This is a genomic window from Enterobacter sp. BWH64, from assembly GCF_001037645.1.
Taxonomy (GTDB): Bacteria; Pseudomonadota; Gammaproteobacteria; order Enterobacterales; family Enterobacteriaceae; genus Enterobacter; species Enterobacter hormaechei_C.
Map to the genome: position 1 here is coordinate 1260680 of NZ_KQ089922.1, position 57671 is coordinate 1318350.

The 57671-nt window shown below is 55.2% G+C and carries 51 protein-coding genes (1 of these 51 cut by a window edge); 33 read left to right on the forward strand and 18 right to left on the reverse strand.

Translation table 11 applies throughout. The annotated features are described in order from the left end of the window. Positions 1-628: the beginning of an HTH-type transcriptional regulator SgrR gene (gene sgrR / locus SK50_RS05995; protein ID WP_017694522.1), read on the reverse strand. Its footprint begins 1028 nt before the window's first position; the window shows 628 of its 1656 coding nt (coding positions 1-628); its start codon is at positions 626-628; its stop codon lies beyond the left edge, outside the window. 88 nt (positions 629-716) lie between these two features. On the opposite strand from sgrR, the gene sgrT reads away from it, so the two are divergent. From sgrT to SK50_RS06010, 3 genes are all read left to right on the forward strand, one after another. Further along, positions 717-869, forward strand: a complete 153-nt coding sequence (gene sgrT, locus SK50_RS06000) for a glucose uptake inhibitor SgrT (RefSeq protein ID WP_003856388.1) — start codon at positions 717-719, stop codon at positions 867-869. A gap of 121 nt (positions 870-990) precedes the next feature. Beyond that, the gene (locus SK50_RS06005) at positions 991-2169 is read left to right on the forward strand and encodes a sugar efflux transporter (RefSeq protein WP_015572661.1); all 1179 of its coding nucleotides are present in this window, start codon (positions 991-993) and stop codon (positions 2167-2169) included. A 215-nt stretch (positions 2170-2384) separates the two neighbouring features. Further along, positions 2385-2537 carry a Hok/Gef family protein gene (locus tag SK50_RS06010; RefSeq protein ID WP_010427008.1) on the forward strand — a complete coding sequence of 51 codons (153 nt, stop codon included), beginning with the start codon at positions 2385-2387 and terminating at the stop codon, positions 2535-2537. Between the two features lie 91 nt (positions 2538-2628). On the opposite strand, the gene leuD is transcribed toward SK50_RS06010, so the two are convergent. From leuD to leuL, 5 genes are all read right to left on the reverse strand, one after another. Then, positions 2629-3234: a 3-isopropylmalate dehydratase small subunit gene (gene leuD / locus SK50_RS06015; protein ID WP_015572662.1), complete on the reverse strand. Its 606-nt coding sequence runs from the start codon at positions 3232-3234 to the stop codon at positions 2629-2631. A 10-nt stretch (positions 3235-3244) separates the two neighbouring features. After that, positions 3245-4645, reverse strand: coding sequence for a 3-isopropylmalate dehydratase large subunit (leuC, locus tag SK50_RS06020; protein WP_015572663.1), 1401 nt, complete (start codon positions 4643-4645; stop codon positions 3245-3247). A gap of 2 nt (positions 4646-4647) precedes the next feature. After that, a complete protein-coding gene (leuB, locus tag SK50_RS06025; RefSeq protein ID WP_017694521.1) occupies positions 4648-5739 on the reverse strand; it encodes a 3-isopropylmalate dehydrogenase in 1092 nt (363 codons plus the stop codon). Further along, positions 5739-7310, reverse strand: a complete 1572-nt coding sequence (gene leuA, locus SK50_RS06030; protein ID WP_017383789.1) for a 2-isopropylmalate synthase — start codon at positions 7308-7310, stop codon at positions 5739-5741. The genes leuB and leuA overlap by 1 nt, the downstream gene beginning before the upstream one ends. A 91-nt stretch (positions 7311-7401) precedes the next feature. Beyond that, positions 7402-7488 carry a leu operon leader peptide gene (gene leuL, locus SK50_RS24270; RefSeq protein ID WP_057979999.1) on the reverse strand — a complete coding sequence of 29 codons (87 nt, stop codon included), beginning with the start codon at positions 7486-7488 and terminating at the stop codon, positions 7402-7404. Positions 7489-8116: 628 nt separating this feature from the next. On the opposite strand from leuL, the gene leuO reads away from it, so the two are divergent. The 23 genes from leuO (at position 8117) to mutT (ending at position 35283) form a co-directional block, all read left to right on the forward strand. Continuing rightward, positions 8117-9061 (forward strand): transcriptional regulator LeuO, encoded by a 945-nt coding sequence (leuO, locus tag SK50_RS06035; protein WP_017383788.1) that lies wholly within the window; start codon positions 8117-8119, stop codon positions 9059-9061. A 376-nt stretch (positions 9062-9437) separates the two neighbouring features. After that, positions 9438-11162 (forward strand): acetolactate synthase 3 large subunit, encoded by a 1725-nt coding sequence (gene ilvI, locus SK50_RS06040; protein WP_017694520.1) that lies wholly within the window; start codon positions 9438-9440, stop codon positions 11160-11162. Position 11163: 1 nt separating this feature from the next. Then, positions 11164-11655, forward strand: coding sequence for an acetolactate synthase small subunit (gene ilvN / locus SK50_RS06045; protein WP_003856371.1), 492 nt, complete (start codon positions 11164-11166; stop codon positions 11653-11655). Positions 11656-11834: 179 nt separating this feature from the next. Then, positions 11835-12839: a catabolite repressor/activator gene (cra, locus tag SK50_RS06050; protein ID WP_003856369.1), complete on the forward strand. Its 1005-nt coding sequence runs from the start codon at positions 11835-11837 to the stop codon at positions 12837-12839. 591 nt (positions 12840-13430) lie between these two features. Continuing rightward, complete coding sequence (gene mraZ, locus SK50_RS06055; RefSeq protein WP_006810119.1) at positions 13431-13889, forward strand: division/cell wall cluster transcriptional repressor MraZ; 459 nt, start codon at positions 13431-13433, stop codon at positions 13887-13889. Positions 13890-13891: 2 nt separating this feature from the next. Beyond that, entirely contained in the window at positions 13892-14833 is a 942-nt protein-coding gene (rsmH, locus tag SK50_RS06060) for a 16S rRNA (cytosine(1402)-N(4))-methyltransferase RsmH (RefSeq protein ID WP_003856366.1), read from the forward strand. Beyond that, positions 14830-15195, forward strand: coding sequence for a cell division protein FtsL (gene ftsL / locus SK50_RS06065; RefSeq protein WP_003856363.1), 366 nt, complete (start codon positions 14830-14832; stop codon positions 15193-15195). Before rsmH ends, ftsL begins: the two co-directional genes overlap by 4 nt. A gap of 15 nt (positions 15196-15210) precedes the next feature. Continuing rightward, complete coding sequence (gene ftsI, locus SK50_RS06070; RefSeq protein ID WP_003856361.1) at positions 15211-16977, forward strand: peptidoglycan glycosyltransferase FtsI; 1767 nt, start codon at positions 15211-15213, stop codon at positions 16975-16977. Continuing rightward, positions 16964-18451, forward strand: coding sequence for a UDP-N-acetylmuramoyl-L-alanyl-D-glutamate--2,6-diaminopimelate ligase (gene murE / locus SK50_RS06075; protein ID WP_017694519.1), 1488 nt, complete (start codon positions 16964-16966; stop codon positions 18449-18451). The genes ftsI and murE overlap by 14 nt, the downstream gene beginning before the upstream one ends. Continuing rightward, positions 18448-19806 carry a UDP-N-acetylmuramoyl-tripeptide--D-alanyl-D-alanine ligase gene (gene murF, locus SK50_RS06080; protein WP_023303078.1) on the forward strand — a complete coding sequence of 453 codons (1359 nt, stop codon included), beginning with the start codon at positions 18448-18450 and terminating at the stop codon, positions 19804-19806. The genes murE and murF overlap by 4 nt, the downstream gene beginning before the upstream one ends. Then, positions 19800-20882: a phospho-N-acetylmuramoyl-pentapeptide-transferase gene (mraY, locus tag SK50_RS06085; protein WP_003856353.1), complete on the forward strand. Its 1083-nt coding sequence runs from the start codon at positions 19800-19802 to the stop codon at positions 20880-20882. Before murF ends, mraY begins: the two co-directional genes overlap by 7 nt. A gap of 2 nt (positions 20883-20884) precedes the next feature. Then, positions 20885-22201 carry a UDP-N-acetylmuramoyl-L-alanine--D-glutamate ligase gene (gene murD / locus SK50_RS06090; protein ID WP_017694517.1) on the forward strand — a complete coding sequence of 439 codons (1317 nt, stop codon included), beginning with the start codon at positions 20885-20887 and terminating at the stop codon, positions 22199-22201. Then, entirely contained in the window at positions 22201-23445 is a 1245-nt protein-coding gene (gene ftsW, locus SK50_RS06095) for a cell division protein FtsW (RefSeq protein ID WP_006810115.1), read from the forward strand. Before murD ends, ftsW begins: the two co-directional genes overlap by 1 nt. Further along, complete coding sequence (gene murG / locus SK50_RS06100) at positions 23442-24506, forward strand: undecaprenyldiphospho-muramoylpentapeptide beta-N-acetylglucosaminyltransferase (protein WP_017694516.1); 1065 nt, start codon at positions 23442-23444, stop codon at positions 24504-24506. The genes ftsW and murG overlap by 4 nt, the downstream gene beginning before the upstream one ends. A 59-nt stretch (positions 24507-24565) precedes the next feature. Continuing rightward, positions 24566-26041 carry a UDP-N-acetylmuramate--L-alanine ligase gene (gene murC / locus SK50_RS06105; RefSeq protein ID WP_048229197.1) on the forward strand — a complete coding sequence of 492 codons (1476 nt, stop codon included), beginning with the start codon at positions 24566-24568 and terminating at the stop codon, positions 26039-26041. Beyond that, entirely contained in the window at positions 26034-26954 is a 921-nt protein-coding gene (locus SK50_RS06110) for a D-alanine--D-alanine ligase (protein ID WP_048229198.1), read from the forward strand. The genes murC and SK50_RS06110 overlap by 8 nt, the downstream gene beginning before the upstream one ends. A gap of 1 nt (position 26955) precedes the next feature. Continuing rightward, positions 26956-27798, forward strand: a complete 843-nt coding sequence (gene ftsQ / locus SK50_RS06115; RefSeq protein ID WP_003856342.1) for a cell division protein FtsQ — start codon at positions 26956-26958, stop codon at positions 27796-27798. Then, positions 27795-29051, forward strand: coding sequence for a cell division protein FtsA (ftsA, locus tag SK50_RS06120; RefSeq protein WP_003856340.1), 1257 nt, complete (start codon positions 27795-27797; stop codon positions 29049-29051). Before ftsQ ends, ftsA begins: the two co-directional genes overlap by 4 nt. Positions 29052-29114: 63 nt before the next feature. Continuing rightward, positions 29115-30266, forward strand: coding sequence for a cell division protein FtsZ (gene ftsZ / locus SK50_RS06125; protein WP_003856338.1), 1152 nt, complete (start codon positions 29115-29117; stop codon positions 30264-30266). Between the two features lie 101 nt (positions 30267-30367). Continuing rightward, complete coding sequence (gene lpxC / locus SK50_RS06130) at positions 30368-31285, forward strand: UDP-3-O-acyl-N-acetylglucosamine deacetylase (RefSeq protein WP_003856337.1); 918 nt, start codon at positions 30368-30370, stop codon at positions 31283-31285. Positions 31286-31565: 280 nt separating this feature from the next. After that, the gene (secM, locus tag SK50_RS06135) at positions 31566-32069 is read left to right on the forward strand and encodes a secA translation cis-regulator SecM (protein WP_032667806.1); all 504 of its coding nucleotides are present in this window, start codon (positions 31566-31568) and stop codon (positions 32067-32069) included. Between the two features lie 58 nt (positions 32070-32127). Next, a complete protein-coding gene (gene secA / locus SK50_RS06140; protein ID WP_015572673.1) occupies positions 32128-34833 on the forward strand; it encodes a preprotein translocase subunit SecA in 2706 nt (901 codons plus the stop codon). Between the two features lie 57 nt (positions 34834-34890). Further along, positions 34891-35283, forward strand: a complete 393-nt coding sequence (mutT, locus tag SK50_RS06145) for an 8-oxo-dGTP diphosphatase MutT (RefSeq protein WP_026094401.1) — start codon at positions 34891-34893, stop codon at positions 35281-35283. 34 nt (positions 35284-35317) lie between these two features. Here mutT and yacG read toward each other — a convergent pair whose 3' ends face one another. Genes yacG through coaE form a run of 3 tightly spaced genes read right to left on the reverse strand, consistent with a single transcriptional unit; the run spans position 35318 to position 36885 of the window. After that, positions 35318-35512, reverse strand: coding sequence for a DNA gyrase inhibitor YacG (yacG, locus tag SK50_RS06150; protein WP_003856332.1), 195 nt, complete (start codon positions 35510-35512; stop codon positions 35318-35320). A 9-nt stretch (positions 35513-35521) separates the two neighbouring features. Next, on the reverse strand, positions 35522-36265 hold the full coding sequence (zapD, locus tag SK50_RS06155; RefSeq protein WP_015572676.1) for a cell division protein ZapD: 744 nt from the start codon (positions 36263-36265) through the stop codon (positions 35522-35524). After that, positions 36265-36885, reverse strand: a complete 621-nt coding sequence (gene coaE / locus SK50_RS06160; RefSeq protein ID WP_017694512.1) for a dephospho-CoA kinase — start codon at positions 36883-36885, stop codon at positions 36265-36267. The genes zapD and coaE overlap by 1 nt, the downstream gene beginning before the upstream one ends. A 228-nt stretch (positions 36886-37113) precedes the next feature. Here coaE and SK50_RS06165 point away from each other — a divergent pair, with 228 nt between their 5' ends. Continuing rightward, a complete protein-coding gene (locus SK50_RS06165) occupies positions 37114-38157 on the forward strand; it encodes a GMP reductase (RefSeq protein WP_017383777.1) in 1044 nt (347 codons plus the stop codon). Positions 38158-38190: 33 nt separating this feature from the next. Here SK50_RS06165 and hofC read toward each other — a convergent pair whose 3' ends face one another. From hofC to nadC, 4 genes are all read right to left on the reverse strand, one after another. Then, complete coding sequence (hofC, locus tag SK50_RS06170; protein WP_045339671.1) at positions 38191-39375, reverse strand: protein transport protein HofC; 1185 nt, start codon at positions 39373-39375, stop codon at positions 38191-38193. Next, positions 39365-40744: a type II secretion system protein GspE gene (gene gspE / locus SK50_RS06175; protein ID WP_045344463.1), complete on the reverse strand. Its 1380-nt coding sequence runs from the start codon at positions 40742-40744 to the stop codon at positions 39365-39367. Before gspE ends, hofC begins: the two co-directional genes overlap by 11 nt. Positions 40745-40756: 12 nt before the next feature. Continuing rightward, the gene (ppdD, locus tag SK50_RS06180; protein ID WP_015572680.1) at positions 40757-41194 is read right to left on the reverse strand and encodes a prepilin peptidase-dependent pilin; all 438 of its coding nucleotides are present in this window, start codon (positions 41192-41194) and stop codon (positions 40757-40759) included. A 174-nt stretch (positions 41195-41368) separates the two neighbouring features. Beyond that, a complete protein-coding gene (gene nadC, locus SK50_RS06185) occupies positions 41369-42262 on the reverse strand; it encodes a carboxylating nicotinate-nucleotide diphosphorylase (RefSeq protein WP_015572681.1) in 894 nt (297 codons plus the stop codon). 87 nt (positions 42263-42349) lie between these two features. Here nadC and ampD point away from each other — a divergent pair, with 87 nt between their 5' ends. Both ampD and ampE read left to right on the forward strand, forming a co-directional pair. After that, entirely contained in the window at positions 42350-42913 is a 564-nt protein-coding gene (ampD, locus tag SK50_RS06190) for a 1,6-anhydro-N-acetylmuramyl-L-alanine amidase AmpD (protein ID WP_017694507.1), read from the forward strand. After that, positions 42910-43764 (forward strand): beta-lactamase regulator AmpE, encoded by an 855-nt coding sequence (gene ampE, locus SK50_RS06195; protein WP_003856320.1) that lies wholly within the window; start codon positions 42910-42912, stop codon positions 43762-43764. Before ampD ends, ampE begins: the two co-directional genes overlap by 4 nt. Before the next feature lie 18 nt (positions 43765-43782). Here the strand turns inward: ampE and SK50_RS06200 are convergent, their stop codons facing one another. From SK50_RS06200 to aroP, 3 genes are all read right to left on the reverse strand, one after another. Beyond that, a complete protein-coding gene (locus SK50_RS06200; RefSeq protein WP_045344465.1) occupies positions 43783-44733 on the reverse strand; it encodes a glycoside hydrolase family 43 protein in 951 nt (316 codons plus the stop codon). A 10-nt stretch (positions 44734-44743) separates the two neighbouring features. Further along, positions 44744-46141, reverse strand: a complete 1398-nt coding sequence (locus SK50_RS06205) for a glycoside-pentoside-hexuronide (GPH):cation symporter (RefSeq protein ID WP_045344466.1) — start codon at positions 46139-46141, stop codon at positions 44744-44746. 164 nt (positions 46142-46305) lie between these two features. Then, positions 46306-47676: an aromatic amino acid transporter AroP gene (aroP, locus tag SK50_RS06210; protein WP_015572685.1), complete on the reverse strand. Its 1371-nt coding sequence runs from the start codon at positions 47674-47676 to the stop codon at positions 46306-46308. Between the two features lie 537 nt (positions 47677-48213). Between aroP and pdhR the strand changes: the two genes are divergently transcribed. The 4 genes from pdhR (at position 48214) to lpdA (ending at position 55275) form a co-directional block, all read left to right on the forward strand. After that, the gene (gene pdhR / locus SK50_RS06220) at positions 48214-48978 is read left to right on the forward strand and encodes a pyruvate dehydrogenase complex transcriptional repressor PdhR (RefSeq protein WP_015572686.1); all 765 of its coding nucleotides are present in this window, start codon (positions 48214-48216) and stop codon (positions 48976-48978) included. Positions 48979-49101: 123 nt separating this feature from the next. Continuing rightward, entirely contained in the window at positions 49102-51765 is a 2664-nt protein-coding gene (gene aceE / locus SK50_RS06225) for a pyruvate dehydrogenase (acetyl-transferring), homodimeric type (RefSeq protein WP_003856315.1), read from the forward strand. 14 nt (positions 51766-51779) lie between these two features. Next, a complete protein-coding gene (gene aceF, locus SK50_RS06230; RefSeq protein ID WP_017694504.1) occupies positions 51780-53675 on the forward strand; it encodes a pyruvate dehydrogenase complex dihydrolipoyllysine-residue acetyltransferase in 1896 nt (631 codons plus the stop codon). Positions 53676-53850: 175 nt separating this feature from the next. Further along, on the forward strand, positions 53851-55275 hold the full coding sequence (gene lpdA, locus SK50_RS06235) for a dihydrolipoyl dehydrogenase (protein WP_003856313.1): 1425 nt from the start codon (positions 53851-53853) through the stop codon (positions 55273-55275). A gap of 52 nt (positions 55276-55327) precedes the next feature. Here lpdA and SK50_RS06240 read toward each other — a convergent pair whose 3' ends face one another. Continuing rightward, positions 55328-56119, reverse strand: a complete 792-nt coding sequence (locus SK50_RS06240) for a DUF2950 family protein (protein ID WP_045344468.1) — start codon at positions 56117-56119, stop codon at positions 55328-55330. Positions 56120-56129: 10 nt separating this feature from the next. Next, positions 56130-57584 (reverse strand): DUF3300 domain-containing protein, encoded by a 1455-nt coding sequence (locus SK50_RS06245; RefSeq protein WP_045344469.1) that lies wholly within the window; start codon positions 57582-57584, stop codon positions 56130-56132. Positions 57585-57671: the final 87 nt, after the last annotated feature.

The following is a 57671-nucleotide window of genomic DNA, read 5'->3' on the forward strand; positions in this document are numbered from 1 at the left end:
TGCGGGCGCGCTCTAAAGAGGCGATAACGTCGCGCATCTCCAGCTCGCGTCCATGGTGGAAATGAATGCCGGGGCGTAGAAAGAAGCGCCAGTGCAGCGGAGACACCTGTTGCCAGTGATGGGCAATATCCGCTTCCAGTTCCCCGTTTTCCTCATTTATCCGCGTCAGGCCGCTGAAAATCTGCCGGGCCATGTGGGTTTCAGAGCGACGTAACGCCGTACCGGGCAACAGATTTTTCATTGGGCGGTAGTAAAGTACCCGCAGAATGTGGCGTCCCTGACGAAAGCTGCGTCCCAGATGCGAGACCAGCATCTGGCGCACGGCGGCTTTGTCGCCCACCAGCTGGACCAGCTGATCGATGCGGTCCTGCTCCAGCAGATCCTCCGCTCGCTGTTGCTGTAACGCCAGGCCGGTATAAAGGAAAGTCAGGCGCGAACGCTTGCCGCGTCCGGCTTCGGCCTCCCAGTTTAGCCAGCCCTGCTGCTGCATGGTATTAAGGAGCGTGCGCATATGACGCCGGGAGCAGTTGAGGAGCTCGGCCAGCTCGTTCAGCGTGGTCTCCTGCGATTGCCCCTCGCAGCACTGCCAGAGGCGGATAAATTGTTGTTGCAGACGACCGGAAGGCATAAAAGGGGAACTCCTGACAAAAAATCAGCAATTTATTAATCCCTATATTAAGCCAATAATCCTTTTCGATGAAGCGAGGAGGTAAATTATGAAGAGGTCTACCGCACGTCAGTTTTATCAGCACTATTTTTCAGCGACAAAGGGAGTGTCCTGGCTGGCCCGCCAGTGCGCAGAGCAGCGGCTGAGAATACTGGAAGATCTGATGCAGTGGGACGTTACGAAACCGACCTCTTCTCGCTAACTCGCCTCGATCATGTGTGACTGAGTATTGGTGCTAATCACCCGCCAGCAAAATGTTTTTTGCTGGCTTTTTTCGTTTACTATTTCACCCAATTTCGATTCGCTTTCATAAGGACTTGCGCATGCTCTGGTTGATGACGATGGGGCGACGCCTGAATGGCGTGTACGCCGCTTTTATGCTGGTGGCCTTCATGATGGGTGTGGCCGGCGCGCTACAGGCGCCGACGTTGAGCCTGTTTCTCAGCCGCGAGGTGGGGGCGCAGCCGTTTTGGGTGGGTCTGTTCTACACCGTCAACGCCATTGCCGGGATCCTCGTCAGCCTGTGGCTGGCGAAACGATCCGACAGCCAGGGCGATCGCCGTAAGCTGATCCTCTTTTGTTGCGCCATGGCCGTGGGCAACGCGCTGCTGTTTGCCTTCAACCGCCATTACCTGACGCTCATTACCTGCGGCGTGCTGCTGGCCTCTCTGGCGAACACCGCGATGCCGCAACTGTTCGCCCTGGCCCGGGAGTACGCCGACAGCTCGGCGAGGGAAGTGGTGATGTTCAGCTCGGTGATGCGTGCGCAGCTCTCTCTCGCGTGGGTCATCGGTCCGCCGCTGGCGTTTATGCTGGCGCTGAACTACGGCTTCACCACCATGTTTTCCATCGCGGCGGGGATTTTTGTCATCAGCCTGGCGCTGATAGCCTTTGCGCTGCCATCGGTGGCGCGCGTAGAGCAGGTGACGGACAAGCCCATCACGCAGGTGAGCGGCTGGCAGGATAAAAACGTCCGCATGTTGTTTATCGCCTCCACGCTGATGTGGACCTGCAACACCATGTACATTATTGATATGCCGCTGTGGATCAGCAGCGATCTGGGACTGCCCGACAAGCTCGCGGGTATTCTGATGGGCACCGCTGCCGGGCTGGAGATCCCGGCGATGATTCTGGCGGGTTACTACGTCAAACGTTTCGGAAAGCGTCGGATGATGGTCGTCGCCGTGGCGGCCGGGGTACTGTTCTACGCGGGGCTGATCCTGTTCCATTCGCGTGAAGCCTTGCTGGCTTTACAGCTGTTTAACGCGGTGTTTATCGGAATCGTTGCCGGGATAGGCATGCTCTGGTTCCAGGATTTAATGCCGGGGCGCGCAGGCTCCGCGACCACGCTGTTTACCAACAGTATCTCTACCGGCGTGATTCTGGCAGGGGTGATTCAGGGGGCACTGTCGCAAAGCTATGGGCATGCATCCGTGTACTGGGTGATCGCAGCGATTTCGCTCGTCACGCTGATGCTGACGTGCCGGGTAAAAGACGTTTGATTCTGGAAGGCGGCTTCACGAAATGAAACGATTTTCTGACAGGCGCAGAGAAGGCGCATAGAGTGCGTGACGGGTGCTTGAGGCTGTTTGCCTCAGGCTTTCGCAAGAGGCAAACAGTGGAGAGTCCCACATCAAAAAACTGATGGGGAGACCAACTTCACAACCAACATTGCGAGGTTAGTCTCTTCATTGCCGAAAAGCAATAAGGAGGCTGAATGCCAAAACGTACTCTGCTGTTAGGTTTGTTTCTGATCTGTACGACGCTGTTGATCTTCACCTGGATGGTGCGCGACTCGCTGTGTGAGCTGCACTTCAGACAGGAGAAAACAGAGCTGGCGGCAGTGTTGGCTTACGAAGCAAAACGTTAGCAGTATTGGCGGGGAGTTTTCCCCGCCACTCCAGAGTGGTTGAGCCTCAACGCACCCTTATCAATGGCCCGCGCCCTGCGGGCCATTGCCTTTAACCCATAAACGCAGGCTGTTTTTTCTCGTAAGCGGAGATAGCCTCTTCGTGTTGCAGCGTCAGGCCAATGCTATCCAGACCGTTCAGCATGCAGTGGCGGCGGAACGCATCAATGCTGAAGCTGTAGATCTTATCCCCGGCTTTCACCACTTCCGCTTCCAGATCCACCTCAAACGAAATCCCCGGATTCGCCTGCACCAGCGCAAACAGTTCATCGACCTGTTCGTCACTCAGCGTCACCGGCAGCAGCTGGTTGTTGAAGCTGTTGCCGTAGAAGATATCCGCGAAGCTCGGGGCGATAACCACCTTAAAGCCGTAGTCGGTTAATGCCCAGGGCGCATGTTCACGCGACGATCCGCAGCCAAAGTTTTCCCGCGCCAGCAAAATGGAGGCGCCTTTGTATTCCGGAAAGTTCAGGACGAATTCCGGGTTCGGCACTTCGCCTTTATCGTCGAGGAAACGCCAGTCGTTGAACAGATGCGCACCAAAACCCGTGCGCGTCACTTTCTGCAAAAACTGCTTAGGAATGATCGCGTCAGTATCGACGTTAGCGGCGTCCAGAGGGACAACCCGGCCCGTATGTTGGGTAAATTTCTCTGCCATGATTGTCTCCTTATTTCAGGCTGCGAATATCGGCGAAATGACCGGTGACTGCCGCAGCGGCGGCCATTGCCGGGCTGACCAGGTGGGTGCGCCCACCGCGGCCCTGACGGCCTTCAAAGTTACGGTTGCTGGTGGAAGCACAGCGCTCGCCCGGATTCAGGCGGTCGTTGTTCATCGCCAGACACATGGAGCAACCCGGCAGGCGCCACTCGAAGCCTGCTTCGATAAAGATCTTATCCAGACCCTCCGCTTCCGCCTGGGCTTTCACCGGACCGGAGCCTGGCACAACCAGCGCCTGCACGCCCGGCGCCACTTTGCGGCCTTTAGCGATTTCTGCCGCAGCGCGTAAATCTTCAATACGGGAGTTGGTACAGGAGCCAATGAATACTTTATCAATGCTCACGTCGGTCAGCGGTACGCCGGGTTTCAGCCCCATGTAAGCCAGCGCTTTTTCCGCACTGGCACGTTCGACCGGATCGGCAAAGGAGGCCGGGTCAGGAATACTGTCGTTGACGGAAATCACCTGGCCCGGGTTGGTGCCCCAGGTGACCTGCGGGGCGATTTCTTCCGCCTGTAACGTCACAACGGTATCAAAAATTGCCCCCTCGTCCGTTTTCAGGGTTTTCCAGTACGCTACCGCGTCGTCAAAATTCTGACCTTTCGGCGCATGCAGACGCCCCTTCACATAGTTGAAGGTGGTTTCGTCTGGGGCCACCAGGCCTGCTTTGGCGCCCATCTCAATGGCCATGTTGCACAGGGTCATACGACCTTCAATGCTCAGCGCCTGGATAGCGTCGCCGCAGAATTCCACGACGTGACCGGTGCCGCCTGCGCTGCCGGTTTTGCCGATAATCGCCAGCACGATATCTTTCGCGGTGATACCCGGCGCAGCTTTACCCTTCACTTCAATCTTCATGGTTTTGGCGCGGCCCTGCTTCAGGGTCTGCGTCGCCAGAACGTGTTCAACTTCAGAGGTCCCAATCCCGAACGCCAGGGCGCCAAATGCGCCGTGCGTCGCGGTGTGGGAGTCACCGCAGACGATGGTCATGCCCGGCAGAGTAATCCCCTGCTCAGGCCCCATTACGTGGACGATGCCCTGATAGGGGTGGTTCAGATCGTACAGCTCCACGCCAAACTCGTTACAGTTCTTAATCAGCTCCTGCATCTGGATACGCGCCATCTCGCCAGATGCATTGATGTCTTTGGTCTGGGTGGAAACGTTGTGATCCATCGTGGCAAAGGTTTTACCCGGCTGACGCACCGGGCGCTTATGCGCGCGCAGGCCGTCAAATGCCTGAGGAGAGGTCACTTCGTGTACCAGATGACGGTCGATGTACAACAGTGGGGTTTCGTTTGGTGCTTCGTAAACAACGTGCGCATCAAACAACTTCTCATATAACGTCTTAGCCATGATTACACCCCTTCAGCGACATAGCGGGCAATGATGTCGCCCATTTCATCGGTACTGACTGCCGCCGTGCCGCGTGCTAAATCACCGGTACGGACGCCTTCTTCTAATGCCCGGTTAATGGCGTTTTCAATTGCGGTTGCTGCATCGCCTGCATCCAGGCTGTAGCGCAGCAGCAGAGCCAGGGAGAGGATCTGCGCAATCGGGTTGGCGATGTTTTTACCTGCGATATCCGGCGCGGAGCCGCCCGCCGGTTCGTACAGGCCAAAGCCTTCTTCGTTCAGGCTGGCCGAGGGCAGCATGCCCATGGAGCCGGTGATCATCGCGCATTCATCCGAGAGAATATCGCCGAACAGGTTGGAGCACAGCAGCACGTCAAACTGGGACGGATCTTTAATCAGCTGCATCGTTGCGTTGTCGATATACATATGTGACAGCTCAACGTCCGGGTACTGCCTGGCAACTTCACTGACGATTTCGCGCCACAAAATAGACGACTGGAGCACGTTCGCTTTATCAATAGAGGTCACTTTACGGCGGCGTTTGCGCGCTGACTCAAACGCGATATGAGCGATACGTTCAATTTCAAAACGGTGATACACCTCGGTATCAAACGCTTTCTCATGCTGACCGCTGCCTTCGCGGCCTTTTGGCTGCCCGAAGTAGATCCCGCCGGTCAGCTCACGCACGCAGAGAATGTCGAAACCGTTGGCGGCGATATCGGCGCGCAGCGGGCAGAACTCTTCCAGCCCCGGGTACAGCTTCGCGGGACGCAGGTTGCTGAACAGTTTGAAGTGTTTACGCAGCGGCAGCAGCGCGCCGCGCTCTGGCTGCTCTGCTGGAGGCAGGTGTTCCCACTTAGGGCCACCCACTGAGCCAAACAGAACGGCATCGGCATTCTCGCAGCCTTCTACAGTCCCTTTCGGCAGGGGAGTACCGTGGTTATCAATGGCAATACCGCCCACGTCGTAGTGGCTGGTGGTAATTTTCATCGCAAAACGCGAACGAACGGCTTCCAGTACTTTCAGCGCCTGTGTCATCACTTCCGGGCCAATACCGTCACCCGGCAACACAGCAATATGGTAATTCTTCGACATCACACGGTTTCCTTGTTGTTCTCTTTATTCTGAGCTTTGCGTTGCAACTCTTTTTCGACTTCGGCTGCGCGCCAGATGTTGTTCAGGACATGCACCATCGCTTTCGCGGAGGATTCGACGATATCTGTCGCCAGACCCACACCGTGGAAGCGGCGACCGTTATAGTTGACGACGATATCAACCTGGCCCAGGGCGTCTTTACCGTGCCCTTTTGCCGTCAGGTCGTATTTCACCAGCTCTACGTCGTACTCAGTGACGCGGTTAATCGCCTGGTAAATGGCATCCACAGGGCCGTTACCGTTGGCGGCTTCCGCTTTAATTTCATCGCCGCAGGCCAGCTTGACGGAGGCGGTAGCGATATCACTTGAGCCTGACTGAACGGTGAAGTAGTCCAGACGGAAGTGTTCTGGCTCTTCCTGCTGTTTGTTGATGAATGCCAGCGCTTCCAGGTCGTAATCGAAGACCTGGCCTTTCTTGTCAGCCAGTTTCAGGAATGCGTCGTACAGCTGATCCATGTTGTAATCGCTGTCCTGATACCCCATCTCTTCCATACGGTGTTTCACCGCCGCGCGGCCAGAGCGCGAGGTCAGGTTCAGCTGAACCTGGTTCAGACCGATGGATTCCGGAGTCATGATTTCGTAGTTTTCACGGTTCTTCAGCACGCCATCCTGGTGAATACCGGAGGAGTGAGCGAACGCGCCAGTACCAACAATCGCCTTGTTCGCCGGGATCGGCATATTGCAAATCTGGCTCACGGTCTGGCTGGTGCGCCAGATTTCGTTGTGATTGATGCGAGTGTGTACGTTCATAATGTCTTTGCGCACCTTGATCGCCATGATCACTTCTTCCAGCGAGCAGTTGCCGGCGCGTTCACCAATGCCGTTCATTGCCCCTTCTACCTGACGCGCGCCGGCGTGGACGGCAGCGATGGCATTGCCCACAGCCAGACCCAAATCATCGTGGGTGTGAACAGAGATGATGGCTTTATCAATATTAGGTACGCGGTCGTACAGGCCGGTGATGATGTTAGAGAACTCAAACGGCATGGTGTAGCCGACGGTATCCGGGATGTTGATGGTTCTGGCTCCGGCATTAATCGCGGCTTCCACTACACGGGCCAAATCGTCAATCGGCGTGCGGCCTGCATCTTCACAGGAGAATTCGACGTCATCAGTATAGTTACGCGCGCGTTTAACCATATACACCGCACGTTCGATCACTTCATCCAGCGTGCTGCGCAGCTTGGTTGCAATGTGCATGGGGGAGGTGGCAATGAATGTATGGATACGGAAGGCTTCTGCAACTTTCAGGGATTCCGCGGCCACATCAATATCTTTCTCAACGCAGCGAGCCAGACCGCATACGCGGCTGTTTTTGATGGTGCGGGCGATGGTCTGTACTGACTCGAAATCACCCGGCGAGGAGACGGGAAAGCCGACTTCCATTACGTCTACACCCATGCGTTCGAGGGCCAGCGCAATTTGCAGTTTTTCTTTAACACTCAGGCTCGCCTGTAATGCCTGTTCACCGTCACGTAAAGTAGTATCGAAAATAACGACTTGCTGGCTCATGGGTTAGGTCCTTGTCAGTCTTAGGGCGCCTTGCTACGAGCATAAAAAAACCCGCGCAGTGGCGCGGGTTTTTAGTTTTACTGAAGACGATTCAACGCTGAATTTCGCCCGCCAGTCTACCGCGCACAGTGGATGCGTTTAGTAGTAGTAGACCGGTGAAACGAAGGGTGCGAATCATGAATCGTGCTCCAGATGAATGCGATATGCTTTTAGTGGTACTGGATACGCTGACTCATGTCAACCCCTCTCAGGCAAAACGGCCACTCAGCGCAGGATAAACACATTAGCTAATTGTGCTGGTTTTTACGCTGTTAACCGATTTAATTGTCTATTATTGGACTTGAGATTCATCTCTGGAATAATTTGAATATAATTGGTAGCAATTGAACACAGTATTTTTACCGATGTGCTGTGAAATGGAATGTGTTTTATTTCATTGAGTTATAAGTTCTATGAATGAATCATGGGCGGGAAAGTTATCAATATTGATATCATTTTGTTAATGAAATCGTGGTGTATGGCCTTCATAGTTTAATAATACTTAAGTTATTATTAACTAAGGCGGTGATTGTGTATTTGCCAGCTTTATGGTTTCATGCCTGCATTAAAGTTTTAGATATCATTTGAACGATTTTTAGCTCTTCATTCAGGGGATGCTTAATGGCATCTCTTGAATGAGGGTTCTTTATATATTCTGAATTTTAAATAATTTCCTTTCGCTTGTTGTATATGCATGGTAAATCATATTTTTCGAAGTTATTACTGTACTTTGGCAAAGGGAATTTAGCGTGACAGTGGAGTCAGAAATGCCAGAAAATAATATTAACCAACCACAGCCTTATGATGGGGTTAAGCCTCAGTTACGCACAGTGGATCTCAACCTGTTAACTGTATTTGATGCAGTTATGCAGGAGCAGAATATTACGCGAGCAGCGCAATCTCTGGGAATGTCTCAACCTGCCGTGAGTAATGCCGTAGCCAGACTTAAGGTGATGTTTAACGACGAGTTATTCGTCCGGTATGGAAGAGGTATCCAGCCCACGGCGCGTGCATTCCAGCTATTCGGTTCGATTCGTCAGGCGCTACAGCTGGTTCAAAATGAGCTTCCCGGCTCAGGGTTTGAACCTTTAAGCAGTGAGCGGGTTTTCCATCTCTGTGTTTGCAGTCCGTTAGACAATTATTTGACGTCTGTTATATATAATAAAGTTGAACAGATTGCTCCTAATATTCATCTCGTTTTTAAATCATCTTTAAATCAAAACACTGAGCACCAGCTTCGTTATCAGGAAACGGAGTTCGTTCTGGGCTACGAAGAGTTTCGCCGTCCAGAGTTTGCATGTGTTCCGTTGTTTAAAGATGAAATGGTGTTAGTCGCCAGCAAAAAACATCCACGCATGAATTCGCCGCTGCGTGAAAGCGATGTTTACAGCGAGCAGCATGCCGTTGTTGCTCTGGACAGATATGCTTCGTTCAGTCAGCCGTGGTATGACACTGCCGATAAACAAGCCAGCGTGGCCTATCAGGGGATGGCGATGGTCAGCGTTTTAAATGTCGTTTCTCAGACGCAGCTAGTCGCTATTGCACCGCGCTGGCTTGCTGAAGAGTTCTCCGATTCGCTGAGCCTGCAAATTTTACCTCTGCCGCTCAAGCTGAATAGTCGTACCTGTTATCTTTCCTGGCATGAAGCGGCGGGGCGGGATAAAGGGCATCAGTGGATGGAAGAGTTGCTGATCAATATTTGTCGTCGATAAGTCAGGGTGAATAAACCGCATGGTGCCATGCGGTTTATTCTGTGATTTTTTATGCAGGCAATATTTTGTTCTGTGCGCATTTTTTCAGACGCTCAGGGCGGCTTAAAAATAGATGATTTCCTGATCCATCCTCTTTTTAAGAGATGAATTATTAGCGTCTCCCCTCATACCAGACGAATTCACCATATTCGTGTCTGACAGCTATTTTTTCTGCTTTTATTGCCCATTCCCGCATTCCGTTTGCTAATTGCCTGCCTCATAACGAGCGGTTAAGGTATCCATCACTCTGCACATTATAAGATGGGTTCACCCTGTCAGAAGACGGCGCGGAAATGAATTCTGTTGACCGTCTATAACAAAAGCCTGGAGGCAAAGCATGGAGATGTTGTCTGGCGCGGAAATGGTCGTCCGATCGCTTATCGATCAGGGCGTGAAACAAGTGTTCGGCTATCCCGGAGGCGCGGTTCTCGATATTTATGACGCGCTGCACACGGTAGGCGGTATTGATCATGTTCTGGTTCGTCATGAACAGGCTGCTGTGCATATGGCTGACGGCCTGGCCCGCGCCACGGGCGAAGTGGGTGTAGTGCTGGTTACTTCGGGGCCGGGAGCGACCAATGCCATCACCGGCATTGCGACTGCGTATATGGACTCTATTCCACTGGTCATTCTCTCCGGACAGGTGGCGACGTCACTGATTGGCTATGATGCGTTTCAGGAATGCGACATGGTGGGGATCTCACGCCCCGTGGTGAAGCACAGCTTTCTGGTTAAGCAAACGGAAGATATCCCGGGCGTGCTGAAAAAAGCCTTCTGGCTGGCCGCCAGCGGTCGTCCTGGGCCAGTGGTTGTCGATCTGCCAAAAGATATTCTCAATCCCGCGAATAAACTGCCTTACCTGTGGCCTGAGTCGGTGAGCATGCGTTCGTATAATCCGACGACGCAAGGGCACAAAGGCCAGATTAAGCGTGCGCTGCAAACGCTGCTGGCTGCGAAAAAGCCCGTAGTCTATGTGGGGGGCGGCGCCGTCAATGCAGCCTGTGAAACGCAACTACGCGAACTGATTGAGAAGCTGAACCTTCCTGTCGCGTCATCGCTGATGGGGCTGGGAGCATTCCCGGCTACCCACCGTCAGGCGCTGGGCATGCTGGGTATGCATGGCACCTATGAAGCCAATATGACGATGCACCATTCTGATGTGATTTTTGCCGTCGGCGTACGTTTTGACGATCGCACCACCAATAACCTGGCGAAATACTGTCCAAATGCGACGGTGCTACACATTGATATCGATCCTACTTCTATCTCTAAAACGGTGCCGGCGGATGTGCCCATCGTGGGGGACGCACGACAGGTGCTGGATCAAATGTTGGAACTGCTGGCGCAGGAGACCGCCTCTCAACCGCTGGATGAGATCCGTGACTGGTGGCAGCAAATCGAACTATGGCGCGGCCGTCAGTGCCTTAAATACGACACGCAGAGTGAGAACATCAAGCCGCAGGCGGTGATCGAGACGATCTGGCATCTGACCAAAGGCGAGGCGTATGTCACTTCTGACGTAGGCCAGCATCAGATGTTCGCTGCGTTGTATTACCCGTTTGATAAACCGCGTCGCTGGATCAACTCAGGCGGGCTTGGCACGATGGGCTTTGGTCTGCCCGCCGCGCTGGGGGTGAAGCTGGCGTTGCCGAACGAAACGGTTATCTGCGTAACGGGTGATGGCAGTATACAGATGAATATTCAGGAGCTTTCTACTGCGCTGCAATATGAGTTGCCAGTGCTGGTGCTTAACCTGAATAACGGTTACCTCGGTATGGTGAAGCAGTGGCAGGATATGATTTATTCCGGCCGTCACTCTCAGTCTTATATGAAGTCACTTCCGGACTTTGTCCGTCTGGCTGAAGCCTATGGTCATATTGGCATGCGGGTAACCGATCCGTCAGCGCTGGAAGCGAAGCTCGGCGAAGCGCTTGAGCACGTTAAAAACAATCGCCTCGTCTTCATGGACGTCATCGTCGACGGCACAGAGCACGTTTATCCGATGCATATCCGTGGCGGTGGTATGGATGAAATGTGGTTAAGCAAAACGGAGAGAACCTGATATGCGCCGGATATTATCTGTATTACTGGAAAATGAGTCGGGCGCACTGTCACGCGTCATTGGGCTTTTTGCGCAGCGCGGATACAACATTGAAAGCCTGACCGTTGCGCCGACCGATGATCCAACGCTCTCCCGCATGACGATCCAGACTGTCGGCGATGCGAAAGTGCTTGAGCAGATCGAAAAGCAATTGCACAAGCTGGTGGACGTGTTGCGCGTCAGCGAGCTGGGGCAGGGGGCTTACGTCGAACGTGAAGTGATGCTGGTGAAAATTCAGGCCAGCGGTTATGGCCGTGAAGAGGTCAAGCGTAACACGGATATTTTCCGTGGGCAGATCATTGACGTCACGCCTTCTATATATACTGTGCAGCTTGCCGGAACGAGCGATAAGCTGGATGCGTTCCTGGCCTCCGTCAGGGATGTGGCAAAAATTGTTGAAGTTGCGCGCTCTGGCGTTGTTGGCCTCTCGCGCGGCGATAAAATCATGCGTTAGTTGCGCAAAAGGTTCGCCTCTTTCAGCCCGGTAGCCAAAGCCGGGCTTTTTTTTGCGTAATCCGCCGACAACGCGGACAAAAGCGGTTGCCGTGAAAGCTATTCTGCGTTTAGATGTTAAAATATTTAACCATAACCTTGACAGGGCCATGGACTTTTTTCTTTTTTTGAGGGGCAATTGTGAAACTGGATGAAATCGCCCGGCTCGCCGGCGTGTCGAGAACCACGGCCAGCTATGTGATTAACGGTAAAGCAAAGCAGTATCGTGTCAGCGATAAGACCGTTGAGAAAGTGATGGCAGTCGTTCGTGAGCATAATTACCATCCGAATGCTGTCGCCGCAGGTTTACGTGCCGGACGCACCCGCTCGATTGGCCTGGTGATCCCGGATCTGGAAAACACCAGCTATACCCGCATCGCCAACTATCTTGAACGTCAGGCTCGTCAGCGGGGCTATCAGCTGTTGATTGCCTGCTCCGAGGATCAGCCCGACAACGAGATGCGCTGCATTGAGCATCTGCTGCAACGTCAGGTTGACGCCATCATCGTGTCGACCTCTTTACCACCCGAGCATCCTTTCTATCAGCGCTGGGCGAACGATCCATTCCCGATTGTGGCGCTGGATCGTGCTTTGGATCGTGAACATTTCACCAGCGTCGTAGGTGCCGATCAGGACGATGCAGAAATGCTGGCTGCCGAGCTGCGTACCTTCCCGGCGGAAACGGTGCTCTATCTTGGCGCTTTGCCTGAACTATCCGTGAGCTTCCTGCGTGAACAAGGGTTCCGTACGGCGTGGAAAGACGATCCGCGTGACGTTCATTATCTGTATGCCAACAGCTATGAGCGCGAAGCGGCTGCTCAGCTGTTCGAGAAATGGCTGGAAACGCACCCGATGCCGCAGGCGTTGTTTACCACCTCGTTTGCCCTGTTGCAGGGGGTGATGGACGTGACGTTACGTCGCGATGGCAAGCTGCCATCCGATCTGGCGATTGCGACCTTCGGCGATAACGAACTGCTCGACTTCCTGCAATGTCCGGTGCTGGCCGTGGCTCAGCGTCACCGCGACGTCGCCGAGCGCGTGCTTGAGATTGTTCTGGCAAGCCTGGATGAACCTCGCAAACCGAAACCCGGGCTTACGCGTATCAAACGTAATCTCTATCGGCGCGGGATTTTGAGCCGCCATTAATATTTCCACAGGGGCGGTAAAACTGCCCCTTTTGCGGCGCATTTATTGCGGGAAATAATTCCCAGATAAAAATTAGGATTTATCTCTAAGATTCGTAGCCGGCTATTTTTCTGAATCCGTTTTGGCGTTAAAAAGCGCAATTATAATTTTTAACGGGCATTCTTTTGTATTGTTTTGTTACAAACAGCCGCCAGCCGATGAATATTCAGCCATTTTTTACTCTCCCCTTTAGCCCTCAATGTACACGAACGAATCCATATTGCCTTGCGCTTAATCTGGTGCTGTTATCCCCCGGCGATATGCCTTAAAATGCTGCCCGCGTCGCAAACTGACACTTTATATTTCCCTGCGATGATATTGAGTGAGTCTTAACGCTCGTGTGCATATTCGGTTTTTTTCTTACAAATATTCATAACGTTAATTTTGCCTCGCCAGTTGTGTAGTTATTAGCCAGGTCACTCTTGCTCTGTAAATACGGTGCTTTCGCGCCGGTATAGAGAGAGTCCTGGCTTGACAAGCTTTTCCCTCGCTCCGTAAACTCCTTCAGGTGGGAATTTGTGGGTTAAAGTGGTGAGGAGGGGTGAGGCTGGCATGTTCCGTGGAGCAACGTTAGTCAATCTCGACAGCAAAGGGCGTTTATCGGTACCAACCCGATACCGCGACCAGCTGATTGAGAACGCTTCGGGTCAACTGGTTTGCACCATTGACATCAACTCCCCCTGCCTGCTGCTTTACCCTTTGCCTGAATGGGAAATCATTGAGCAAAAGCTGTCGCGACTGTCGAGCATGAACCCGCAAGAACGCCGCGTGCAGCGGTTGTTATTGGGACATGCCAGTGAATGTCAGATGGATAGCGCCGGGCGATTATTGATTGCGCCTGTGTTGCGGCAACACGCCGGTCTGACTAAAGAAGTGATGCTGGTCGGGCAGTTCAACAAGTTTGAACTGTGGGACGAAACGACCTGGTATCAACAGGTCAAGGAAGATATCGACGCTGAGCAGTCTGATTCCGCAACATTATCGGAACGGCTGCGGGACTTGTCTCTATAAATATGATGGAAAATTATAAACATACAACGGTGCTGCTGGATGAGGCCGTTAACGGCCTGAATATTCGTCCAGACGGCATCTATATTGATGGCACTTTTGGTCGCGGTGGTCACTCGCGTTTGATCCTCTCCCAGCTTGGAGCGGAAGGACGCCTGCTGGCAATTGACCGCGATCCGCAGGCGATTGCCGTTGCGCAAACCATCGATGATCCTCGCTTTTCCATCGTGCATGGACCTTTCTCTGCGCTTGCGGATTATGTCGCTGAGCGCGGCCTGACCGGCAAGATCGACGGGATTCTCCTCGATCTTGGCGTCTCTTCACCACAGCTTGATGATGCAGAACGCGGCTTCTCCTTTATGCGTGATGGGCCGCTAGATATGCGTATGGACCCCACTCGCGGCCAGTCTGCCGCTGAATGGTTACAAACTGCTGACGAAGCGGATATTGCCTGGGTAATTAAAACCTTCGGTGAAGAACGCTTTGGCAAACGTATTGCGCGCGCCATCGTGGAGCGCAACCGCGTTGAGCCAATGACCCGTACCAAAGAGCTGGCAGAAGTCATTGCGGCGGCAACGCCGGTGAAGGACAAGCACAAACATCCTGCGACCCGTACCTTCCAGGCGGTTCGTATCTGGGTAAACAGTGAACTGGAGGAAATAGAGCTGGCGCTAAAAAGCTCGCTCGACGTGCTGGCCCCGGGTGGGCGGTTATCCATCATCAGCTTCCATTCGCTGGAAGATCGCATCGTAAAACGCTTTATGCGTGAACAGAGCCGCGGTCCGCAGGTTCCAGCTGGGTTGCCGATGACGGAAGAACAACTCAGAAAGCTGGGAGGCCGTCAGTTGCGAGCATTAGGCAAGTTGATGCCGGGCGAAGAAGAGGTGGCAGAGAATCCACGTGCCCGTAGTTCAGTGCTGCGTATTGCAGAGAGGACGAACGCATGATCAGCAGAGTGACAGAGACCCTAAGCAAAGTTAAGGGATCGTTAGGAAGCAACGAGCGCCATGCCTTGCCTGGCGTGATCGGCGACGATCTTTTGCGGTTTGGGAAGCTGCCACTCTGCTTGTTCATTTGCATCATTGTGACGGCAGTCATGGTGGTCACCACCGCTCACCATACCCGTTTATTAACTGCGCAGCGCGAACAGATGGTACTGGAACGCGATGCGCTGGATATTGAATGGCGAAATCTGATCCTTGAAGAAAACGCGCTCGGCGATCACAGCCGGGTTGAACGGATCGCAACGGAAAAACTGCAATTACAGCATGTTGATCCTTCGCAGGAAAATATCGTAGTACAAAAATAAGGGAAAACGCGACGCATGAAAGCAGCGGCAAAAACGCTAAAACCAAAACGCCAGGAAGAACAGGCCAACTTTGTCAGTTGGCGTTTTGCGTTGCTTTGCGGCTGCATTTTACTGGCGCTGGGTTTCCTGCTGGGACGCGTGGCGTGGCTACAAATCATCGCGCCTGACATGCTGGTACGTCAGGGTGATATGCGTTCTCTGCGCGTGCAGGAAGTTTCTACCTCTCGTGGGATGATCACCGATCGTTCCGGCCGTCCGCTGGCGGTGAGCGTGCCGGTGAAGGCGATCTGGGCCGATCCGAAAGAGTTACACGATGCAGGCGGGATCACCCTTGATAACCGCTGGAAGGCGCTGTCAGACGCGTTGAAAATGCCGCTGGATCAGCTGGCGTCGCGCGTTAACGCCAACCCGAAAGGGCGCTTTATCTATCTTGCCCGTCAGGTGAACCCTGACATGGCTGACTACATTAAGAAACTGAAGCTGCCGGGCATTCATCTGCGGGAAGAATCCCGCCGTTACTATCCTTCGGGCGAAGTCACCGCGCACCTGATTGGCTTTACCAACGTGGATAGCCAGGGGATTGAGGGCGTTGAAAAAAGCTTCGACAAGTGGCTTACCGGCCAGCCTGGCGAGCGAATCGTGCGTAAAGACCGCTATGGTCGCGTCATTGAAGACATTTCCTCGACAGACAGCCAGGCCGCGCACAACCTGGCCCTGAGTATTGATGAACGCTTGCAGGCGCTGGTCTATCGTGAGCTGAACAACGCCGTCGCGTTTAACAAGGCGGAATCGGGCAGCGCCGTGCTGGTGGATGTGGCGACAGGTGAAGTGCTGGCGATGGCCAGTAGCCCCTCATACAACCCGAATAATTTTGCCGGTACAGCAAAAGATGCAATGCGTAACCGCTCCATCACCGATGTGTTTGAACCCGGCTCAACCGTAAAACCTATGGTGGTGATGACGGCTCTACAGCGAGGCATCGTCAACGAAAATACCGTTCTGAATACGATCCCTTATCGAATTAACGGTCACGAAATCAAAGACGTGGCACGTTACAGCGAACTGACCCTGACCGGGGTCTTACAGAAGTCGAGTAACGTCGGTGTGTCAAAACTGGCGTTAGCGATGCCGTCCTCAGCGTTAGTAGATACTTACTCACGTTTTGGGCTGGGAAAGGCGACCAATTTGGGGTTGGTCGGAGAACGCAGTGGCTTATATCCTCAAAAACAACGGTGGTCTGACATAGAGAGGGCCACCTTCTCTTTCGGCTACGGGCTAATGGTAACTCCCTTACAGTTAGCGCGAGTCTACGCAACGATTGGCAGCTATGGCATTTATCGTCCGCTGTCGATCACCAAAGTTGATCCACCGGTTCCGGGGGAACGTGTTTTCCCGGAATCTATCGTTCGTACCGTCGTGCATATGATGGAAAGCGTCGCGTTACCTGGCGGTGGCGGCGTGAAGGCCGCAATTAAGGGCTATCGTATCGCCATTAAAACCGGTACAGCGAAAAAAGTGGGGCCGGACGGCCGCTATATCAACAAATACATTGCCTATACCGCAGGCGTAGCGCCTGCAAGCAATCCGCGTTTTGCGCTGGTGGTCGTCATCAACGATCCGCAGGCGGGTAAATACTACGGCGGCGCCGTCTCCGCGCCTGTGTTCGGGGCTATTATGGGCGGCGTGTTGCGCACCATGAACATTGAACCGGATGCGCTGGCGACGGGCGAAAAAAGTGAATTTGTAATTAATCAAGGCGAGGGAACAGGTGGCAGATCGTAATTTGCGCGACCTTCTTGCTCCGTGGGTGCCTATGCTACCTGCGCGAGCACTGCGAGAGATGGTACTGGACAGCCGCGTAGCGGCTTCTGGCGATCTTTTTGTGGCAGTAGTGGGTCATCAGGCGGACGGGCGTCGTTATATCCCGCAGGCGATTGCGCAAGGTGTTGCTGCCATTATTGCTGAGGCCAAAGATGAGGCAACAGACGGTGAGATCCGTGAAATGCACGGCGTGCCGGTCATCTATCTCAGCCAGCTGAATGAGCGTCTCTCCGCGCTGGCAGGACGTTTTTACAACGAACCTTCCGACCAGTTAAAGCTGGTTGGCGTGACAGGAACCAACGGAAAAACCACCACCACTCAGCTGATGGCGCAGTGGGCGCAGCTGCTGGGCGAAGCCGGTGCCGTCATGGGCACGGTGGGGAACGGTCTTCTGGGCAAAGTAAGCCCGACGGAAAACACTACAGGCTCGGCGGTTGACGTGCAGCGTGTGCTGGCGGGCCTCGCTGAGCAGGGGGCGACCTTCGCTGCGATGGAAGTCTCTTCCCATGGTCTGGTACAACATCGCGTGGCGGCCCTGAAATTTGCTGCCTCTGTCTTTACTAACCTGAGCCGCGATCACCTTGATTATCATGGTGATATGGAGCACTACGAAGCGGCGAAATGGCTGCTTTATTCCACTCACCACCACGGGCAGGCGATCATTAACGCCGACGACGAAGTCGGTCGCCGCTGGCTGGAAAAACTGCCGGATGCGGTGGCGGTGTCGATGGAAGATCGCATTAATCCGAACTGCCGCGGCCGCTGGCTGAAGGCGGTCGAGGTGAACTACCACGATAGTGGGGCGACGATCCGCTTCGCTTCCACCTGGGGCGAAGGTGAAATTGAAAGCCGCCTGATGGGGGCCTTTAACGTCAGTAACCTGCTGCTGGCGCTGGCGACGCTGCTGGCGCTGGGCTACCCGATGGCGGATCTGCTGAAAACGTCTGAGCGTTTGCAACCGGTCTGTGGCCGCATGGAAGTGTTCAGCGCGCCGGGCAAGCCGACGGTGGTCGTGGATTACGCACACACGCCGGATGCGCTGGAAAAAGCGCTGGAAGCGGCGCGTCTGCACTGCGCAGGCAAGCTCTGGTGCGTGTTTGGCTGCGGTGGCGATCGCGACAAGGGCAAACGTCCGCTGATGGGCGCCATAGCTGAGCAGTTCGCGGATATTCCCGTGGTAACCGATGACAACCCGCGTACCGAAGAGCCGCGGGCCATTATCAATGACATTCTGGCGGGCATGCTGGATGCGGGTCGTGCGCGCGTGGTCGAAGGCCGTGCGGAGGCCGTGACTAACGCCATTATGCAGGCGCAGGAGAACGATGTGGTTCTGCTGGCCGGTAAAGGTCATGAAGATTATCAGATCGTCGGCAATCGTCGTCTGGATTACTCCGACCGCGTGACGGCAGCGCGTCTGCTGGGAGTGGTGGCATGATTAGCATTACGTTAAGCCAGGCCGCTGCGGTATTGCAGGGGATGCTGCATGGTCAGGATCTAACCATTGAGGCTGTGACCACCGACACCCGTAAGGTGACGGCGGGCTGCCTGTTTGTGGCGCTGAAGGGCGAGCGTTTTGACGCCCACGATTTTGCGCAACAGGCTAAAGATAACGGCGCGGGCGCGCTGCTGGTCAGCCGTAAGCTCGATATCGATTTGCCGCAGATTGTGGTGAAAGATACGCGCCTGGCGTTTGGCGAGCTGGCGGCATGGGTTCGCCAGCAGGTGCCAACACGCGTCGTGGCGCTGACGGGCTCGTCGGGCAAAACCTCCGTTAAAGAGATGACGGCGGCGATCCTTAGCCAGTGCGGTAACACGCTTTATACGGCGGGCAACCTTAATAATGACATCGGTGTACCGATGACGCTGCTGCGCCTGACCCACGAGCATGAATATGCGGTGATTGAGTTAGGGGCTAACCATCAGGGCGAAATCGCCTGGACCGTGAGCCTGACGCGTCCGGAAGCGGCGCTGGTGAATAACCTGGCGGCGGCACATCTTGAAGGTTTTGGTTCGCTGGCCGGTGTGGCGAAAGCGAAAGGTGAAATTTATACCGGCCTGCCGGATGACGGCATCGCCATTATGAACGCCGATAACAACGACTGGCTGAACTGGCAGAGCATCATTGGTTCACGCAAAACCTGGCGCTTCTCACCGAATGCGGCAAACAGTGATTTTTCGGCGACCAACATTCATGTGACGTCACACGGCACCGAGTTCACCCTCACGACCCCAACGGGCGACATCGAGGTGCTGCTGCCCCTGCCCGGTCGTCATAACATCGCCAATGCGCTTGCTGCGGCAGCGCTCTCAATGGCGGTAGGTGCCTCACACGCGGCGATCAAAGCAGGTCTGGCAAATTTAAAAGCCGTGCCGGGGCGTCTTTTCCCGATCCAGCTGGCTGAAAACAAACTTCTGCTGGATGACTCCTACAACGCTAACGTCGGCTCCATGACGGCGGCCGTGCAGGTCTTGTCTGAGATGCCGGGCTATCGCGTGATGGTTGTGGGCGATATGGCCGAGCTGGGTGATGAAAGCGAAGCCTGCCATGTTCAGGTGGGTGAAGCGGCGAAAGCCGCCGGGCTTGACCGCGTATTGAGCGCAGGCACGCTGAGCAAGGCCATTTCCGATGCCAGTGAAGTTGGCGAACATTTTGCCGATAAATCTGCACTGATCGAACGCCTGAAGGCATTGATTACAGAAAAACAGATTGTGACTGTTTTAGTTAAAGGTTCACGTAGTGCCGCCATGGAAGAGGTTGTGCACGCATTACAGGAGAACGGGACATGTTAGTTTGGCTGGCCGAACATTTGGTCAAATATTACTCAGGCTTTAACGTCTTTTCCTATCTGACGTTTCGCGCCATCGTCAGCCTGCTGACTGCGCTGTTCATCTCGCTGTGGATGGGCCCGCGCATGATTGCCCGTCTGCAAAAACTCTCTTTCGGCCAGGTTGTACGCAACGATGGTCCGGAATCGCACTTCAGCAAGCGCGGTACGCCGACCATGGGCGGGATCATGATCCTGACCGCGATTGTGGTGTCCGTTCTGCTGTGGGCCTATCCGTCTAACCCCTATGTCTGGTGCGTGCTGACCGTGCTGGTTGGCTACGGGATCATCGGTTTTGTTGATGACTACCGCAAAGTCGTGCGCAAAGACACCAAAGGTTTGATCGCCCGCTGGAAGTATTTCTGGATGTCGGTGATTGCGCTGGGCGTGGCCTTCGCGCTTTATCTGGCAGGAAAAGACACCCCGGCCACCGAGCTGGTGGTGCCGTTCTTCAAAGACGTGATGCCGCAATTGGGGCTGTTCTACATTCTGCTGGCTTACTTTGTGATCGTCGGCACCGGCAATGCCGTCAACCTGACCGATGGTCTGGACGGCCTGGCCATCATGCCAACCGTGTTTGTCGCGGGCGGTTTCGCGCTGGTGGCGTGGGCGACCGGTAACATGAACTTTGCAAACTACCTGCACATCCCGTACCTGCGACATGCGGGTGAGCTGGTGATCGTCTGTACGGCGATTGTCGGGGCGGGGCTGGGCTTCCTGTGGTTTAACACCTATCCGGCGCAGGTCTTTATGGGCGACGTCGGTTCACTGGCGCTGGGCGGCGCGCTGGGCATTATCGCCGTGCTGCTGCGTCAGGAGTTCCTGCTGGTGATCATGGGCGGTGTGTTTGTGGTTGAGACGCTGTCGGTGATTTTGCAGGTCGGTTCCTTCAAGCTGCGCGGTCAGCGCATCTTCCGTATGGCACCGATTCACCACCACTATGAACTGAAAGGCTGGCCGGAGCCGCGCGTCATTGTGCGCTTCTGGATTATTTCGCTGATGCTGGTGCTGATTGGCCTGGCAACGCTGAAGGTACGTTAATCATGGCAGATTACCAGGGCAAAAAAGTCGTTATCATCGGGTTAGGCCTCACCGGCCTCTCCTGCGTGGACTTTTTCCTTGCGCGTGGCGTGACGCCGCGCGTGATGGATACGCGCGTCTCTCCGTCGGGTCTGGACAAGCTGCCGGAGCAGGTTGAACGCCACCTGGGTGGTCTGAATGATGAGTGGCTGCTGGCCGCCGATCTGATTGTTGCCAGCCCCGGTATGGCGCTGGCGCATCCTTCCCTGAGCGCCGCCGCGGATGCGGGCGTTGAGATTGTCGGCGATATCGAACTGTTCTGCCGGGAGGCGCAGGCCCCGATCGTCGCCATTACCGGTTCAAACGGTAAAAGCACCGTCACCACGCTGGTGGGGGAAATGGCGAAGGCGGCGGGCAAAAATGTCGGCGTGGGCGGTAACATTGGTCTGCCCGCTCTGATGCTGCTTGATAAAGGGTGTGAGCTGTTCGTCCTTGAGCTTTCCAGCTTCCAGCTGGAAACCACTTCAAGCCTGCATGCGGCGGCGGCGACGATCCTAAACGTCACCGAAGATCATATGGACAGATACCCGTTCGGCTTGCAGCAGTACCGTGCGGCCAAACTGCGCGTTTATGAAAATGCCAAAGTTTGCGTAGTGAATGCCGATGATGCACTCACCATGCCGGTGCGCGGCGCAGACGAACGCTGCATTAGCTTCGGTATTAACATGGGTGACTATCACCTTAATCGTCAGCAGGGCGAAACCTGGCTACGCGTGAAAGGTGAGAAAGTGCTGAACGTGAAAGAGATGATGCTCTCCGGCCAGCATAACTACACCAATGCTCTGGCGGCGCTGGCGCTGGCGGATGCCGTTGGCCTGCCGCGATCTTCAAGCCTGAAGGCGCTCACCACCTTTACCGGCCTGGCGCACCGCTTCCAGCTGGCGCTGGAGCACAACGGCGTACGCTGGATTAATGATTCCAAAGCGACCAACGTGGGTAGCACCGAGGCGGCACTGAACGGTTTGCACGTTGATGGCACGCTATACCTGCTGCTGGGCGGCGACGGTAAATCGGCTGACTTCTCCTCGCTGAAGCAGTATCTCAACGGTGATAACGTGCGCCTGTATTGCTTTGGCCGCGATGGCAGCGAGCTGGCAGCGTTGCGTCCTGAAGTCGCCGAGCAAACCGAGACCATGGAGCAGGCGATGCGCCTCATCGCCCCTCGCGTGAAGCCCGGCGATATGGTACTGCTCTCACCAGCCTGTGCCAGCCTCGATCAATTCAAGAGTTTCGAACAGCGGGGTGATGTCTTTACCCGCCTGGCGAAGGAGTTAGGCTGATGCGTTTATCTCTCCCTCGCCTGAAAATGCCGCGCCTGCCAGGATTTGGTATCCTGGTATGGCTGTTTACGGCGCTGAAAGGCTGGGTGATGGCTTCCCGGGATAAAGATTCCGACAGCCTGATCATGTACGACCGCACGCTGTTCTGGCTCACGCTGGGGCTGGCGGCGATCGGCTTTATTATGGTCACCTCGGCGTCAATGCCTGTCGGACAGCGTCTGGCAAACGACCCGTTCCTGTTTGCCAAGCGTGACGGGCTGTACATCATTCTCGCGTTCTGCCTGGCAATGATCACCTTACGCCTGCCGATGTCGTTCTGGCAGCGGCACAGTACAGCCATGCTCATCGCCTCAATCATCATGCTGTTGATCGTTCTGGTTGTCGGGAGCTCCGTTAACGGGGCATCACGCTGGATTGCCTTTGGGCCACTGCGTATTCAGCCCGCGGAGTTCACCAAACTGTCGTTGTTCTGCTACCTGGCTAACTACCTGGTGCGTAAAGTTGACGAAGTTCGTAACAACCTTCGTGGCTTCTTAAAACCGATGGGCGTGATTCTGGTCCTCGCGATCCTGCTGCTGGCGCAGCCCGACCTCGGTACGGTAGTCGTACTGTTTGTCACTACGCTGGCGATGCTGTTCCTGGCGGGCGCAAAACTGTGGCAGTTCATTGCCATCATCGGGATGGGGATTTCGGCGGTGGTGCTGCTGATCCTCGCCGAGCCCTACCGTATCCGCCGTGTGACCTCGTTCTGGAACCCATGGGAAGATCCGTTCGGCAGCGGTTACCAGCTGACGCAGTCGCTGATGGCGTTTGGCCGCGGCGAAGTCTGGGGTCAAGGCCTGGGCAACTCGGTACAAAAACTGGAGTATTTACCGGAGGCGCACACCGACTTCATCTTCTCCATTATTGGGGAAGAACTGGGTTATATCGGTGTGGTATTGGCGCTATTAATGGTATTCTTCGTCGCTTTCCGCGCCATGTCGATTGGCCGGAAAGCGCTGGAGATCGATCACCGCTTCTCCGGTTTCCTGGCCTGCTCAATTGGTATCTGGTTTAGCTTCCAGGCGCTGGTAAACGTTGGGGCGGCAGCGGGTATGCTGCCGACCAAAGGTCTGACGTTGCCGTTGATCAGTTATGGTGGTTCGAGTCTGTTGATCATGTCGACGGCCATCATGTTTTTGTTACGCATAGATTATGAAACGCGTCTGGAGAAAGCTCAGGCGTTTACACGAGGTTCACGATGAATCAACCGAAGCGGTTAATGGTGATGGCAGGCGGTACCGGTGGACACGTGTTCCCGGGACTGGCGGTTGCGCACCATTTAATGGAACAGGGCTGGCAGGTACGCTGGCTGGGAACCGCAGACCGCATGGAAGCCGATCTGGTACCTAAACACGGTATCGAGATCGACTTTATTCGTATTTCTGGCCTTCGTGGCAAAGGGATCAAGGCGCAGCTGCTGGCGCCGGTGCGCATTTTCAATGCCTGGCGTCAGGCGCGCGCCATTATGAAGCGTTTTAAGCCTGACGTCGTTCTGGGCATGGGCGGTTACGTTTCCGGTCCGGGCGGACTGGCGGCGTGGTCACTGGGCATCCCCGTTGTTCTGCATGAGCAGAACGGTATTGCCGGGTTGACCAACAAATGGCTGGCAAAAATCGCCACCAAAGTTATGCAGGCCTTCCCCGGGGCATTCCCGAAAGCGGATGTCGTAGGGAATCCGGTACGTGTGGACGTGCTGGCGCTGCCGCTGCCAGATACGCGTCTGGCGGGTCGCGAAGGGCCGGTGCGCGTGCTGGTCGTCGGCGGTTCCCAGGGCGCACGTATTTTAAACCAGACGATGCCGCAGGTTGCGGCAAAACTGGGTGATGCGGTGACCATCTGGCACCAGAGCGGGAAGGGCGCTCAGCAGACCGTTGAGCAGGCCTACGTGCAGGAAGGTCAGTCGCAGCATAAAGTGACTGAATTTATTGATGATATGGCCGCAGCCTATGCCTGGGCCGATGTTGTGGTCTGTCGCTCGGGCGCGCTGACGGTGAGCGAAATCGCCGCCGCCGGTTTACCGGCGCTGTTTGTGCCGTTCCAGCACAAAGACCGACAGCAGTACTGGAATGCGCTGCCGCTTGAGAAAGCGGGCGCAGCGAAGATTTTTGAGCAGCCACAATTTACCGCTGATGCGGTCGCCACTACCCTGGCGGGCTGGAACCGGGATGTATTACTGGAGATGGCGCAACGCGCACGCGCGACCGCTATCCCGGATGCAACGGAACGGGTGGCAAAAGAAGTGAGCCTGGCAGCCCAGGCATAATTCTCGCAGTGCGTGTTGCGCTGCACGATTTTTTTGAAGTAGTCGATGGCGTTTAGAGAATGAATACACAACAACTGGCAAAACTGCGTTCTATCGTGCCCGAGATGCGTCGCGTCCGGCACATTCACTTTGTCGGCATCGGTGGTGCTGGCATGGGCGGTATTGCCGAAGTGTTAGCTAACGAAGGCTATCAGATCAGCGGGTCTGACCTGGCGCCAAACCCTGTTACGCAGCAGTTGGCGTCGCTGGGGGCGACTATCTATTTCAATCATCGCCCGGAAAACGTGAGCGATGCGAGCGTGGTTGTGGTGTCCAGCGCTATCTCCGCGGATAACCCGGAAATCGTTGCGGCGTATGAGGCGCGCATCCCGGTGATCCGTCGCGCGGAAATGCTGGCGGAACTGATGCGTTTCCGTCACGGCATTGCGGTGGCCGGTACGCACGGTAAAACCACCACAACAGCGATGGTCTCCAGCATTTATGCGGAAGCGGGTCTCGACCCGACGTTCGTTAACGGTGGTCTGGTGAAAGCCGCTGGCGTGCATGCGCGTCTGGGCCACAGCCGTTATCTGATTGCGGAAGCGGATGAGAGCGATGCGTCGTTCCTGCATCTACAGCCGATGGTGGCGATCGTCACCAACATCGAAGCTGACCATATGGACACTTACCAGGGCGACTTCGAGAACTTAAAGCAGACCTTTATTAACTTCCTGCACAACCTGCCGTTTTATGGCCGTGCGGTGATGTGCGTGGACGATCCGGTTATTCGCGAGCTGCTGCCGCGCGTCGGGCGTCAAATTACGACCTACGGCTTCAGCGAAGACGCGGATGTACGTGTAGAAGATTACAAGCAGATCGGTGCGCAGGGGCATTTCACCCTCGCGCGTCAGGATAAAGACCTGCTGCATGTCACCCTGAACGCTCCGGGACGTCACAACGCCCTGAATGCGGCGGCGGCCGTGGCTGTTGCGACAGAAGAAGGCATTGACGATGAAGCGATCCTGCGCGCACTGGAGAGCTTCCAGGGGACGGGCCGTCGCTTCGACTTCCTCGGTGAATTCCCGCTGGAGCCGGTAAACGGTAAGCCAGGTTCTGCGATGCTGGTAGACGACTACGGTCACCATCCGACGGAAGTGGACGCAACCATCAAAGCGGCACGCGCGGGTTGGCCGGAAAAGAATCTGGTCATGATCTTCCAGCCGCACCGTTACACGCGTACTCGCGATCTGTATGACGATTTTGCCAACGTCCTTTCGCAGGTTGATACCCTGCTGATGCTGGATGTTTATGCAGCGGGTGAAACTCCGATTCCGGGCGCGGACAGTCGTTCTTTATGTCGTACCATCCGTGGACGCGGTAAAGTGGATCCTATTCTGGTTCCCGACCCGGCGCAGGTGGCTGAAATGCTTGCCCCGGTCCTGACGGGTAACGATCTGATCCTGATTCAGGGCGCGGGAAATATCGGCAAAATCGCCCGTACCTTAGCTGAAATCAAACTGAAGCCGCAAACTCAGGAGGACGAGCGTCATGGCTGATAAGATTGCTGTCCTGTTTGGCGGCACTTCCGCCGAACGCGAGGTTTCTCTGAATTCGGGCGCTGCCGTGCTGGCGGGCCTGCGTGAAGGTGGCGTGGACGCGCATCCGGTTGATCCGAAAGAGGTGGACGTTACGCAGCTGAAAGCGATGGGCTTCGATAAAGCCTTCATCGCGTTGCACGGTCGCGGCGGTGAAGACGGCACGTTGCAGGGGCTGCTGGAGCTGATCGGTATGCCGTACACCGGCAGCGGCGTGATGGCATCCGCCATCTCCATGGATAAACTGCGCAGCAAACTGCTGTGGCAGGGGGCGGACCTGCCCGTTGCGCCATGGGTTGCACTGACGCGTCGTGAATATGAAATGGGTCTGTCGGACAGCGTTAATACACGCATTGCGGCACTGGGCTTACCGGTTATTGTGAAGCCGAGCCGTGAAGGGTCGAGCGTGGGAATGTCTAAAGTCGATAAAGCTGTAGAGTTGGCTGACGCTTTAGCACTGGCATTTCAACATGATGAAGAAGTTCTGATTGAAAAATGGCTTAGCGGGCCGGAATTTACCGTCGCGATGCTTGGCGAAGAAATTTTACCGTCAATTCGCATCCAACCCGCCGGAGTCTTCTATGATTATGAGGCGAAGTATCTCTCTGATGAGACGCAATATTTCTGCCCAGCGGGTCTTGAAGCAGAGCGTGAGGCCGAATTACAGTCTCTGGTGCTTAAAGCCTGGAATGTGCTGGGATGTCGTGGCTGGGGACGCATTGACGTGATGCTTGACGGTGACGGGCAATTTTATCTGCTGGAAGCAAACACGTCTCCGGGTATGACCAGCCATAGCCTTGTGCCGATGGCGGCGCGTCAGGCGGGAATGAGCTTCTCGCAGTTAGTCGTACGTATTCTGGACCAGGCGGGCTGATATGTCTCAGGCTGCATTGAACACGCGCAACCGCGATGACGAAGAAGAATACTCCTCTTCGCGCCGGAGTAATGGAACGCGTCTTGCAGGGATCATCTTCCTGCTCGGGGTGCTGTGCACCGTGTTTATCAGCGGCTGGATGGTGCTGGGCTGGATGGAAGACGCGCAGCGGTTGCCGCTGTCGAAGCTGGTGGTGACCGGGGAGCGACACTACACGCGTAACGATGACATTCGCCAGTCGATTCTGGCGCTTGGGTCGCCTGGCACCTTTATGACGCAGGACGTCAACATTATCCAGAGTCAGATTGAACGTCTGCCGTGGATAAAACAGGCGAGTGTCAGAAAACAATGGCCTGATGAATTGAAGATTCATCTGGTTGAATATGTGCCGATTGCGCGTTGGAATGATCAGCATATGGTTGACGTAGACGGAAATTCGTTCAGCGTCCCGAGCGATCGTGTCAACAAGCAGAATTTACCGATGTTGTATGGCCCGGAAGGCAGCGAAAACGAAGTATTGCAGGGTTTTCGTGAGATGGGGCAGGTGCTGGCTAAGGATCGCTTTACGTTAAAAGATGCTGCGATGACGGCGCGCCGTTCCTGGCAGTTGACCCTAACGAATGGCATTAAGCTCAATCTTGGCCGCGGCGACACAATGAAACGTCTGGCGCGTTTTGTAGAACTTTACCCGGTTTTACAGCAGCAGGCGCAGACGGATGGCAAACGGATAAGCTACGTTGATTTGCGCTATGACTCAGGCGCAGCAGTCGGTTGGGAGCCGGCTCCGGTCGAGGAACCTAATCAGCAACAAAATCAGGCACAGGTACAGGCAGAACAACAATGATCAAGTCGACGGACAGAAAATTGGTAGTAGGACTGGAGATTGGCACCGCGAAGGTTGCCGCTTTGGTAGGGGAAGTTCTGCCCGACGGTATGGTCAATATCATTGGCGTGGGCAGCTGCCCCTCCCGTGGTATGGATAAAGGTGGGGTAAACGACCTTGAGTCGGTGGTGAAATGCGTTCAGCGCGCCATCGACCAGGCTGAATTGATGGCAGATTGCCAGATTTCCTCTGTCTATCTGGCCCTGTCTGGTAAGCACATCAGCTGCCAGAATGAAATCGGTATGGTGCCGATTTCTGAAGAAGAGGTGACGCAGGAAGACGTTGAGAACGTTGTCCACACGGCGAAATCCGTGCGTGTTCGCGACGAGCACCGTGTGCTGCATGTGATCCCGCAGGAATACGCGATCGACTACCAGGAAGGCATCAAGAATCCGGTCGGTCTGTCGGGCGTGCGTATGCAGGCAAAAGTGCACCTGATCACATGTCACAACGATATGGCGAAGAACATTGTAAAAGCCGTTGAACGTTGTGGCCTGAAAGTTGACCAACTCATTTTCGCCGGTCTTGCCGCGAGCTATTCCGTGCTGACCGAAGACGAACGTGAACTGGGCGTCTGTGTGGTCGATATTGGTGGTGGTACAATGGACATGGCCGTCTATACCGGCGGTGCGTTACGCCACACCAAAGTGATCCCGTACGCCGGGAATGTGGTGACCAGCGATATCGCTTACGCCTTTGGTACGCCACCGAGCGATGCAGAGGCGATTAAAGTGCGCCATGGTTGCGCGCTGGGCTCTATCGTCGGCAAAGACGAGAGCGTTGAAGTGCCGAGCGTAGGCGGGCGACCGCCGCGCAGCCTGCAACGCCAGACGCTGGCAGAGGTGATTGAGCCGCGTTATACCGAGCTGCTCAACCTGGTCAACGAAGAGATTTTGCAGTTACAGGAACAGCTTCGCCAGCAGGGTGTGAAACATCATCTCGCGGCGGGGATTGTATTAACCGGCGGGGCAGCGCAAATTGAAGGTCTTGCGGCCTGCGCTCAGCGCGTGTTCCATACGCAGGTGCGTATTGGTGCGCCGCTGAATATTACCGGTTTAACGGATTACGCTCAGGAGCCGTATTACTCAACGGCCGTGGGCCTGCTGCACTACGGGAAAGAATCCCATTTGAGTGGTGAAGCAGAAGTGGAAAAACGCGTCTCGGTGGGGTCTTGGGTCAAACGACTTAACACCTGGTTGCGAAAAGAGTTTTAATTTTTTTAAGAGACCGGAGAGAATTAGCGGTCTCGGGCGACAGGCACAACGGAGAGAGAGATTATGTTTGAACCTATGGAATTAACCAACGACGCGGTGATTAAAGTCATCGGCGTCGGTGGCGGCGGCGGTAACGCCGTAGAGCACATGGTGCGCGAGCGCATCGAAGGTGTTGAATTCTTCGCGGTGAACACCGATGCGCAGGCGCTGCGTAAAACGGCTGTTGGCCAGACGATTCAGATCGGTGGTGGCATCACCAAAGGTCTGGGAGCAGGGGCTAACCCGGAAGTGGGCCGCAACGCGGCAGAAGAAGATCGTGAAGCGCTGCGCGCTGCACTGGACGGTGCAGACATGGTCTTCATCGCAGCGGGTATGGGCGGCGGTACAGGTACCGGTGCAGCACCCGTTGTGGCGGAAGTCGCTAAAGATTTAGGTATTCTGACCGTTGCTGTCGTGACCAAGCCTTTCAACTTTGAAGGTAAGAAGCGTATGGCTTTCGCGGAGCAGGGTATCACCGAGCTGTCCAAGCACGTGGACTCTCTGATTACCATCCCGAACGACAAGCTGCTGAAAGTGCTGGGTCGCGGTATCTCTCTGCTGGACGCCTTTGGCGCGGCAAACGACGTGCTGAAAGGCGCGGTTCAGGGTATTGCTGAACTGATTACCCGTCCTGGTCTGATGAACGTTGACTTTGCAGACGTTCGCACCGTGATGTCCGAGATGGGCTACGCGATGATGGGCTCTGGCGTGGCGAGCGGTGAAGACCGTGCGGAAGAAGCCGCTGAAATGGCGATCTCTTCTCCACTGCTGGAAGATATCGATCTGTCTGGCGCGCGCGGCGTGCTGGTCAACATTACCGCTGGCTTTGACCTGCGTCTGGATGAGTTCGAAACCGTGGGTAACACCATCCGTGCGTTCGCCTCTGACAACGCGACCGTTGTTATCGGTACGTCCCTTGATCCGGAAATGAACGACGAACTGCGTGTGACCGTTGTGGCCACCGGTATCGGTATGGACAAGCGTCCTGAGATCACCCTGGTGACCAACAAACAGACTCAGCAGCCGGTTATGGATCGTTACCAGCAGCACGGTATGGCGCCTCTGACTCAGGAGCAAAAACCCGCTGCGAAAGTGGTGAACGACCCGACTCCACAAACGGCAAAAGAGCCAGATTATCTGGATATCCCGGCGTTCCTGCGTAAGCAAGCTGACTAAGAATTGGCTGGAATTTGGGGATTTGCGCTCTTTGTGCTAAACTGGCCCACCGTTAGTGATATACACTCTCGGTTGGATAGTTAATTTGGCGAGATTATACGATGATCAAACAAAGGACACTTAAACGTATCGTTCAGGCGACGGGTGTCGGTTTACATACCGGCAAGAAAGTCACACTGACGTTACGCCCTGCGCCGGCCAATACCGGGGTCATCTATCGTCGCACCGACTTGAATCCACCGGTAGATTTTCCGGCCGATGCCAAATCTGTGCGTGATACTATGCTCTGTACTTGTCTGGTGAACGAGCATGACGTGCGGATTTCTACCGTAGAGCACCTGAACGCCGCCCTGGCGGGTCTGGGTATCGACAACATTATGGTTGAAGTCGATGCACCAGAAATCCCGATCATGGACGGGAGTGCTGCTCCGTTCGTTTATTTGTTGCTGGATGCCGGCATCGAAGAACTGAACTGCGCGAAGAAATTTGTTCGCATTAAAGAGACCGTTCGCGTCGAAGATGGCGACAAATGGGCTGAATTCAAACCGTACAATGGTTTCTCGTTGGACTTCACCATCGATTTTAACCATCCGGCGATTGACTCCAGCACCCAGCGCTATGCGATGAACTTCTCTGCGGATGCGTTCATGCGTCAGATCAGCCGAGCACGTACCTTCGGCTTTATGCGTGATATCGAATATCTGCAATCCCGCGGCCTGTGCCTGGGCGGCAGCTTCGATTGTGCCATCGTTGTTGACGATTATCGCGTACTGAACGAAGACGGCCTGCGTTTTGAAGATGAATTTGTTCGTCACAAAATGCTGGACGCGATCGGCGACCTCTTCATGTGTGGTCACAACATCATTGGTGCATTTACCGCGTTTAAATCCGGTCATGCACTGAACAACAAACTGTTGCAGGCCGTCCTGGCAAAACAGGAAGCCTGGGAATATGTGACCTTCGAAGACGAAGCTGAACTGCCGCTGGCGTTCAAAGCCCCGACTATGGTCCTGGCGTAACGGTTAAAGCCGTTTCGTAAGAAAAGCGACTGGTTCACCTGGTACTCTCTCCGACCAGGGAAGCCAGTCGTTTTTATTTCTGCCCTTCTTTAATTTGTCCCCCTCACCCCTGGCCTGTGTCGGGTGCCGAATAACGGTGTGTTCGCTGCATTATTGACCGTTTTTACCTGCTGCAAGGTGTCATTCCTGCTGCCGTGTATTGGCTTTAGTGGTAATATCTGGGCGCTAAAAAAGAATAACTGAACTCAGCCTGCACTGGCGGGCGAACGTGGTGGAGCAAGTGAGCGGAATACTGACGCGCTGGCGACAATTTGGCAGACGTTACTTCTGGCCGCATCTCTTATTGGGGATGGTCGCGGCGAGTTTCGGCTTGCCTGTGCTCAGCAACAGCGCAGACGCGGCCACGCCAGCACGTTCCACGACGACCAAACACGATCTCACCACACGAGTTAACTTCACTAATCTCGCATGGCTTGAAGCCAGCCGCCGTCCCAATTTCTCCGTTGATTACTGGCAGCAGCACGCGATTCGCACGGTTATCCGCCATCTGTCGTTCGCGATGGCGCCGCAGACGATGCCTGTTGCTGAAGAAACGCTGCCGGTCAAGGCTCAGCATCTTGCCCTGCTCGATACGCTTAATGCGCTTCTGACGCAGGACAACCAGCCGCCAGTGACCGTAAATCAGACGGCGCAAACGGATTTTGTTTCCCCTGCATCCTTCTCTGTTTCGACATGGATTAGCCAGGTTCACGGCATCCGTGCCGGGCCTCAACGCCTCAGCTAAATTAACCTTTTTCAATACCTTAATTTATCTGCCCGACTGGGGCGTTTGAGAATTTATTATGCTAATCAAATTGTTAACCAAAGTTTTTGGTAGTCGTAACGATCGTACCCTGCGCCGCATGCGCAAAGCTGTGAACGTCATCAACGGTATGGAACCGGCGATGGAGAAGCTCACTGATGATGAGCTGAAAGCGAAAACCGCGGAGTTCCGTGCGCGTCTGGAGAAAGGTGAAACCTTAGAAAGCCTGATCCCGGAAGCCTTCGCCGTTGTACGTGAGGCCAGTAAACGCGTGTTCGGCATGCGTCACTTCGACGTGCAGCTGCTGGGCGGGATGGTGCTCAACGAGCGCTGCATCGCGGAAATGCGTACCGGTGAAGGTAAAACCCTGACGGCAACGCTGCCGGCTTACCTGAATGCGCTGACGGGTAAGGGCGTTCACGTTGTTACCGTCAACGACTATCTGGCGCAGCGCGACGCCGAAAACAACCGTCCACTGTTCGAATTCCTCGGCATGACCGTGGGCATTAACATGTCCGGCCTGCCGGCACCTGCCAAGCGTGAAGCGTATAACGCGGATATCACCTACGGCACCAACAACGAATACGGCTTCGACTACCTGCGTGACAACATGGCGTTCAGCCCGGAAGAGCGCGTCCAGCGTAAACTGCACTATGCGCTGGTGGATGAGGTTGACTCCATTCTGATCGATGAAGCGCGTACCCCGCTGATCATCTCCGGCCCGGCCGAAGACAGCTCCGAGATGTACCGTAAAGTCGACAAAATCATTCCTCACCTGCTGCGTCAGGAGAAAGAAGACTCCGATACCTTCCAGGGTGAAGGTCACTTCTCCGTGGATGAAAAAGCGCGTCAGGTCAACCTGACCGAACGCGGCCTGGTGAAAATCGAAGAGTTGCTGGTGGCTGAAGGCATTATGGAAGAGGGCGAGTCTCTGTACTCCCCGAGCAACATCATGCTGATGCACCACGTAACGGCCGCACTGCGCGCGCACGCCCTGTTCACCCGCGACGTTGACTACATCGTTAAAGACGGCGAAGTCATCATCGTCGATGAACACACCGGCCGTACCATGCAGGGACGTCGCTGGTCCGATGGCCTGCACCAGGCCGTGGAAGCGAAAGAAGGCGTGGATATTCAAAACGAAAACCAGACGCTGGCATCCATCACCTTCCAGAACTACTTCCGTCTGTACGAGAAGCTGGCGGGGATGACCGGTACCGCAGATACCGAAGCGTTTGAGTTCAGCTCCATCTATAAGCTGGATACCGTGGTAGTACCTACCAACCGTCCGATGATCCGTAAGGATATGCCGGACCTGGTATACATGACTGAAGCGGAAAAAATTCAGGCGATCATCGAAGATATTCGCGAACGTACCGCGAAGGGCCAGCCGGTACTGGTGGGGACCATCTCCATCGAGAAATCCGAAGTGGTATCTAACGAGCTGACTAAAGCGGGCATCAAACACAACGTTCTGAACGCCAAGTTCCACGCTAAAGAAGCAGATATCGTTGCGCAGGCCGGTTACCCGGCTGCCGTAACCATCGCCACCAACATGGCGGGTCGTGGTACCGATATTATGCTCGGCGGTAGCTGGCAGGCCGAAGTGGCGGAGCTGGAAAACCCAACCCCAGAGCAAATCGCGCAGATCAAAGCCGACTGGCAGGTGCGTCATGACGCGGTGCTGGCATCCGGTGGTCTGCACATCATTGGTACCGAGCGTCATGAATCTCGTCGTATCGATAACCAGCTGCGCGGTCGTGCGGGTCGTCAGGGTGATGCCGGTTCTTCCCGCTTCTATCTGTCTATGGAAGATGCGCTGATGCGTATTTTCGCCTCTGACCGTGTGTCCGGCATGATGCGTAAACTGGGCATGAAACCTGGCGAAGCGATCGAGCACCCGTGGGTTACCAAAGCGATTGCCAACGCCCAGCGTAAAGTAGAAAGCCGCAACTTCGATATTCGTAAGCAGCTGCTGGAATATGATGACGTTGCCAACGACCAGCGTCGTGCGATCTACACCCAGCGTAACGAACTGCTGGACGTGTCCGACGTGAGCGAAACCATCAATAGCATTCGCGAAGATGTGTTCAAAGCCACTATCGACGCGCACATTCCGCCGCAGTCTCTGGAAGAGATGTGGGATATCGAAGGTTTGCAGGAACGTCTGAAAAACGACTTCGATCTCGAACTGCCAATCAAAGAGTGGCTGGACAAAGAGCCTGAGCTGCACGAAGAGACCCTTCGCGAGCGTATCTACGAAACCGCGCTGGACGTCTACAAGCGTAAGGAAGAAGTGGTTGGCGCAGAGATGATGCGTCACTTCGAGAAAGGCGTAATGTTGCAGACCCTGGACTCCCTGTGGAAAGAGCACCTGGCGGCAATGGACTACCTGCGTCAGGGTATCCATCTGCGTGGTTATGCGCAGAAAGATCCGAAGCAGGAGTACAAGCGTGAATCCTTCTCCATGTTTGCTGCCATGCTGGAGTCGCTGAAGTATGAAGTCATCAGCACCCTGAGCAAAGTTCAGGTGCGTATGCCGGAAGAAGTGGAAGCGATGGAGCAGCAGCGTCGTGAAGAAGCTGAGCGTCTGGCACAGATGCAGCAGCTGAGCCATCAGACCGATGAAAGCGAAGCCGCAGCGGCAATCGCAGCGCAGACGGGCGATCGTAAAGTCGGTCGTAACGATCCGTGCCCATGCGGTTCCGGCAAAAAATACAAGGCGTGCCACGGCCGTCTGAGCTAAGAACATAACAAACTGAAAAGGCGCAGATATCTGCGCCTTTTTTATGGAAGTGACATGATGAAAACACTGCAAATTGCTGTCGGGATCATTCGCAACCCGCAAAATCAGATCTTTATAACCCAACGCGCCGCCGATGCGCATATGGCCAACAAATGGGAATTCCCCGGCGGGAAAATCGAATCAGGTGAAACGCCGGAACAGGCGCTGGTGCGTGAGCTTCAGGAAGAGGTGGGGATCACCCCGATTGGCGCAACGCTGTTCGATAAGCTGGAGTACCAGTTTCCGGATCGTCATATAACGCTGTGGTTCTGGCTGGTGGAAAGCTGGGAAGGTGAACCGTGGGGTAAAGAGGGGCAACCGGGGGGCTGGGTTACGCTTCACGCGAGTGATGCCGAAAAATTTCCTCCGGCAAATGCGCCCGTCATATCCCGGCTAACGGGCAACCTGTAGGCCTGCTAAGCGAAGCGCCAGCAGGCTTCAAAGGTTACTGCTGGTTTTCGCTCCAGTCATCGCTATCCGAGAGATCGCCTTCGCTCGGAATGCGCTTCTCTTCCGCCGCCCATTCACCCAGGTCTATAAGCTGACAGCGCTTACAGCAGAATGGGCGAAATGGACTCACTTCTCCCCAGACGACAGTTTTCCCACAGGTTGGGCAGTTTACGGTGGTTACGTCAGACATTGGCACTCCTTAACAACAGGCCAGTTCAAAATCGAGGCGTTCCGGCACGGTGCCATGTTCACTGTCCAGCGGCATAAAGCGGATCGCGAAACGGCTTTTATGTCCGGAAATTTGCGGGTAAAGCTGCTCGCCAAGAGACAGGTTCAGGCGCAGAAGATCGGCGTCATCACCGTTATCCTGATAAAAACCGTTGAGACTGGTTTGTTTGCGGAACGGGGCCGAGTTACGCACAAGATCGAGGATCAGCGATAACGTCTGATTCATCGGCTCCAGGCTGCCCAGCCAGCTGTTCACCTGGCGATCGCGCTGTTCCTGCGGCATGTGCAGCCACATATGCAGCGTCGGCAGGTCAAAGCTACAGCATCCGCCCGGTATGCTCAGGCGCTGGCGCACCAGCGCAATCAGACGATCCTCTCGTAAAAACTGGCCAACGCGCGGCGCGGCCATCAGGGTCGTGCTGCTGTTTTTCAGCTGCTGGCGTAAAGCGTCAATTCGACTTTGATCCACGCCCGGTACTTCGGCCCAGGCCTGTAATTTTCGCTGCTGGCGCTCCAGCTCTTTCAACAGCTCAGTGCGGACGTCGCCGCGTTCAATCACATCAAGCAGATCGCCCACGTTGCGGAAAAAATGCAGCGCGGTGGCGTGATCGTTGACAGGCAGATGTTGTGAAAGCTGTTGAATAAGAAATTCTATGCGTAGCCAGGTACGCATTTTTTCGTTAAGCGGGTGCTCAAAAAGGATATGAGTCGACATTATGGTTTTTCCTGTGCAACGGCCTGCGCGGCGAAGGTCAGATACTGCGCGTGCAGACGAGCAACATCCGATGCAATGGCATCTGGTGCGCCGTTATTATCAATAACATCATCCGCAACGGCGAGGCGCGCTTCGCGCGTGGCCTGTGCGGCAAGAATTTGTTCAGCATGCTCGCGTGAAACATGGTCACGCGCCATGGTTCTCTGGATTTGCGTTTCGCGGGAAACGTCAATCACCAGCGTTCTGTCTGCTTTATGCTGAAGCTGATTTTCCACCAGTAACGGGACTACCCACAACACATAGGGCGAACGGGCTGCGGCAATCTGACGCTGAGTTTCCTGGTGGATAATGGGGTGGAGCAGGGCATTAAGCCAGGCTTTTTCCGAAGAATCAGAAAATATGCACTCACGCAGTTGCCGACGATTCAGGGTGCCGTCAGCCTGTATCACACGGCGACCAAAATGCGCTTCGATGGCGTTTAAGGCGGGTGTATTGGGTTCTACCACCTGACGGGCAATGATATCGGCGTCGATAATCGTGATGCCGAGACGAGCAAACGCGTGCGCAACGGTGCTTTTACCACTACCGATGCCGCCGGTTAATGCGACGATATACCCCATTAAATCAGATCCTGGGAATTATTCAGTTTTAAAATCAGTTGCTTAAAATTCAAACTTACAACAGCCAATGTTTAGCTCTCTTTACCCGCTTTTTACCAGGTAAATTTATAGGATTGTAGCGTAAAAAAAGAGAATTTCGCAGTCTTGCGGAGCAGGTATTAGTGCGTATGATAGCGTCACTGGAGTTGTGCTTTTAATATATTTGCCTCTAACCCCAGGAATCCGCACATGCGTATCGAAGAAGATCTGAAGTTAGGTTTCAAAGACGTTCTTATCCGCCCTAAACGCTCTACACTGAAAAGTCGCTCAGACGTTGAACTCGAACGTCAATTCACCTTTAAGCATTCCGGTCAGACATGGTCTGGCGTGCCGATTATCGCGGCCAACATGGACACCGTCGGGACCTTTGAGATGGCGACCGCACTGGCGCAATTCGACATCCTTACTGCGGTACACAAACATTACAGCGCTGAAGAGTGGGATGCGTTTGTCGCCTCCGCCTCGGCTGACGTGGTGAAGCATGTGATGGTCTCGACCGGTACGTCTGATGCAGATTTCGAGAAAACCAAACAGATCCTGAACGCCAATCCAGCGCTGAATTTTGTCTGCATTGACGTGGCAAATGGTTATTCCGAGCATTTCGTTCAGTTCGTCAGCAAGGCACGTGAGGCCTGGCCAACCAAAACCATCATCGCGGGCAACGTGGTGACCGGTGAAATGTGTGAAGAGCTGATCCTCTCCGGGGCCGACATTGTAAAAGTTGGCATTGGCCCGGGGTCCGTTTGCACCACGCGCGTGAAAACCGGTGTGGGTTATCCGCAGCTGTCTGCGGTAATTGAATGCGCTGACGCTGCGCACGGTCTGGGCGGCCAGATCATCAGCGACGGTGGCTGCACCATGCCAGGCGATGTCGCGAAAGCCTTCGGCGGCGGCGCGGATTTCGTGATGCTCGGCGGCATGCTGGCTGGCCACGAAGAGAGCGGCGGTACCGTGGTGGAAGAAAACGGTGAGAAGTTCATGCTGTTCTACGGAATGAGCTCTGAATCCGCGATGACCCGTCACGTGGGCGGTGTCGCGAAATACCGTGCGGCGGAAGGCAAAACCGTTAAGCTGCCACTGCGTGGTCCGGTCGAAAACACGGCGCGCGATATCCTCGGCGGTCTGCGTTCTGCCTGCACCTACGTTGGTGCTTCCCGCCTGAAAGAGCTGACGAAACGCACGACGTTTATCCGCGTTCAGGAGCAGGAAAACCGCGTATTCAATAGCCTCTGACGGCTACGGCTGGCGCGCGTCCGTGCGCCAGCATTACCCCGCGCTCATTGCATCCCCCAGATGGAAAATCGGCAAATACATTGCCACCACCAGCGTGCCAATAATCAGACCCGTCACGACCAGTAGCAAAGGCTCAAGAAGCGCTGCCAGATTGTCTGCCTGCTGAAATGTCTGTTCCGTATGGTGGCGGGCCAGATTCATCAGCATCACATCCAGTGAACCCGACACTTCTCCGGTGCGAATGAGCTGAATACACAGTGGCGTAAAAACAGAGGCCTTCTGGAAGGAGGACCACACGGGCATCCCCTGTTCGATATCGCTGCGTATCTCACGGAGTTTCTCCTGCCAGTAGCCCCTCTCAACGGTCTCCTCCACACTCTCCAGTCCTTGTAAAAAGGCAATTCCGGCCTGCTGGGTTAATGACAGCACGGTAAAAATCTGCCCCAGTTTTTGCCCGCGCGTCAGCGTGCCCATCACCGGTACGTGTAACAAGACATACTGCCAGCGTGGATGCCGCCGCAGCTTACAGGCGATGACAACCATTGCCACGAGCAGGGCCAAAAGGGTGAGGATATGCGCCTGAACCAAGGCCGCCAGCCCCATGACTGCCTGCGTGAGCAAAGGGAGCGGGGTGTTGAACGTTTTGTAGATTGCAGCAAACTCAGGCAAAACCAGCGTGACCATCGCCAGCACCACGAAAACGGCCAGCGTCAGGATGATCAGCGGATAGCGCAGCGCTTTCTTCACCTTCGCACTGAGCTGCTGCTGGGATTTTTGTTGCTGCGCAAGCTGACGGCAGCAGGCTTCGAGCTTACCCGTCAGCTCACCCGTCTTCACCATTGAGACATAAAGAGGGCTAAACACCTCTGGCCATTTCTTCATGGTCTCTGACAGGGCGCAACCTTCGCTCAGGTCATCAGCAAGACTGTGCAGCAGCGCCTGCCAGTGCTGCAAAGGATGCTGTTCCGCCAGCATGTGCAGGCTTTGGGATAGCGTGAGTCCAGCCTGTAGCAGCGTGGCGAGCTGGCGAAAAATATCGTAGCAGTGCTGCACTTGCCATCGGTGGCGTTGCTGGCAGCGTTTCAGCGCCAGCGGGTGCAGTTGTTTAAGCACCAGAGCCGTGTAAGCTGCGCCACGGTCGATGGCCCAGAGGGTGCCGGTTTGCACCTCCCCCTCGGTGTTCAGGGCACGCCAGCGCCAGAGCGAATTAGCAGCCATCGGGCATTCCCAGGACGCGCAACAGCTCTTCGAGCGTGGTCAGCCCTTGCTCTACTGCCATGCAGCCATGCTCAAACAAAGAGGTCATTCCCGCCTGACGAGCGCTGGACCCAATCACCTCAGTGCTTGCTCCGCTGGCGATGGCCTGCCGCAGCGTGTCGTCGATGACGAGCACTTCAAAAATGGCTACGCGACCATAAAAACCGTGGTAGCAGCGATCGCAGCCGGTGGGTTGCCAGCGAGGAAGCGGCCGGGGCCACAGCGTGCGGGGTAATTCGGTGTGGCGGCTGGCTTCCTGTCGGCAGTACGGACATAAACGGCGCACCAGTCGCTGGGCAATCACCATCGAGAGCGCCGAAGAGATCATCCAGCGCGCGACGCCCATCTGTTGCAGCCGTACCAGCGTTTCAGTCGTCGAGTTAGTATGGAGGGTGGACAGCACCAGATGTCCGGTTTGCGCCGCCTTAATGGCAATTTCTGCCGTTTCGCCGTCACGAATTTCACCCACCATAATGATGTCAGGATCCTGCCTGAGCAGGGCACGCAGCACGCTCTGGAAGGTCAGCCCCGCACGCGGATTAATCTGCGTCTGGTTTAAGCCTGCAAGCGGGATTTCAACGGGATCTTCCACGCTGCAAATATTGACGTCAGGGGTATTTCGCGCCTGTAACGCGCTGTACAGCGTCACCGTTTTCCCGCTACCGGTCGGGCCGGTGACCAGAATCAACCCCTGAGGGCTGTTAAGCGCCCCGGCAAAACGGGCCTGCTGGTCTGCGCTCATCCCCAGCTGTTCAAGCTCCAGTGCCTGCTGTACCTGGTGAAGCAGACGAAGCACGATTTTTTCTCCACCACTACAGGGAAGGGTTGCGATACGAAAAGAGACGGGGACGCTTGCCAGCTCCACCGTAAACTGGCCGTCCTGCGGCAGGCGGCGCTCCGCAATATCCAGTTGGCCCAGCACCTTCAGGCGTGCGGCAAGCGTCGTCCCGAGGGCGGCAGAGATCGGCAGTTGCGGGTCGAGAACACCGTCGATTCGCAAACGGATCTGGTAGCCGTGCTCCGTCGGTTCAATATGGATGTCAGAAGCCCGCTGGTTTACTGCCTGCTGCAAGGTTGTACTGAGCACGTCAGCGGCTGAGTTTGGCGCTATGCCCGGCAGGTGTGATGATGAGACGGACTGAAGCCGTTTTTCCATCCGTTCTGCCGTCCAGCACTCAATATCAATACGCTTCTGCGTGGCGAAGCGTAACGCTTCCATCAGCTCAGAGGCAGGATTACCCACCACCGCAATGCTGATCATATCGGTGTCGCTTGCGAGTAGCAGTGCGTGATGGCGCTGACAGAGCGTCATTAGCTGTTCGGTATTCATTGTCCACTCCTGTCAGTTGTTGTCGAAGCGGAAAACATCTTCACAGGCTTGTCTGAGCGCCGTGTCGGACGCAATTTTGCAGTCACGCGTCCAGCCCGTCATACCGTTACCGTCGCTCCAGATCGGTGTCATGAGCACTTCAAGTCCGTTAAGGCTTTCCTGCCCTGTTAACGATACGGCCCCCTTTGCCACGCTCATCGCTGAAACGTAACGTGTGGTTGTCGGGGAGGGGATGCCATTGGTGCCTGCGTCGCAGCTATCCACACCACCACGATCCAGGGCGCAAAGCTCAATGGCGGTGCGGTAGGGGATGAACGTTTGCAGCATATCGGTGAGCGCCGCTTTTCGCAGGTAGTTCTGATAGGCCGGAACGCCAATGGCGCTCAGGATGGCAATAATGCCAATGACCACCATTAGCTCAATCAGGGTAAATCCTTGTTGTCTGTTCATGTCTGCTCCTTACGTTAAGTGGCGCTACTGTGGCAGTGCCAGCATGCAGAAACGAGGGACAAAAGCGTGAACGTGAAGGGGCTTTCAGGGAAATGATTCAGTGTTGCAGAGAAGGACAGCGTAATTGCGAGCGGTTTCGTATTTCCCCTCTCCGGGCGGAGAGGGGAGGATAATTTATTTGAAGCGCATCGAGAGGTCGAGGGCGCGGACGTGCTTGGTCAGGGCGCCAACGGAGATGTAATCGACGCCGGTTTCAGCAAATTCGCGGATGGTGTCGAACGTCACGTTGCCGGACACCTCAAGCTGCGCCTGGCCGTTTGTGCGTTTGACCGCTTCACGCATCTGCTCCGTGTCGAAGTTATCGAGCATGATGATGTCAGCCCCCGCTTTAATGGCCTCGTCCAGCTCCTCCAGCGTTTCCACTTCCACTTCGACCGGCACATCCGGATGTAGCCAGAAGGCTTTTTCCACGGCCTGACGCACCGAGCCAGAGGCAATAATGTGGTTCTCTTTGATCAGGAAGGCATCGGATAGCCCCAGACGATGGTTGGCACCGCCACCGCAGAGTACCGCGTATTTCAGCGCGGTGCGCAGGCCCGGCAGGGTTTTACGGGTATCCAGCAACTGCGTGCGGGTGCCTGCCAGCAGGTCAACGTAGCGGCGTACTTCACTGGCAACGCCAGAGAGCGTTTGCACAAAATTGAGCGCGGTGCGTTCACCGGTCAGCAAGACGCGGGACGGGCCGTCCAGCTCGAACAGTGGCTGATTCGCCGTGACCGCATCACCGTCTTCAACGTGCCATGTTACCTGCACCTCGTCGCCTGCCAGCTGGGTAAAGACCTCCTCAACCCAGCGTTTGCCGCAGAAAACCCCCGCTTCGCGGGTGATGATCACCGCATGCGAGCGTGTCTCTTTTGGCAACAATTGGGCGGTAATATCGTTATCGGCGCTGACGTCGCCGCCGAGATCTTCTTTCAGGGCATGGGCAACGCTTGCCGGGATATCACTATTAATACGTTCCAGAAGCGCGTCACGTCGGTGGTCGGGGTTATAGCGGCGAGGCGGCATGATAAAACTCCAAATTGGTAACGAATCATAATATTGAAACATGCTACTCTGAACCGAGTAACAGCACCATAGATAAGGAGTTCCAGCATGTTGTTAGAAAACGGATGGCTGGTGGACGCGCGGCATGTACCGTCGCCGCACCACGACTGCCGCCCGGAGGATGAAAAGCCCACACTGCTGGTGGTTCACAATATTAGTCTCCCGCCGGGTGAGTTTGGCGGTCCGTGGATCGATGCGTTATTCACTGGAACGATAGATCCCGATGCCCACCCCTTCTTTGCTGAGATTGCGCATCTGCGCGTATCGGCGCACTGTCTGATCCGTCGTGATGGCGAAGTGGTTCAGTATGTTCCTTTTGATAAGCGAGCCTGGCATGCTGGCGTGTCGATGTATCAGGGGCGCGAGCGGTGCAATGATTTCTCTATTGGAATTGAACTGGAAGGAACGGACACCACGCCTTACACCGATGCGCAATATGAGAAACTGGTTGCTGTAACGCAAACGTTAATCGGGCGCTATCCCGCCATTGCAGACAATATTACAGGGCACAGCGACATCGCCCCGGAAAGAAAAACCGACCCCGGCCCGGCGTTTGACTGGTCCCGGTTTCACGCCATGCTTACCACGTCGTCAGATAAGGAGATAACATGACGTTGTTTACCATGCTGCTGGTTATGATCGCTGAACGCCTGTTTAAGCTCGGCGAGCACTGGCATCTGGATCACCGGCTGGAGGTGTTATTCCGCCGCATCAGGCATTTTTCCATGCTGCGCACGCTGCTGATGGCGGCAGGCGTGATGGCGATTACGTTCCTGTTGCTGCGCTCGCTTTACGGCCTCTTTTTCAACGTGCCGCTGCTGGTGGTGTGGATCCTGCTCGGCGTGCTGTGTATTGGCGCGGGCAAGGTGCGTTTGCACTATCACGCGTATCTGAAAGCCGCTTCCCGGGATGATGCCCACGCGCGCGGCGCGATGGCGAGCGAGCTGACGATGATCCACGGCGTACCGCCGGACTGCGATGAACGCGAGTTTCTGCGGGAGCTGCAAAACGCGCTGCTGTGGATCAACTTCCGTTACTACCTGGCGCCGCTGTTCTGGTTCGTGGTGGGCGGACCCTGGGGGCCGGTACTGCTGATGGGTTATGCGTTCCTGCGCGCCTGGCAGACCTGGCTTGCCCGCTATCTTACGCCGCATGAACGTCTACAGTCCGGCATTGATGCCATCCTGCACGTGCTCGACTGGCTTCCGGTGCGTCTGGTAGGCGTGGTCTATGCCCTCATCGGTCACGGTGAAAAGGCGCTGCCCGCGTGGTTTGTCTCCCTTGCAGACCGCCATACCTCGCAGTATCAGGTTTTAACCCGACTGGCACAGTTCTCGCTGGCGCGTGAGCCGCACACGGATAAAGTCGCAACGCCAAAGGCTGCCGTCTCGATGGCAAAGAAAACGTCGTTTGTGGTGGTGGTGATTGTGGCGCTGCTGACGATTTACGGCACGCTGGTTTAAGCCAGCGCGCCGAAGCCGTTACAGCGTATCTGCGGGCGGGATGCCGAAATCAGGCATCCCGTTTTCGTTCCAGCGGATGAGTTTCAGGCGAGTATGGCGATTGGGATCGTAAAGCGGATCGCCTTCAATTTCAGTGTAGTTTCGCGCGTGGTAGACCAGCACATCTTCGCCTTCCGGCGTCTGCGTAAAGCTGTTATGGCCTGGCCCATACTGACGGTTTTCGTAGCTGGTGACAAACACCGGGCGCGGGGATTTATGCCAGTTAGCCGGGTTTTGCGGATCGGCATTCAGGTCTGCCCACAGTAATCCCATGCAGTAGTTCTCGTCGGTGGCGCTGGCGGAATAGCTGATAAACAGCTTATCGCCATGGAACAGCACCGCCGGGCCTTCGTTGACCCAGAACCCACGGCACTCCCAGTCATATTCCGGTTTACTGAGCATCACCGGCTCGCCTTTCAGCGTCCACGGATTTTCCATTTCACACAGGTAAAGATTGGAGTTACCGGAAATGTCCGGGGCTTTTTGCGCCCACAGATACCAGCGTTTACCCTGATGAACAAAGGTGGTGGCATCCAGCGCGAAGGTGTCAAACGGGGTTTTGATTTGCCCTTTTTCCACCCACGTACCGGTGAGCGGATCGCGATCTGCACATTCAATGGCAAACATGCGATGCTGGAACATCCCGAGCTGATCGAGCGCCTGGGTATGCGTGGCGGCAAAATAGATGTACCACCTGCCGTCGATATGATGCAGCTCCGGTGCCCAGATCAGCTGGCTCATCGGGCCGGTGTCGGGCTTGCGCCAGACAATCACCTCTTCGGCATCGCGTAAACCTTCCAGCGAGTCCGCGCGGCGGATCGCCAGCCGATCGTACTCCGGCACGGAGGCGATAAAGTAATATTGCCCATCGTGACGCAGGATATACGGGTCGGCGCGTTGTTCAATAAACGGGTTTGGCCAGGTTTGCATTCGGCTTTCCTTATTTAGTCTCAGCGGCTTTGAGTTCCTGATAATCGTTCAGCTCGCGATAGTTGGTGCGACGCTTTTCCAGATCGGACTGGATCTGCTTCATGGTCTCACGGTCCACTTTCAGCAGACGTACTACGCCCGCGGTAATTAAGTATCCAATGCCGGGAATGACGGTAAACAGCAGCACGATCCCGTTGATGGCATCCGCGCTCTGCGCTTTTGCGCCCGCGTCGTAGCCGTACCAGGAGAGCAGGAAGCCGACCATTGCCCCGGCAATCGCCAGACCCAGCTTCAGGAAGAAGATGTTGCCGGAGAAGCTGATCCCGGTGATGCGTTTCCCGGTTTTCCATTCACCGTAGTCGTCCACGTCGGCCATCAGCGACCAGTGCAGCGGTGACGGGATCTGGTGCAGAATGTTCAGCAGGAAGTAGAGCACGACAATGGTTGTCGTCGCTTTCGGGTCGAAGAAGTAAAAGGCGCAGGAGAAAATCGCCAGCACGATGTTGGTCCAGAAGAAGACCTTCAGCTTACACCAGCGGTCGGTCAGCACTTTCGCCAGCATACTGCCGAACATCATGCCGACCACGCCCAGGCTGATAAACAGCGTGGCGAAATGGGTGCTTTGCCCCATGACCCAGGTGACGTAATACATGGTGGCCGCCATGCGGATAAAGCCAGGGCAGACGTTGCACAGCGTTAACAGCAGGATCCGCACCCACTGGTCATTCTTCCACACGTCTTTCAGGTCGTTTTTCAGTTCGTCATGAGTTTGCACCGCCGGACGCACGCGCTCGCGCACGGTGGCGAAGCAGAACAGGAACATACAGGTTCCAATCAGCGCCAGCACGGTCATTGCCATCTGGTAGCCTTTGGCTTTGTTATCCCCACCGAACCAGTCGGCCATCGGCAGGAGCGTTAGCGACAGCAGCAGCGTGGCGATACCAACCATAACAAAACGGTAGGACTGGCAGGCAACGCGCTCCTTCGGGTCGTTGGTGATCACGCCGCCGAGCGAACAGTACGGAATGTTGATGGCGGTATAGGTCAGCGACAGCAGGAAGTAGGTGACAAAGGCATAGATAACTTTGCTGTTATAGCTCCAGTCAGGCGTGGTAAACATCAGGATGCTGAACAGCGCGTAGGGGAAGGCAATCCACAGCAGCCATGGACGAAACCGGCCATATTTGCTGCGGGTACGGTCGGCAATCGCGCCCATAATTGGGTCCGTGACGGCATCAATGACGCGTACGGACAGGAGTAAAACGCCAACCAGTGCAGGAGCCAGACCAAAAATATCCGTATAAAAGTAGTTAACAAATAACATGATGGCGCCAAAGATAATGTTGCATCCGGCGTCACCCATGCCATAGCCGATCTTTTCTTTTACTGACAGTTTGTTGTTATTCATCGACAGCTCTCCGGGTTTCGGTATGGAGAGAATTATTCGCTGGCAAACGAATATATGCGTTGCAATATAAAGGCGGTGATATGGAGGATTTTGCTGTGGGCGCGAATTTGTGAGGAAGGTAACAAGACGCTGTACCCGCAACCGCGAGTACAGCGAGAAAACACTTAGTGCGCTTTCACCGTTTTGGCATTTTTCTGTTTCACCATATAGCCCACGCCGAGGATCGCAATCCAGACCGGGATCAGGTAGACGGAAATCGCCATGCCTGGGGTGATGAGCATGATGACCAGCACAGCTGCCATGAACAGCAGGCAAACCCAGTTCCCCAGCGGATAGAGCAGGGCAGGGAAGCGCGTGGTTACGCCCTGCTGGTGCTTGGCGCGGCGGAACTTGATGTGCGCGAGGCTAATCATCGCCCAGTTAATCACCAGCGCGGAAACCACCAGCGCCATCAGCAGACCGAAGGCAGATTCCGGTGCCAGGTAGTTAATCAGAACGCACAGCGCCGTCACGACCGCCGACACGATGATGGTATTAACCGGTACGCCACGCTTATCAACGGTAAGCAGCGCTTTCGGTGCGTTGCCCTGTTGCGCCAGGCCGAACAGCATACGGCTGTTGCAGTAAACGCAGCTGTTATAAACGGAGAGCGCGGCGGTCAGCACCACGACGTTGAGCGCGTTCGCCACGAAGGTGTCGCCCAGCTCGTGGAAGATGAGCACAAACGGGCTGGTATCCGCCGTCACGCGCGTCCATGGCAGCAGGGAGAGCAGGACCGCCAGGGAGCCCACATAGAAGATCAGAATACGGTAGATAACCTGGTTAGTGGCTTTCGGGATGCTCTGCTCCGGGTTGTCGGCTTCCGCGGCGGTGATGCCCACCAGCTCCAGACCGCCGAAGGAGAACATGATAATTGCCATCATCATCACCAGACCGGTCATGCCGTGCGGCAGGAACCCGCCTTGCTCCCAAAGGTTGCGCACGGTGGCCTGCGGACCGCCGTTGCCGCTGAACAGCAGCCAGCCGCCGAAGATGATCATCGCTACAACGGCAATCACTTTGATGATGGCAAACCAGAACTCCATCTCACCAAACACTTTTACGTTGGTCAGGTTAATGGCATTGATAATGACGAAGAAGGCCGCCGCAGATGCCCAGGTGGGGATCTCCGGGTACCAGAACTGAATGTATTTCCCAACGGCGGTCAGCTCGGCCATGGCAACCAGAACGTACAGAACCCAGTAGTTCCACCCCGAGGCGAAACCTGCGAAGCTGCCCCAGTATTTATAGGCGAAGTGGCTGAATGAGCCTGCGACCGGCTCCTCAACAACCATTTCACCTAACTGGCGCATAATCAGAAATGCAATAAAACCCGCAATCGCGTACCCCAGAATAATGCCCGGACCGGCCGACTGGATAACCGATGCACTGCCCAGAAACAGGCCAGTACCAATAGCACCGCCCAGGGCGATGAGCTGAATATGGCGGTTTTTAAGGCCGCGCTTTAGCTGATCGCCATGCTGTTGAGCTTCCATTTGAAACCTCGTGTGTGGTTGTTATGTTCACGCTGTGCGTGTGTAATTATGAAAGTCCATATTCTGTATTTATTTCTTTACGGTTAACGATACCGAAAAAAGCGGAGATGGCTTCCGTTAGCGCAAGAATAGTGGTAAGTGCCAGCGAATGCACCTGCTTTATGAAGGGATGAAGACGACTTGAATAAAAAGAAACCAATTGTAAATCGGTACGTTAACCCCTCATACCCCAACCTATAGAATAGAAATGCGTCAGAAGAGGGCGAATTTTCATTTTTTGCCTTGTTGAATCGCTTCAGATTGCAAAAACCCTCGTTTCATTATGGTTAAAACTGCCTCTTTGGTAGTAACCATTTCATTTGTGCAAAGTTACATTCCTGAAACGTTAGTTCTGTAAGGTTGTTAAAATGTGCCGGGTTTACTGATTTCAATCAAAACCAATATGGACAGAAGGTGAATACTTTGTTACTTTAGCGATACGAACATGAAATTGGTAAGACCAATTGACTCCGGGCAAAAAGGCGTAAGACAGGGAATATGGCCTACAGCAAAATTCGCCAACCAAAACTTTCCGATGTGATTGAGCAGCAGCTGGAGTTTTTGATTCTCGAAGGGACACTGCGCCCGGGCGAGAAACTCCCGCCAGAACGCGAGCTGGCAAAACAGTTCGACGTTTCACGCCCCTCTCTGCGTGAGGCGATTCAACGTCTCGAAGCAAAGGGCCTGTTGCTCCGTCGCCAGGGTGGCGGAACCTTTGTGCAAAACAGCCTGTGGCAGAGCTTCAGCGACCCGCTGGTAGAACTTCTCTCTGACCACCCAGAATCCCAGTTTGATCTGCTTGAGACCCGTCACGCGCTGGAAGGTATCGCGGCTTATTACGCCGCCCTTCGCAGCACTGATGAAGACCGCGTACGTATTCGCGAGCTGCATCAGGCCATTGAACGGGCACAGCAGTCCGGCGATTTAGACGCCGAGTCCAATGCCGTCGTCCAGTATCAAATTGCCGTCACCGAAGCGGCGCACAACGTGGTGCTCCTCCATCTGCTACGCTGCATGGAGCCGATGCTGGCCCAGAACGTTCGTCAGAATTTTGAATTGTTGTATGCCCGTCGGGAGATGCTCCCGCTGGTAAGCAACCATCGCACCCGAGTATTCGAGGCGATAATGGCCGGGGAACCGGAGCAGGCGCGCGAAGCGTCGCACCGCCATCTGGCTTTCATTGAGGAAATCTTGCTGGACCGCAGCCGTGAACAATCGCGTCGCGAACGTTCATTACGCCGCATACAGCAACGAAAGGATTAAGCGCCAGGTACTTTTAGAGCGCGGCAACTAAACGCAGAACCTGTCTTATTGTGTTTTCTGGCGAAAATACAATGGGACAGGTTCCAGACAAATCAACGTATTAGATAGATAAGGAATACCCCCATGTCAGAACGTCTCCAAAATGACGTGGATCCGATCGAAACTCGCGACTGGCTACAGGCGATCGAATCGGTCATCCGTGAAGAAGGTGTTGAGCGCGCTCAGTATCTGATTGATCAGCTGCTTTCAGAAGCACGCAAAGGCGGCGTGAAAGTGGCTTCAGGTGCAGGGGCTAGCAACTACGTAAACACGATTGCCGTCGAAGACGAACCGGAATACCCGGGCAATCTGGATCTGGAACGCCGTATCCGTTCTGCTATCCGCTGGAACGCCATCATGACCGTTCTGCGCGCATCCAAGAAGGACCTGGAACTGGGTGGCCACATGGCGTCCTTCCAGTCTTCTGCGACCATTTACGAAGTGTGCTTCAACCACTTCTTCCGTGCAGCTAACGAGAAAGATGGCGGCGATCTGGTGTACTTCCAGGGCCACATCTCTCCGGGCATCTATGCACGTGCCTTCCTGGAAGGTCGTCTGACTGAAGAGCAGATGAACAACTTCCGTCAGGAAGTTCACGGTAAGGGTCTGTCTTCTTACCCGCACCCTAAACTGATGCCTGAGTTCTGGCAGTTCCCGACCGTATCTATGGGTCTGGGTCCAATCGGTGCGATCTATCAGGCTAAATTCCTGAAGTACCTGGAACACCGTGGTCTGAAAGACACCTCTGAGCAGACCGTTTACGCCTTCCTGGGCGACGGTGAAATGGATGAGCCAGAATCTAAAGGCGCGATCACCATCGCGACCCGTGAGAAGCTGGACAACCTGTGCTTCATCATCAACTGTAACCTGCAACGTCTGGATGGTCCGGTAACCGGTAACGGCAAGATCATCAACGAACTGGAAGGCATCTTCGCAGGTGCTGGCTGGAACGTGATCAAAGTGATGTGGGGCGGTCGTTGGGATGAGCTGCTGCGCAAAGACACCAGCGGTAAACTGATCCAGCTGATGAACGAAACCGTTGACGGCGACTACCAGACCTTCAAATCCAAAGACGGTGCCTACGTTCGTGAGCACTTCTTCGGCAAATATCCTGAAACCGCAGCCCTGGTTGCAGACTGGACTGACGAGCAGATCTGGGCGCTGAACCGCGGTGGTCACGATCCGAAGAAAGTTTACGCTGCACTGAAAAAAGCGCGTGAAACCAAAGGTAAAGCGACTGTGATCCTGGCCCACACCATTAAAGGTTACGGCATGGGTGATACCGCAGAAGGTAAAAACATCGCTCACCAGGTTAAGAAAATGAACATGGACGGCGTGCGTTATATCCGCGACCGTTTCAACGTTCCAGTGACCGATGAGCAGGTAGAAAAACTGTCTTACATCACCTTCCCGGAAGGTTCTGAAGAGCACAAGTACCTGCACGAACGTCGTCAGGCGCTGAAAGGCTACCTGCCTGCTCGTCAGCCTAACTTCACCGAGAAGCTGGAACTGCCAGCGCTGGAAGATTTCTCTCAGCTGCTGGAAGAGCAGAACAAAGAGATCTCTACCACTATCGCTTTCGTTCGTGCCCTGAACGTGATGCTGAAGAACAAGTCGATCAAAGATCGTCTGGTTCCAATCATCGCCGACGAAGCGCGTACTTTCGGTATGGAAGGTCTGTTCCGTCAGATCGGTATCTACAGCCCGAACGGTCAGCAGTACACCCCGCAGGACCGTGAGCAGGTTGCATACTACAAAGAAGACGAGAAAGGTCAGATCCTTCAGGAAGGTATCAACGAACTGGGTGCAGGCGCATCCTGGCTGGCTGCTGCGACTTCTTACAGCACCAACAACCTGCCGATGATCCCGTTCTACATCTACTACTCCATGTTCGGGTTCCAGCGTATCGGTGACCTGTGCTGGCAGGCAGGCGACCAGCAGGCTCGCGGCTTCCTGATCGGTGGTACTTCTGGTCGTACGACCCTGAACGGTGAAGGTCTACAGCACGAAGATGGTCACAGCCACATTCAGTCTCTGACTATCCCTAACTGTATCTCTTACGACCCGTCTTACGCGTACGAAGTGGCAGTCATCATGCATGACGGCTTGCAGCGCATGTACGGTGAAGCGCAAGAGAATATTTACTACTACATCACCACCCTGAACGAAAACTACCACATGCCGGCAATGCCAGCAGGTGCCGAGGAAGGTATCCGTAAAGGTATCTACAAACTCGAAACCATCGAAGGTAGCAAAGGTAAAGTTCAGCTGCTGGGCTCCGGTTCTATCCTGCGTCACGTTCGTGAAGCAGCGCAGATCCTGGCGAAAGACTACGGTGTGGGTTCCGATGTGTACTCTGTTACCTCCTTCACTGAACTGGCGCGTGATGGCCAGGATTGTGAGCGCTGGAACATGCTGCACCCAATGGAAACCCCACGCGTTCCGTACATCGCTCAGGTGATGAACGACGCGCCAGCGGTGGCGTCTACTGACTATATGAAACTGTTCGCTGAGCAGGTTCGTACTTACGTTCCAGCTGATGATTATCGCGTACTGGGTACTGACGGCTTCGGTCGTTCTGACAGCCGCGAAAACCTGCGTCACCACTTCGAAGTTGATGCTTCCTACGTGGTAGTAGCAGCACTGGGCGAACTGGCTAAACGTGGCGAAATCGATAAGAAAGTGGTTGCAGACGCAATTACCAAATTCAACATCGATGCAGATAAAGTTAACCCGCGTCTGGCGTAAGAGGTAAAAGAATAATGGCTATCGAAATCAATGTACCGGACATCGGGGCTGATGAAGTTGAAATCACCGAGATCCTGGTCAAAGTGGGCGACAAAGTTGAAGCTGAACAGTCGCTGATCACCGTAGAAGGCGACAAAGCTTCTATGGAAGTCCCGTCTCCTCAGGCTGGCATCGTTAAAGAGATCAAAGTCTCTGTTGGCGATAAAACCGAGACCGGTAAACTGATCATGATTTTCGATTCCGCCGACGGTGCAGCAGCTGCTGCACCTGCGCAGGAAGAGAAGAAAGAAGCCGCACCTGCTGCTGCTCCAGCAGCGGCCGCGGCAGCGAAAGAAGTGAACGTGCCTGACATCGGCGGTGACGAAGTTGAAGTCACTGAAATCCTGGTGAAAGTGGGCGATACTGTTGCGGCCGAGCAGTCACTGATCACCGTAGAAGGCGACAAAGCCTCTATGGAAGTGCCGGCACCGTTCGCGGGTACCGTTAAAGAGATCAAGATCAACACCGGCGACAAAGTGTCTACAGGTTCCCTGATCATGATTTTCGAAGTGGCGGGCGCTGAAGGCGCTGCGGCTCCAGCGAAAGCGGAAGCTGCTCCGGCTCCGGCTGCTGCACCAGCGGCTGCTGGCGGCGTGAAAGACGTTAACGTACCGGACATCGGCGGTGACGAAGTTGAAGTGACCGAAGTGATGGTAAAAGTGGGCGACAAAGTTGCCGCTGAACAGTCACTGATCACCGTAGAAGGCGACAAAGCTTCTATGGAAGTGCCTGCGCCGTTCGCCGGTACCGTTAAAGAGATCAAAATCAACACCGGCGACAAAGTATCTACCGGCTCTCTGATCATGGTCTTCGAAGTGGAAGGCGCAGCACCTGCCGCCGCTCCAGCTGCCGCGGCTGCTCCGGCACCGGCTGCTGCACCGGCTCAGGCTGCTAAACCGGCTGCTGCCCCTGCTGCTAAAGCAGAAAAATCTGAGTTCGCTGAAAACGACGCTTACGTCCACGCGACTCCGCTGATTCGTCGCCTGGCGCGCGAATTCGGTGTGAACCTGGCGAAAGTGAAGGGCACTGGTCGTAAAGGCCGTATCCTGCGCGAAGACGTTCAGGCTTACGTGAAAGATGCGGTGAAACGCGCCGAAGCTGCACCTGCTGCTGCCGGTGGCGGTATCCCGGGCATGCTGCCATGGCCGAAAGTGGACTTCAGCAAGTTCGGTGAAATCGAAGAAGTGGAACTGGGCCGTATCCAGAAAATCTCGGGTGCTAACCTGAGCCGTAACTGGGTAATGATCCCGCACGTTACCCACTTCGATAAGACCGATATCACAGATTTGGAAGCGTTCCGTAAACAGCAGAACGCCGAAGCTGAGAAGCGTAAGCTGGACGTGAAGTTCACTCCAGTGGTCTTCATCATGAAAGCGGTTGCCGCTGCCCTTGAGCAGATGCCTCGCTTCAACAGCTCCCTGTCCGAAGACGGCCAGAAGCTGACGCTGAAGAAGTACATCAATATCGGTGTTGCGGTTGATACGCCAAATGGTCTGGTTGTTCCGGTCTTCAAAGACGTGAACAAGAAGAGCGTCACTGAGCTGTCCCGTGAACTGACCACCATCTCCAAAAAAGCGCGTGATGGTAAGCTGACTGCCGGCGAAATGCAGGGCGGCTGCTTCACTATCTCCAGCATCGGCGGCCTGGGTACCACCCACTTCGCGCCGATTGTGAACGCGCCGGAAGTGGCTATCCTCGGTGTGTCCAAGTCCGCGATGGAGCCGGTGTGGAATGGCAAAGAGTTCGTGCCGCGTCTGATGATGCCAATCTCTCTGTCCTTCGACCACCGCGTGATCGACGGGGCTGATGGTGCGCGTTTCATCACCATCATCAACAACATGCTGAGCGACATTCGCCGCCTGGTGATGTAATCGAAAAGCCGGCCAGTCGGCCGGCTTTTTTCTGATAATCTCATGGGGTTTTTGAGGTTATTGGTGAAAGCGATAATTCGTGAGCCGTTTGTTGTTTCAAAATTGTTAACAATTTTGTAAAATACGGGCGGATAGAACGACCCGGTGGACGACGGGTATACATTAAGAGGTCATGATGAGCACAGAAATCAAAACTCAGGTCGTAGTACTTGGGGCAGGCCCGGCAGGTTACTCCGCAGCATTTCGCGCCGCGGATTTAGGTCTGGAAACCGTCATCGTAGAACGTTACAGCACCCTCGGCGGTGTTTGTCTGAACGTCGGCTGTATCCCTTCTAAAGCGCTGCTGCACGTAGCGAAAGTTATCGAAGAAGCCAAAGCGCTGGCTGAACACGGTATCGTCTTCGGCGAGCCGAAAACCGACATCGACAAAATTCGTACCTGGAAAGAGAAAGTTATCACTCAGCTGACCGGCGGTCTGGCGGGTATGGCCAAAGGCCGTAAAGTGAAAGTGGTAAACGGTCTGGGTAAATTCACCGGTGCGAACACCCTGGAAGTGGAAGGCGAAAACGGCAAGACCGTGATTAACTTCGACAACGCGATCATCGCGGCAGGCTCTCGCCCAATCGAACTGCCATTCATTCCACATGAAGATCCACGCGTGTGGGATTCCACCGATGCGCTGGAGCTGAAAACCGTTCCTAAGCGCCTGCTGGTTATGGGCGGCGGTATCATCGGTCTGGAAATGGGTACCGTGTACCATGCGCTGGGTTCAGAGATCGACGTGGTTGAAATGTTCGACCAGGTTATCCCGGCTGCCGACAAAGACATCGTTAAAGTCTTCACCAAACGCATCAGCAAGAAATTCAACCTGATGCTGGAAACCAAAGTGACTGCCGTTGAAGCGAAAGAAGACGGTATTTACGTTTCCATGGAAGGCAAAAAAGCCCCTTCCGAACCACAGCGTTACGACGCCGTGCTGGTGGCTATCGGTCGTGTGCCGAACGGTAAAAACCTCGACGCGGGCAAAGCTGGCGTGGAAGTGGACGACCGTGGCTTCATCCGCGTTGACAAACAGCTGCGCACCAACGTGCCGCACATCTTTGCTATCGGCGATATCGTCGGTCAGCCAATGCTGGCGCACAAAGGTGTTCACGAAGGTCACGTTGCCGCTGAAGTTATCGCCGGCATGAAGCACTACTTCGATCCGAAAGTGATCCCATCTATCGCGTACACCGAGCCAGAAGTTGCATGGGTCGGTCTGACTGAGAAAGAAGCGAAAGAGAAAGGCATTAGCTATGAAACCGCCACCTTCCCGTGGGCTGCTTCTGGCCGTGCTATCGCGTCCGACTGCGCAGACGGTATGACCAAACTGATCTTCGACAAAGAGACTCACCGCGTGATCGGTGGTGCGATTGTCGGTACCAACGGCGGCGAGCTGCTGGGTGAAATCGGTCTGGCTATCGAAATGGGCTGTGACGCGGAAGACATCGCGCTGACCATCCACGCTCACCCGACTCTGCACGAGTCCGTGGGCCTGGCGGCAGAAGTGTTTGAAGGTAGCATCACCGACCTGCCAAACGCGAAAGCGAAGAAGAAATAAGTTTCTTCAGATGAAAAAAGCGGCCTGAGGCCGCTTTTTTTATGCGCCGCGTTCAGGGGGTGACAGGCTGCCAGGTTTTATCCGGGTGGTATGCAGCGATCGCCTGCGCTTTTTGCGCCGAATCGTTGCCGAGATTTGCCTGATACACCTTGTCATCCTGGTTAACGACAAAGCTCATTACCCCCGTCTGACCATAGCTCACGGGCCAGGCAACCATCGCAAAGCCATTTTTATCCGGCAGAATGCGGAACCGATAGCCGTGATAGCCCATACCCGACTCCGGCGGGCTGAAGGCGGGACCCAGCGGGCTTGGCGCTTCGCCCGGCGAGATGGGCCAGTACAGGCCGTCTTTTAGCCCTGGCGTGCTGACAATCTTCTGCGCATAGCGGTGGTTCATGGCGTAGTAGCTCTGCTGTGCGTCGACGTAGGCGTGCAGCGCTTCGATAGCCGCGAGTTCGTTGCGGCCGATTTCGCGGGTCAGGATCTCATCAGCCGCTTTCTGCATATCAAATTGCCAGCCCACTTTTTTCTTCACTACCGGTATGGGGAGTTGCCAGCCGTTATCGCCAACTGACAGATGGGCAATATCGCCGCTGATTTCGGTACGATGGTTAATCTTCCAGTCACGCAGGAATCGAGCTACCGCCTCCGGATCAACCCCTTCAGGTGGCAGATAGTCGCGCCAGTTATCCCCCAGCAGGTCGGCCATCGCGCGCTCATTCTGCTCGCTGATGGCCTTCGTCAGGGCATTGGCCGCCTGCTCAGGCGTGGAGAAAGATTGCTGGGCGCAGGCGAAGGTGGATACCATCAACAACAGCATTCCACCGATCGGTTTCATGTTCATAGCGGCTTCCTTAACGACGATGGAATTCACGGTGTTCGGTATGATGTTCGGACAGCTGCTGGCGGCTTTCCAGCCCGCGCTGGTGCTGGACCTGCCAGTTGGCCGAGCGGCTGTCGTTGCCGCTCAGGGCGTTTGCCCGCAGCGGCTGATGCTGAACCTGCGTCGGGCGTCTGGTTTGCGCAAGAGTATTATTCATCCGTTGTGCGTGGGGCCGCGCGCTGTCGTAGCCGCGATAGTTGCTGCGCTGAGAGAGCTGCTTCAGCTGCTGCGCGGACGCTGAATGTTGCGGGAAATGCGCGTCGCCATGCTGTAGCTGTGTGAGGGTTTTGCCCGTCGACTGCTGTATCTGCGCCATCGCAGCCTGCCGCTGGCTATCGCGGTTGACCGTCTGCTGCCGGGTAGCGCTCAGCCCTCCCGGCACTGAAGTCTGATGATAGCGGCTGGCAAGCTGGCTATTGGCGTAGGGCACGCCGTTGCGGTAGGCCGGATTATGCTGCCAGACCTGATGATTATCGGTACGGTGCTCGCCGGTGATCTTATTGAAGTTATTAACATTAATATTAATGTTATCGCCGTTATGCGAATAACCGCCGTGGTGATCGTCATCATGATCGTGATGATGATCGTCGTCATCGTCCCAGTCGATGTTACTGAACAGCGCATAGGTAGTGGCTACGCCGAGGCTATAGCCAAAGCCTCTGACAAAACTATTGGTAAACTGCTGGCCGGGAGACGGGGGCAGATACACTGGCGGATAGCTGGCGTTTGGCCACGTGCCGTAAACGGTGGAAGGGGTGTAGGTAGGGACATAAACCACCTGTGGATCGGCTGGCTCAATTTTAATCACCGTCGGACTAGCCGACGTTGACGTCGCGGCTGTACTGGCGGAGGCTGGCGCAGATTTTTTCACGGTGGTGACGGTCTGCTGCGGGGTGGATTGCAACGTGCCTGTCTGCTGCGCGAGCAGGCGCAGACGCTGCACGGAATCCATCACATCCTTTGGCTGGGCCAGAAAGGCGTCGCCGAGGCTCTGTACCCACGACGGGTTTTCTCCCATCAACGACATTAACTGCGGAAAGGCGACCAGCGATTTCACGCTGGCATCCCATGGCTGCCCGCTGACCGCCTGAATGGCGGTATCGCCCTGCATTTTAGGGTTGTCCTTTGACCACTGGGCGGCCTGAATCACGCTCGCCGGATAGGTTGAGGCCATCAGAATTTGCGACAGCAGCGCGTCGGGATAGAGCGCAATGGGCGCGGTCCACTGATCGATCTGCGCGGCGCTATAGGCCGGAGTCGCCATCGGGGCAGGTTGTGCTGTCGGGGCGGGGAGCTGCGGGGCTACCGGCGCAGGTGCGGGAGCGGGTTCCGTTGCGCGGCTTTTAACGAACATGACGCCCGAGGCGGCAAACAGCCCCGCACTGCAAAGCAGAACAAGAAGATGTGGTTTAAAAGGCAACTTCATAGATTGACTCCAACGAGACGAGTGCAGTGCCGTGAGGCGTTGCTGTTGCCGCGAGTATCATTCACCCGTGTTTTACAGTTTTGACTT

What these genes read in the sequence shown, in the direction of transcription:
- murG (WP_017694516.1), top strand. Translation starts at nt 23,442, where the DNA reads ATGAATCAACCGAAGCGGTTAATGGTGATGGCAGGCGGTACCGGTGGA.
- ftsQ (WP_003856342.1), top strand. Translation starts at nt 26,956, where the DNA reads ATGTCTCAGGCTGCATTGAACACGCGCAACCGCGATGACGAAGAAGAA.
- mutT (WP_026094401.1), top strand. Translation starts at nt 34,891, where the DNA reads ATGAAAACACTGCAAATTGCTGTCGGGATCATTCGCAACCCGCAAAAT.
- SK50_RS06110 (WP_048229198.1), top strand. Translation starts at nt 26,034, where the DNA reads ATGGCTGATAAGATTGCTGTCCTGTTTGGCGGCACTTCCGCCGAACGC.
- SK50_RS06005 (WP_015572661.1), top strand. Translation starts at nt 991, where the DNA reads ATGCTCTGGTTGATGACGATGGGGCGACGCCTGAATGGCGTGTACGCC.
- sgrT (WP_003856388.1), top strand. Translation starts at nt 717, where the DNA reads ATGAAGAGGTCTACCGCACGTCAGTTTTATCAGCACTATTTTTCAGCG.
- hofC (WP_045339671.1), bottom strand. Translation starts at nt 39,375, where the DNA reads ATGGCTGCTAATTCGCTCTGGCGCTGGCGTGCCCTGAACACCGAGGGG.
- lpxC (WP_003856337.1), top strand. Translation starts at nt 30,368, where the DNA reads ATGATCAAACAAAGGACACTTAAACGTATCGTTCAGGCGACGGGTGTC.
- ampD (WP_017694507.1), top strand. Translation starts at nt 42,350, where the DNA reads ATGTTGTTAGAAAACGGATGGCTGGTGGACGCGCGGCATGTACCGTCG.
- SK50_RS06200 (WP_045344465.1), bottom strand. Translation starts at nt 44,733, where the DNA reads ATGCAAACCTGGCCAAACCCGTTTATTGAACAACGCGCCGACCCGTAT.
- coaE (WP_017694512.1), bottom strand. Translation starts at nt 36,885, where the DNA reads ATGGGGTATATCGTCGCATTAACCGGCGGCATCGGTAGTGGTAAAAGC.
- aroP (WP_015572685.1), bottom strand. Translation starts at nt 47,676, where the DNA reads ATGGAAGCTCAACAGCATGGCGATCAGCTAAAGCGCGGCCTTAAAAAC.
- leuD (WP_015572662.1), bottom strand. Translation starts at nt 3,234, where the DNA reads ATGGCAGAGAAATTTACCCAACATACGGGCCGGGTTGTCCCTCTGGAC.
- murD (WP_017694517.1), top strand. Translation starts at nt 20,885, where the DNA reads ATGGCAGATTACCAGGGCAAAAAAGTCGTTATCATCGGGTTAGGCCTC.
- gspE (WP_045344463.1), bottom strand. Translation starts at nt 40,744, where the DNA reads ATGAATACCGAACAGCTAATGACGCTCTGTCAGCGCCATCACGCACTG.
- aceE (WP_003856315.1), top strand. Translation starts at nt 49,102, where the DNA reads ATGTCAGAACGTCTCCAAAATGACGTGGATCCGATCGAAACTCGCGAC.
- ftsZ (WP_003856338.1), top strand. Translation starts at nt 29,115, where the DNA reads ATGTTTGAACCTATGGAATTAACCAACGACGCGGTGATTAAAGTCATC.
- leuO (WP_017383788.1), top strand. Translation starts at nt 8,117, where the DNA reads ATGCCAGAAAATAATATTAACCAACCACAGCCTTATGATGGGGTTAAG.
- ftsA (WP_003856340.1), top strand. Translation starts at nt 27,795, where the DNA reads ATGATCAAGTCGACGGACAGAAAATTGGTAGTAGGACTGGAGATTGGC.
- SK50_RS06165 (WP_017383777.1), top strand. Translation starts at nt 37,114, where the DNA reads ATGCGTATCGAAGAAGATCTGAAGTTAGGTTTCAAAGACGTTCTTATC.
- pdhR (WP_015572686.1), top strand. Translation starts at nt 48,214, where the DNA reads ATGGCCTACAGCAAAATTCGCCAACCAAAACTTTCCGATGTGATTGAG.
- ftsI (WP_003856361.1), top strand. Translation starts at nt 15,211, where the DNA reads ATGAAAGCAGCGGCAAAAACGCTAAAACCAAAACGCCAGGAAGAACAG.
- SK50_RS06205 (WP_045344466.1), bottom strand. Translation starts at nt 46,141, where the DNA reads ATGAATAACAACAAACTGTCAGTAAAAGAAAAGATCGGCTATGGCATG.
- aceF (WP_017694504.1), top strand. Translation starts at nt 51,780, where the DNA reads ATGGCTATCGAAATCAATGTACCGGACATCGGGGCTGATGAAGTTGAA.
- secA (WP_015572673.1), top strand. Translation starts at nt 32,128, where the DNA reads ATGCTAATCAAATTGTTAACCAAAGTTTTTGGTAGTCGTAACGATCGT.
- nadC (WP_015572681.1), bottom strand. Translation starts at nt 42,262, where the DNA reads ATGCCGCCTCGCCGCTATAACCCCGACCACCGACGTGACGCGCTTCTG.
- ampE (WP_003856320.1), top strand. Translation starts at nt 42,910, where the DNA reads ATGACGTTGTTTACCATGCTGCTGGTTATGATCGCTGAACGCCTGTTT.
- SK50_RS06245 (WP_045344469.1), bottom strand. Translation starts at nt 57,584, where the DNA reads ATGAAGTTGCCTTTTAAACCACATCTTCTTGTTCTGCTTTGCAGTGCG.
- rsmH (WP_003856366.1), top strand. Translation starts at nt 13,892, where the DNA reads ATGATGGAAAATTATAAACATACAACGGTGCTGCTGGATGAGGCCGTT.
- ilvI (WP_017694520.1), top strand. Translation starts at nt 9,438, where the DNA reads ATGGAGATGTTGTCTGGCGCGGAAATGGTCGTCCGATCGCTTATCGAT.
- ftsW (WP_006810115.1), top strand. Translation starts at nt 22,201, where the DNA reads ATGCGTTTATCTCTCCCTCGCCTGAAAATGCCGCGCCTGCCAGGATTT.
- leuC (WP_015572663.1), bottom strand. Translation starts at nt 4,645, where the DNA reads ATGGCTAAGACGTTATATGAGAAGTTGTTTGATGCGCACGTTGTTTAC.
- leuB (WP_017694521.1), bottom strand. Translation starts at nt 5,739, where the DNA reads ATGTCGAAGAATTACCATATTGCTGTGTTGCCGGGTGACGGTATTGGC.
- ftsL (WP_003856363.1), top strand. Translation starts at nt 14,830, where the DNA reads ATGATCAGCAGAGTGACAGAGACCCTAAGCAAAGTTAAGGGATCGTTA.
- leuL (WP_057979999.1), bottom strand. Translation starts at nt 7,488, where the DNA reads ATGATTCGCACCCTTCGTTTCACCGGTCTACTACTACTAAACGCATCC.
- yacG (WP_003856332.1), bottom strand. Translation starts at nt 35,512, where the DNA reads ATGTCTGACGTAACCACCGTAAACTGCCCAACCTGTGGGAAAACTGTC.
- zapD (WP_015572676.1), bottom strand. Translation starts at nt 36,265, where the DNA reads ATGTCGACTCATATCCTTTTTGAGCACCCGCTTAACGAAAAAATGCGT.
- mraZ (WP_006810119.1), top strand. Translation starts at nt 13,431, where the DNA reads ATGTTCCGTGGAGCAACGTTAGTCAATCTCGACAGCAAAGGGCGTTTA.
- lpdA (WP_003856313.1), top strand. Translation starts at nt 53,851, where the DNA reads ATGAGCACAGAAATCAAAACTCAGGTCGTAGTACTTGGGGCAGGCCCG.
- murC (WP_048229197.1), top strand. Translation starts at nt 24,566, where the DNA reads ATGAATACACAACAACTGGCAAAACTGCGTTCTATCGTGCCCGAGATG.
- SK50_RS06240 (WP_045344468.1), bottom strand. Translation starts at nt 56,119, where the DNA reads ATGAACATGAAACCGATCGGTGGAATGCTGTTGTTGATGGTATCCACC.
- SK50_RS06010 (WP_010427008.1), top strand. Translation starts at nt 2,385, where the DNA reads ATGCCAAAACGTACTCTGCTGTTAGGTTTGTTTCTGATCTGTACGACG.
- ppdD (WP_015572680.1), bottom strand. Translation starts at nt 41,194, where the DNA reads ATGAACAGACAACAAGGATTTACCCTGATTGAGCTAATGGTGGTCATT.
- leuA (WP_017383789.1), bottom strand. Translation starts at nt 7,310, where the DNA reads ATGAGCCAGCAAGTCGTTATTTTCGATACTACTTTACGTGACGGTGAA.
- mraY (WP_003856353.1), top strand. Translation starts at nt 19,800, where the DNA reads ATGTTAGTTTGGCTGGCCGAACATTTGGTCAAATATTACTCAGGCTTT.
- murF (WP_023303078.1), top strand. Translation starts at nt 18,448, where the DNA reads ATGATTAGCATTACGTTAAGCCAGGCCGCTGCGGTATTGCAGGGGATG.
- ilvN (WP_003856371.1), top strand. Translation starts at nt 11,164, where the DNA reads ATGCGCCGGATATTATCTGTATTACTGGAAAATGAGTCGGGCGCACTG.